The organism is uncultured Zhongshania sp., from assembly GCF_963975605.1.
Lineage (GTDB): Bacteria > Pseudomonadota > Gammaproteobacteria > Pseudomonadales > Spongiibacteraceae > Spongiibacter > Spongiibacter aquimaris.
Genome location: NZ_CAXBHN010000024.1, coordinates 1 through 43969, shown reverse-complemented (window position 1 = coordinate 43969; position 43969 = coordinate 1). Strand labels below are relative to the sequence as shown.

The following is a 43969-nucleotide window of genomic DNA, read 5'->3' as shown; positions in this document are numbered from 1 at the left end:
AACGAGAAGATTTACTCGCTGCGTGAAAGGATTGCACTTATTACTTGAAACCGCGGAAGATTAATCAAATCTAAATTTCAATATTGTTTTTTCGTTCTAGTAGACCTATATTGCTATCAATAAATATTGCTTTCATAGCTAGATATGATTTTTGATAATTGACAACAAAGGACGCGATAAAATGCATGGAATGCTTCGTTTAACATCTGCAGTGGTGTTTTTATTGACATCGCTTACCGCTTTTGCAAAAACTAATTCAAGCCACCCCGAAAAACCCGTTATTCGCGGCATAGTGACGTCGGCCATCACTCACGGTGGTGATGACATCGCAAAAGTGCAGTTTAAAAATGCCGACAGCGAAAAAATAAAAGCGGGCGACCTGCTTATGATTGGTGGCGGCATTCTCATTTCACCGCCCCAAAGCCTATTTTCCGTACAGCTAACTGTAAATTATTATTTTGATTCAATCATCGCAAAGAATGGTGATGCCAGCTTTGATCGATATCCGGTAGAACTCCTCGTTTTTGTCAATCCGGGACGCCATCGGGTCGGCGCTGGCATCACAGAACATTTCTCCCCACGCGCTGAACTTGACTTCGATGGTCAAGAAAAGTCATCTGCTAAATTTGACGACGCTACAGGACTCATACTTCAGTATGACTATAAGTTGACTGACGACCTTTTCCTTGGGCTTCGTTATACCGCCATTACCTACACAGCAAGCGATAATCAAGGAGCTGATGTGGACGGAGATAATGTTGGACTAACGGCCCTCTATCAATTCTGAGAGCAACACCCTTAATCATTATTTTCTTTATACCAACAATAATTCAGCGTTTTTACAACACTACTGCCTTCATCCGGACTAATACTAGTAGATTCTCTGAAGTAAATAAAACGTTGGTTAGGGATATATTCCAGCATACACCGAAGGATCGGTTAGAATTTTAAAATAACAATCCTTCTTAACCAAAACCACCATATTCGGAAAAACCGCCTAACATTCCACATTGCATTACCATATTTATAATATAAAACCAATTTTTTAAACCACACTTAAAAACACAAAAAAAAAGGAATTAAAATGAAAAAAATACTTATGTCATTTTTTGTAGCAGCCTTGTTATCTGCATGCGGTACTGCCCATGTGAAAACTGAAGCCGAATCAGCAGATATCCTTAATTATACAAAGATTTATATAAGCAAAGTAGATGTGCATTCTCAGGAGCCGGCGGCAAAAACCAATCAGAAATTACAAGAAAAAATGCTTGAGTGGGAAGGCTTTGCAATGAATGAGCTAGAGACTAACATTGAGAAAAGTCGATATACACTAATTAAATCAATAGATGATACTTCACCAGATGCTTTATCTTTGGAGCTTGATATTGACTTGGTTTATGGCAGCAGAGCAGCGCGCTATTTTGGTGGTTTTGGTGCCGGCAAGGGATCGGTGGATTCCGTGCTTAAAGTAGTTGATCCAAAGACTAAAGAAATAAAGTACTCTGCCGTGGCAAACAGTGATCTATCAGTAGGTGCATTCGGTGGCGATATGGGTGACGTTCTCAAAAGTAATGTTACAAAACTGATTCAACAATACTTCTTATCACCTAGCGCCCAATAGCCACTTTCCGGTGCATACCTGCTGACAGCAACATTACGTTAGCTAGTAGACACCGGTATGCCACTGGCTCTTTTGAATTTTATGGTACAACCATATTAAGTTGCTGGCGGTCTGAGCCGCCATCGAAGATAGGCACCAACGACGTCATGAAATTGATTATCGGCAGAGACTTACTTAAATAAGTAACTGCTCATGCAGAACTTTAAATGGGGTTGTATCAGCAACCCCATTTATACATCCCAGATCGACTACCACACCTCTTCTCTACGGCCCCGAGCGGCCGTTCAATCACCGAGACAAGCACTCAAGCAAAGGGTGGCCAAAATGGATTGCGCTCATTGTGGCGATTAGCCACGAGCAAGCTACGAAGACCGCGGGCTTAACATAGCTTTGCTTTCCCTCTCCCTGTTGCAAATGTAACTCTCTCTGCAACGCGGCAATTCGCTGCTGCCGATGGTGATCCAGGGAATTCATGGGCTTGCTAGCGTCGCCATTACACGTCGCCAAGGTTTCTATAACTTGGGCAAGTTCTGTCACGCCTTTCTCACAGCGCGCAGCAACTAGGTCGCAAATATGCTCACTGTAATTTGAGAAGTTTTGTCTTATGCGCTGCTTGCGACCTCTAGGCCAAGCAATAGTCACCCATTGCAAAACCCACTTACGCAAATTATCACGACGAAAAGCGTGGGTTCGCTCATGAGCAAGGATCAGCCGCAATTGCCGCGTATCCATGACATCGACCAAGCCACTGGACAAAAAAACTTGCGGCTTAAGAAAACCAGCACACCATGCCATATGATGAGGGCTTTCCACGACGAGGTAAGATGCAGAGCCAGCTTCAGACAAACCACTCAATGTTTTTACGTGCCGGCGACTTCGGTGTAACTGTCTGGCCATTAACACAACAAAACCGGACAGCATAAGAACAACCACGAACACAGCGAGAACACCTTCAACGGTATCCGTGGTCATATGAAGAGTGTGTGGCGAACAAATCGCGTCGTGGCAATGCTCGCTAATAAAGGGAAACGCCAGCTCTGGTAGCGACAAAATAATAAGTGCGAAGACCGCTGAAAGCGGCGCCAACAAACTGTATATCAGCGTAAAAAACGATGCTCTCTCAGCTGAAGACTGAGCCATAGAGCGCAGCATTAGCGGGTAAACAAGTGCCAAGCACCAAGACACCGCCAAACTTATAACAGTCCAACCGAAAAGATAATTCCCGATAACCGTGAGCGTATTAGTCATCGCGTTCTGAAGGTAGGCGCTGAATAGCATCACGCATTTCAGAGCAGAGGGGCTCAGATGTCTCCTGATCGATAAACGACATAAAACCGGAAATCATCGGTGCCATTTCACCATCACCAACTTGATCAGCAATTTCCCCCAGCAGCTGGGTAATAACCGCGTTCCTGCTAATGGCTGCGCGATAAAGATAGTAGCGACCGCTCTTTTCCCGAGCCACCAGTCCCTTTCTATAAAGACGCTCCAACGTACTTTGCATCGTACTCAGACTTAAGCTGCTATCGCTTATTGCCTGCAACACGTCCTGTGCCGACAGCACGTCACCCCGCCACAGTATCTTCATGACTTCCAATTCCCGCGCACCCAAGGTTGGCGCTTGCCGATTTTCTCGGCGGTGACGCAATAAGCGTCCCATTTCTGCGGTAAAGGATTTCACAAAAACCGACCCCATATAGGTTTTAACAGTGTGGCGGAGAATAGCGCATTCGACAAAGCGTGTAATTGCCGATGGCATATTCCGTACGCCGTCAATAATAGATATGAGAACATACGATGAAAAGGCTAGGTTGGGTTTTATTAATACTATGTGGCAATCAAGTTATCGCCGCTGAACAAAAAATAGAAACAGTTGAGGTAGAGGGACGACATATTAATCTCGTCGGCGAAGCCGTATCAGCATCAGAGGGTGTCGTCGGCCAGCAGGAAATTTCGCTTCGGCCACTGCTGCGCACCGGAGAAGCACTGGAGCTGGTACCGGGCATGGTCGTGACCCAACACAGCGGCACCGGCAAGGCCAACCAGTATTTTCTGCGCGGATTCAACCTGGACCACGGGACTGACTTTGCCACGTCGGTAGACGGTATGCCCGTCAATATGCGCACCCATGGTCACGGCCAGGGCTATTCTGATCTCAATTTTCTCATTCCCGAAGTCGTGTCCCAGCTAGCCTATAAAAAAGGGGCTTACTACGCTGATGTCGGAGATTTCAGCGGTGCCGGCGGCGCGCAAATCAGCACCACGAGTTCGCTAGAGCAAGGTTTACTCGAGCTCACTTTGGGTGAAGACAACTTTTACCGCGTGCTGGCAATGAACAGCCTGAAAATCGCCGGCGGAACCACCACTGTCGCGGTTGAAGGCAATCGCTATGATGGCCCTTGGTCTGATATCGAAGAAGACCTGGACAAGATAAACGTCTTCCTAAAACACGCCATACCGCTTGAAGACGGCCGGCTTAGTTTCACCATGATGGCCTATGACAACAGCTGGAATAGCGCGGATCAAATTCCCTCGCGCGCGGTAGATCAGGGAATTATTGACGAATTAGGCTCCATCGACAAAACCGTCGGCGGCGAATCAAGTCGCTACAGCCTGAACGCCAATTTGGAGCTTGGCAACTGGATAGGCTCAGCGTATGTCATCGACTACGATCTCAATTTGTGGTCCAACTTCACCTACTTTCTCGACGATGAAACCAATGGTGACCAGTTCGAACAAGTCGACAACCGCACCATCTATGGTGGCCAACTTGCCTACCTGTTAGAGGGCGCATTGGCTGGCCGCACCATGAGTAATAAATTCGGTGGCGACCTGCGGGTGGATGATATCAATGAAGTTGGACTTTATCGCAGCCAAGCGCGTCAGCGACTGGGCGCGATTCGCAGCGACCAAGTAACAGAATCAAGCATCGGCTTGTACTGGGAAAATCGCATCACATGGACTGATTCGCTGCGCAGCGTGCTGGGAGCGCGATACGATTACTATGACTTTGATGTCGACGACAAAACCGGTATTAATATTAATAGTATCGACCTGAGTGACAACGGCGGCACATCAGACGACAGCATTAGCTCTGTAAAAGCCAGCCTGATTTATACCTTTAATGACGAGTGGGAAGGCTATATTTCCGCTGGGCAAGGCTTCCACTCAAATGACGCTCGCGGCACAACGATTCGACTAGATTCAACTGACGGCAGTGTCATCGATAGCGTAGACCCCCTGGTGCGCTCTCTGGGATACGAGTTCGGTGCACGCGGCTTCATCAGCGACCGTATCAACACGTCCATCTCACTGTGGACCTTAGAACTAGATAGCGAACTATTATTTGTCGGCGACGCTGGCAATACCGAGCCTAGTCGCGCGTCAGAAAGAAACGGCATTGAAATCACAGGCTACTACCACTTTACCGACCAGATAAGCCTGGATATCGAGTACGCCTATACGAACTCGAAATTTACTGAATCAGCTCCAGAAGGAAATAAAATCCCCGGCGCCATTAAGAATGTTTTTCAGGCTGGCTTAAATGCTGATTTCAGCAGTGGCTGGTTCGGCAGTCTGCGTGTGCGCCACTTCGGCGAAAGACCCTTGGTAGAAGACGGCTCCGTCAAATCTGACGACAGCACCATTTGGAATCTGCGCGCCGGTTACCGCATGACCAACTGGGTCTTCAAGGCAGATGTTCTCAATCTTAGCGACAGCGACGATCACGATATCGATTATTTTTATGCCTCGCGCTTGGCGAGTGAACCGGCAGGCGTAGCTACCGACGATATCCACTATCACGTCATTGAGCCGCGCACAGTTCGATTCTCAATGGGCTATAAATTCTAATTCAGCCTGCCCTTATGGCGTCTCGGCACCACGAGACGTCACCTTAAGCGACCATAAAAACAGCCGTGGCGATTTCGTAAATCGATACCTGTTCGCCACGGCTTCGCCTGCTATAATTGCCAAAATCATCCAACAAGGACTCATCCATGACCGTCGCTAGCGCACGCCACATCCTGGTAAAGACACAAGACCAAGCCCAAGATTTAAAAAACCAAATTGCCAAAGGCGCTGATTTTGGTGAGCTGGCAAAGAAATTTTCTGATTGCCCATCAGGCAAAAAAGGCGGCGACCTCGGTGAGTTTCGCCCCGGCCAAATGGTAAAACCCTTTGACGACGTGGTCTTCAAAGAATCCGTGTTAGATGTTCACGGCCCTGTGAAAACCCAGTTTGGCTACCACCTGATCCAAACCATTTACCGCAACTAACATTCTATTAGTGGTGGCGCGTAGCGAGGAGCGCAGCCTGCTCTTCGCTAGCAAACTCAATGCTCAATAGATCATCCACCGGAGGCATTGCAGTGAAGCAAACATACACCGGATCATGCCCTTGCCAGAACGTGCACTTCTCACTTCTGCTGCCACTCACTCTGGAAAGCTATCAGGCGCGAAAATGTGATTGCGACTTTTGTATGCAGCGCAATGTGTCTTATTTATCAGACCCTGACGGACAGCTAGATATTTATTCTTCGACCCCATTAGCAAAGAACAGACAGGGCTCAGAGCAAGCGGTGTTTTTAAGTTGCACTCACTGCCAAACATTGATCGCCGCCACCTGTCCTTTTCCCGCCGGACTCAAAGGGGCTATCAATAGCACCCTGATTACAGGTCAAGAACAGCTAAAACCAGCGGTCGATGTTTCACCCAAACAACTGAACAGCGAAGAAAAACTACGTCGTTGGCGCGCCGTCTGGCTTGCCGTCACGATAAATTAACAGTACTTCAATGCATAGAAATTACATCAATACAGCCAGATAACTACTTGATAAAAATAAAAAACCCCGCATTCAATAGTGAAGCGGGGCAAATCGGAGAGAATCAGAGTGTACTGTGTAAATGGGGGCTCACATTGAGCACAGCCCTGACTTGAAATAAATGATAATGGTTATCATTTATAATATCAAGCCCTTCCACGCAAACCAGTAAATTAAACAGCCTCAATCTCTATCAAGACCTCACCCGGTGTCACTCGGTCACCTTTCTTAACAAAAATCTCGATGACTTTACCGGCGATTGGCGCCTGCACTTCGGCTTCCATTTTCATAGCCTCGGTCACTAATACCGCCTGCCCTACTTTCACCGTGTCACCCACGGCAACCAGTACCTCGACGATATTACCCGGCATATTGGTGCTGACATGGCCCGGTTTACTGGCGGACTTGCGACCACTGGCGCCTTCGGCCTTGTACTCATTCAGGGCCTCAAACACCACCTCTTCGGGCATGCCGTCCAGCGTCATATACACATGGCGCTTACCGGCGCCTTTAATGCCCACACCGGTGATGGCGACTTGATAGCTTTCACCGTGTACATCGATAACGAACTCGGTAGGTACACCGCCTTCACTGACTGGTCGAGCTGCCTGCCCGATGGGTTCAAGGACTTCAGGCACCAAAGTGCCCGCTTCGCGCTCGGTCAAGAATGCGCGACCCAGATCCGGGAACATCGCGTAGGTCAGCACGTCTTCTTCTGATTTGGCCAACTCGCCCACTTCCTTGCGAAGTTTTGCCAGCTCGGGAGACAGCAAATCTGCAGGGCGCACATCGATCACATCTTCCGAGCCAATCGCACGAGCGCGCAGATCTTTATCGACCTCGGCCGGCGCCGCACCATAGTGCCCTTGCAAGTACCGTTTCACTTCATTGGTGATTGTCGTGTAGCGCTTGTCGGCCAGAATATTCATCACCGCCTGGGTGCCGACGATTTGCGACGTTGGCGTAACCAGCGGCGGATAGCCGAGGTCTTTGCGCACCGCGGGAATTTCTGCAAACACATCACCAATGCGGTTCAAGGCGCCCTGCTCTTTGAGCTGGTTGGCGAGGTTAGACATCATCCCGCCCGGTACTTGGTTGATCTGCACACTGACGTCTTCGCGGGTAAATTCGCTCTCGAACTGATGGTATTTTTTTCGCACTTCCCAAAGCTGGCTGGCAATGTCTTGCAGGGCTGGCAAATCTAAACCGGAATCCCGCGGTGTGCCTTTTAGGGCCGCCACCATTGTTTCGGTGGCTGGGTGACTGGTGCCATTGGCGAAGGCCGACATGGCGGTATCGATAATATCGATACCCGCCTCAATCGCTTTCAGCTGGCACAAACCGGCGAGGCCCGATGTCATATGGGAATGCAGCGCCAAAGGCACATCAACAGTATCTTTTAGCGCACTGACCAACTCCGATGTCGCCATGGGCGTTAGCAAACCCGCCATGTCTTTAATCGCAATAGAGTCGACGCCCATCGCCACCATGTCCTTGGCTTGTTGAACGAACTTGGCGGTATTGTGAACGGGACTCGTGGTATAGCAGAGCGTGCCCTGCGCGTGCTTGCCTGATTTCTTTACCGCCGCAATCGCAGTCTGTAAATTCCGCACGTCATTCATGGCGTCAAAGACACGGAAAATATCCATGCCGTTGTCAGCAGACTTTTGAATGAAGGCCTCTACCACGTCGTCAGCATAATGACGGTAGCCCAACAGATTTTGGCCCCGCACCAGCATTTGCAATTTGGTATTTGGCAGTGCTTCGCGCAGTTTACGTAGACGCTCCCACGGATCTTCTTTTAGAAAACGCACGCAGGCGTCAAAGGTCGCACCGCCCCAGACTTCTAAAGACCAAAACCCAATAGCGTCCAGCTGGGCGCACACCGGCAGCATATCTTCGGTGCGCAAACGGGTTGCAATCAGCGACTGGTGACCATCGCGCAGCGCAACATCAGTAATCAGAACAGCTTTATCTTGGCTCATCGTCAACTCCTATTTTTTACAGGCCAGCGTGGGCAGCAATGGCAGCAGCCACCGCCAGCGCAATATCTTCAGGACGGCTTTTATCCGAGTACTGTGTCAGTTCGGGGTGGCTTTCTACAAAACTGGTATCGAAATGACCGGAGCGAAAATCCGGGTGTTTTAAAATTTGCTGATAATAGCTCGCGGTGGTTTTCACACCCTGCAAGCGCATATCGTTTAGCGCTCGCACGCCCCTATCCAGCACGTCTTCCCAGGTTAAGCCCCAGACAATCAACTTGAGACACATGGAGTCGAAATACGGCGGAATGGTATAACCGGTGTAAATCGCGGTATCGACCCGCACCCCCGGACCACCGGGCGCATAGTAGCGACTGATTTTGCCAAAACTGGGCAGAAAATCGTTTTTAGGATCTTCGGCATTAACCCGAAACTGCATGGCAAAACCGCGATAGGAAATATCTTGCTGGCGATAGCCGAGCGGCAAACCAGAGGCGATACGAATTTGTTCGCGGACAATATCCACCCCGGTGATCTGCTCGGTGATGGTGTGCTCGACCTGAACACGGGTATTCATTTCCATAAAGTAAATTTGATTATCGGCGAGCAAAAACTCCACCGTGCCGGCGTTTTCATAGCCAACCGCCTCGGCGGCCCGCACCGACATCTCACCGATATAAGCGCGCTGCTCTGGAGTGAGCTGGGGAGACGGCGCAATCTCTATGAGTTTTTGGTTGCGACGCTGGATTGAGCAGTCGCGCTCAAAGAGGTGAATCACATTGCCGTGGCTGTCTGCCAAAATCTGCGCCTCAATGTGGCGCGGATTCACGATGCATTTCTCTAGAAAAACATCAGCGCGGCCAAAGGCCTTGGTTGCCTCCGACACCACGCGGTCGAACTGACGCCGCAAATCCGCCTCGCTGTCGCAGCGCCGAATACCACGGCCGCCACCACCAGACGTTGCTTTTAACATCACCGGATAGCCAATCCCAGCCGCCACCGTCACCGCGTCTTCAACGCCTTTTAAATTCTCTTCTGTACCCGGCGTGACCGGCACACCGGCTGCCGTCATGGCGCGGCGAGCTTCGGTTTTATCGCCCATGCGGCGAATCACCTCTGCGCTGGGGCCGATAAAGGTCACCCCACGCTGGGCGCATATCTCGGCCAACTCGGCGTTCTCTGATAAAAATCCATAACCCGGATGCAAGCCGTCACAGCCGGTCTCCACCGCCAAGGCCACTAATTTACGGGGATTTAAATACCCCTCCAGCGGGTCGGCGCCCACGTTATAGGCCTCGTCGGCGCGCTTAACATGCAGGGAGAAACGGTCGGGCTCGGTATACACCGCCGCCGACCGTATGCCCATCTCGGCACAGGCCCGCACAATTCGCACCGCAATTTCACCGCGGTTGGCGATCAGGATTTTTTTCAACATAGCTGAACTCCCTATTGGGAAGAATGGCTCAGTCCATCGCTGTGGCAATCGCTAAATAGCCATTGCAAAACAACTTCACCGGCGCACAAATCAATACACCTAAAATTACATGCAGCCACCGTACCGAAAAACCTTCTAAATAAAAAATTAATAATTGTTTTGATATGAATAAGTAATTACTTATAGTGGTGCGAACTTGCGCAAAATTTGAGAGCTCAGTATCCCTTGGAAGTCAGCTACCTAAACCGCCTAACCCTCCGCCAGCTGGACGTATTCCTGGCCGTTTGCCAGCACCGCAGCTACTCCAAAGCAGCGCAGCAACTGGCCCTAACCCAGCCTGCGGTCAGCTCGCAAATACGCAGTTTGGAAGATGTCGTCGGCCAAGCGCTGTTTGACTACCTGGGCAAGCAGCTATTCTTAACCTCCGCCGGCGAGCTCATGCAGCGCGCTGCCCGCGATCTCAAGCAGCGTCTGGTGCACCTGGAAATAGAGTTAACTGAACTTCATGGTCGTTTACAAGGCAGTCTCAATATCGCCATAGAATCCAGCGCCGAACAGCTGCTACCAAGTTATATCAATCAATTTTGCCTCCAGCACCCGGACGTCAATATCAGCCTGCACGTGGTTAACCATCAACGCTTGCTGGAGCGCCTGGCAGATAACCTCGATGATTTGGCCATAATGACCCAAGTACCTGAAGGCCGAGCCCTCAGCTACACGCCCTTCGCAGAACACCAATTATTAGTCGTGGCCTCGCCGAACCACCCACTAACACAGCAAAGCGAAAGCCACGGCATCAGCCTTATCCAGTTGCTTGAACATCCCCTGCTGCTGCGCGAACCGGGTTCCGGGAGCCGCCAAATATTCGAATCATTCTGCCGCCAACAAAGCTGTGTGATTCAGTACGTACGCCAGGTGGGCAGCAATCTCGCTATTCGGCAATGCCTGCTCAATGGTGATGGCTGCGCCGTGCTGCCGGCGGCACTGGTCGCGGAAGACATCAGTACGGGCAAACTACGCGAACTTGCCGTAGACGGGTTTCCAATTCGCCGATCTTGGTGCGCCGTGTATCCAAAAGGTAAACACCTAAACCCATTGACCAAGGCCTTTTATGAGTTGCTGCAAACCGGAGGTAACAAACTCTCAGTGCCAGCCACCAGCAAGGCATAGCCCACATCGATCGCTAAAGGGCCCCTAGCCGTCCGCCTGTGGCCGGCAAGAAGTGCAGACTCCGCTTTTAGAAATCCAATATAGACACGTCTACAAAAACAAGGTTTGATAGACCCTAACTACACATCCAAGTCGCAGCATCTTGCAGGTAAGCGCATTAATTTAAATACCAAAGGAACAGGTAATGACCAACATCCTAATCAGCAATATAGAAATCATCCCCGGCAAACGCGTATCTCAGCACCTCGGCTTAGTACTCGGTAGTACTGTTCGCGCCAAACACGCGGGTAAAGACATCTTGGCTGGTTTAAAGAACATCTTTGGCGGCGAACTCGGCGGCTACACCGAATTACTTTCTGAAGCCCGCCAGGAAGCGACGGACCGCATGATCGAGCAAGCCAGGGTAATCGGCGCCAACGCCGTGATCAATGTGCGCTACTCCACGTCCTCTATCGCCGCCGGCGCATCTGAAATATTAGCGTATGGCACCGCTGTTTTTCTCGAGGAAAAATAGCCATGGATGCCCTTATCCAGTTAGGCCTATTTGCAACACTACTGGGGCTTGGTTTTTTCTTTGGACGCCGAGCCGAAGCAAAACACTACCAAAGCATCTTCGCCCGCGAAGACGAGCTGCGCCAAATTGTGGTGTCGACCGACCGCTTTCCCCCGATAGAGTTTATGAATCACAACGCCGCACTCGTTAGCGGCAATGTGGTCATTTCAGTAGATTACTTCAAGCGGGTATCAGCTGGACTGCGAGCGCTCGTCGGTGGCCGTATTCGCAGCTATGAGACCTTGCTAGACCGCGCCCGTCGCGAAGCCTTGCTGCGCATGCAGGAACAAGCTCGCATAGCTGGCGCCGAGGCTATCATCAACACCAAATTTGAAACCAGCCGCGTATCTGGCAACAACAATAAAGGCATTGGTTCTATTGAAGTCCTGGCCTATGGCACCGCCTTATCACCTAAGGCTTTAGAAGCAAGCGCCATTACACTGTGAGCTTCGTCCAGCAAAACCCGAAAATCCCCGAGGGCATAAATACCTCTACGGATAACCCCCTCAAGGAATTCTTTATTTTACTTGCGGGGGTGCTTTTCGTACTTGGCGCAAGCGTCGCCCTTCTGCTGCTATTTGCAAACACATTGGCGCCCCACATCCCCTTTCGTTACGAACAGCAATTAGCTAACAAATACGGTGAATGGTCCAAGTCGAAAACCGAATCCAGCCTCGCCTTGCAGGAGGCCGAAGCCGCCGTGCAAGATCTTGGTCAGCAACTCGCTGCGCAAGCTGATCTAGGCTCAGACATCAGCGTGCATTTCCATCTTCTCGACCAAGCGAATACACCCAATGCCTTTGCCACCCTTGGCGGTCATATCTTTGTCACCACTGGCTTGCTGAAAGAGGTGTCGTCAGAAAATGCTCTGGCGATGGTGCTGGCCCATGAAATTGCCCATATTAAATTTCGACACCCTGCCCAGTCTTTAAGCGGCGGCCTGCTGGTTCAGCTGTTTTTAAGTATTGTCACCGGCGGACAAAATGCCACCGCACTGCAGAACACCACCCAGCAAACAGGCCTACTCACCATGCTAGGTTTTAGTCGCCAAATGGAGAGCAAGGCAGATGACGCCGCCCTCACCACGCTAGAAAATCACTACGGCCACTTAGCCGGCGCCGAACAATTTTTTAGCAAGGTCCTGGCACAACATGGACAGGCACGCTGGCAGGCCTTATTTACTAGCCATCCCGACTTACGCCAACGTATTAACCACATTCAGCGCCGCGCCCAACAGCAGAGTGGTGCTAATTCGGGTGATAACACCGCGCAAGCCACTAAACCACTAGACCCACGGCTGGCGAATTTCGGCGCGTAAACCCCCACTCTAGCACCTCCTGCTCACCACCCAACCACACCCTTGAACCGGAGCGCCACGATTCACTGCGACGAAACAATGAACCCGACAGCCAAGCACCTGTCTGAATGCTCGCAATCCGATCGCTGAGGACACAATGCCCAAATTACGACAAGGCCGATTTGCCGCTCACATATACACTCTGGTCGCCCTGTTACTCGCCCTGGCATCCCCCAGCAACTTTGCCGATACAGCCAAATCCACCGGCACTAAGTATTCTTATAGCGACGCCCATCTCCACATAGTTGATTTCTTTCAAGAGGGCGACCCCCTACCCGATCTCATTCGCGCGATGGACAAAGGCGGGATTGACCACGCCATGATCAGCGGTATTCCACTCATGAAAAAATGGCATGAGAACGAGCCGAAACGACCGCGCTACTACGCCGGTGACGACGCCGGCATGTACTGGTATAGCGCCACCGACAGCTACGTCGCCGAAGCTTATCGCAAGCTGCCCAAAGAACAGCGTGAAAGACTGCATCCGTTCTTATGCGGCTTTAACCCCACCGACAAAAACGCCGACAAACATCTGCGTCAAATGCTGGAAACCTACCCCAACGTTTGGCAGGGCATTGGCGAGGTACTCACCCGCCACGACGACCTCACCGCCCTCACCCAGGACGACACCCCGCGGGCAAACAACGAGGCCATGTACCGTGTATATCGCGTTGCTGCAGAATTCGATTTACCCGTGCTACTGCATAGCAACATCACCTCAAAGCGCGAGCGCAACCCGCTGTATGTCAGTGAAATTAAAGACGCCCTTGCCGCGCACCAAGACGTTAATTTTATTTGGGCGCACGCCGGCACCAGCGCAACACTGCACCGCTATCAAGACAAACTGGATTTCTTGTTAACAGAATTAGAGAAATTGCTGGCTGACCACGACAACCTCTACATCGATTTATCGTGGACCGTTTTAGAGCCCTATCTACTCGACAAAAACCAGGACGCCGCTGCCGGCTGGCTTAAATTGGTAGAACAATACCCGACACGTTTTATGATCGGTTCCGATGCCCTCGGCAGCTACGACAAAATTGCCGCAAGTCTGGGCGAATACACACCCTTCCTATCAGCTTTAAGCAAAGAAACCGCACAGAAAATCGCGCGGGATAACTTCCTGGCACTGCTGCCGCCCAAACCGATTAGCGACAAGCTCGCTAACGCTGACCAAGATAAAGATTAACGCGGGAAAACTCTTCTGATTCCGCCAGATCTGGCACCGTAGTGGCGCGCTGAAAGGCGAGCCACTGGTAGCCATCCACTTGAAAATCCTTGACCCGTGAATCGGCAACCAACACCTTCGGCGCGCGCTTCAAGAACGCATCTAACAGAGGTAAATTGGCGCGATCATATAAAACATCAGCGACCAAGATCAGATCGTATACATCATCATTGGCGAAAAAATCACCGCTATAACGGAGCTCAGCCTCATTCAGTGCGGCGTTAGCGCGGCTTGCGCTAATCGCGTCTTGGTCTAGATCACAGGCAATAACTTCGCTGGCACCGGCCAACTTGGCGGCAATCGCCGCCACCCCAGAGCCGCAACCAAAATCCAGGACCTTTTTACCGTACACCAAATCGGGATTATCAAAAATATAGCGCGCCATTACCTGACCACTGGCCCAGCAAAAGCACCAGTAAGCCGGATAGTTCATAATCCGCTGGGTCTGTTCTGGACTCAAATCGTGCTGGGGAAAATCGGCACTTAACAAATACAAGGGCATTTCCGGCACTAAGGGCAAGACTGTTTCCACCACCTGTGCGGTGGGCAGGAACTCCTGCAACAACTCAGCCAAGGAATGACCCATTTCTATTGATGAAAGCACTTGCTGCAAAGTCAGAACCCTTATATGTTAATACCTAAGGTAAGTATTTTACCGGAATTTTCGGCGCGCGCTTTAAGCGCAACGAAAACAATCGGAGAAGCCTATGAGTAATTTGCCCATAAAGCAGCTGGTGCACGATGTATTATTTCAACTGCAAGACTGCGAGCCCGCTCAGCTAATCTCTTGCCTCAATTGTCGCAGGGCAATAACGGCGAACAATTACCGCACCCGTATTAACGACCAACACCATCACCGCTTTGTTAACCCCGACGGCATTATCTACGATGTCTGCTGTTTCAACGCCGCCCCCGGCACCATCATCAATGGCGAAGCCATGTTGGAGCACTGCTGGTTTCAGGGCTACCGCTGGCAGTTCGCCCACTGTGAGCACTGCGCTGATCAGCTCGGCTGGTACTATGAAAATGACCACAATGAATCCTTCTTTGCGCTCATTCCCAGCTCGCTAAGAACTAAAAATTAAGCGGTCATTATCCGGTATACTTGCGTATTCCACATGCCGCAAGCCATCAACACCCTATGACCGACAGCTCAAGCCCAGAACAGCCCGCTGGCAGCAATGCCGACTTTATTGTGCCGTATTGCAATGAGGCCATAGAGTACCTGCACATTGACGACGACCTACTCATTGTCAGCAAACCCGCTGGACTCCTGTCAGTCCCCGGCCGCCATCCAGACAATAAAGACTGCCTCATTAGCCGAATCAACCAAGACTACCCCAATGCCAGCATTGTTCATCGCCTGGACATGGCCACCTCTGGCCTGATGATTATTGCCTGCCACCCAGACAGCCATCGCGCCCTGAGCCGTTTATTTCAGGACCGCAAAATTTATAAAGAATACCAGTCCGTCGTATACGGCCAAGTTGCCAGTATGAAAGGCTTTATCGACCTGCCCCTCGCCTGTGACTGGCCCAATCGCCCCCGCCAAGAACTCAATTTCGACTACGGCAAGCACGCCCAAACCCACTTTGAACATTGCGGCGTGAACCAAGAGGGTCACAGCAAATTGCGCTTAATTCCGGTCACCGGTCGCTCGCACCAGCTCCGGGTTCACACCGCCAGCATCGGCCACCCCATATTGGGCTGTGAATTTTATGCCCACCCCGCTGCAAAGGCGGCCGCCGACCGATTGCTGCTGCACGCGTCACGATTGCGATTTACACACCCCACTAGCAATACCGAATTAGATATTTCCCTGCCAGCCCAATTCTGGTCTTAAATCCGTATCGGCTAATCACGTTCTCAGTTCTGGGCACCACGCACGCTATTACCACCCCATTATTCAAGAGTATTTCCCCCAAGCATCACAATCGCGCTGTATATGTGATATACCATGGCCGTGATTGACATCTTTTCGCCAAGTACTTCGCAAACGCAGTGAAAAGCACTGCGAATTTTAACGATAACGCTGTCCAAGTAATGCAACGCCCGCGAATCCAAGCTTGCTTCACCCAAAAGGAGTCAAGACATGTGGTTAAAAACCAGCTGTGACCTGTCGTTTAATATTGAAGTACCCACCCCCTTTGTCCTTATGCTCAGGCCCCGCAGTGGCGCCCAGCAATGGATAGCCAGCGAGCAATACAAACTGGTTCCCAGCGTACCCGCATTTGAATTCACCGACGGCTACGGCAATCTCTGCCAGCGCTTAGTCGCGCAACCGGGCCACTTCTCGGTTCACACCCGCGCTGAGGCCAAAACTGCTGACTTTTTAGACCGTGCACCGGGCGCGCCTTTTGTCGAGATTCAGAATCTGCCCGATGCCGTTCTGAACTACCTGCTACCCAGTCGCTACTGCGAATCTGATCGCTTTGGCCAAATGGCCCTAGAAATCACCTACGGGCAATTTTTAGGTTACGACCAAGTGGCCGCTATCGAAAACTGGCTGCGCGACAACATTAGCTACATCCCCGGCGCCAACGACGTACAAGTGACAGCCATAGAAGTTAACGCCAGACAATGGGGAGTCTGCCGCGACATGGCTCACCTCGGCATCGCCCTGTGCCGAAGCTTAAGCATTCCCGCGCGCATGGTGGTGGGTTATTTATATGGCTTACAACCAATGGATCTACACGCGTGGTTTGAAGCCTATGTAGGCGACCGCTGGTACACCTTCGATGCAACCCAGCCGGTTCTCAAAGGAGGTTATGTATCTATTGGCTATGGCCGCGATGCCGCTGACGTCGCCGTTTACAATCAATTTGGACCGGGGGTTTACCCTTCCAGCCAGGTAATTAGCGTAGAGCAAATTAACGAAAGCACCGTTGTAAATTAACGGACACCCGTTTCAACACTGGAAGCACTATGCAGCGCTACAAAATCCTCCATCGCACTTATTATAATTTTTCGTCCACGGTAACCCTTGGGCCGCACTTCCTGCGCCTGCGTCCCAGAGAAGATTACGAGCTACGCATAGAATCGTTTTCCCTCAACATCACACCGAATGCCACCCTGCTCTGGCATCGCGATGCCGAGGGCAACTCGGTCGCCACCGCCACATTCGATACTGCTACTCAGCAGCTGGTATTTGAAAGCGAACTCATCATCCAGCAATACAATGAAGCGCCGCTCAATTTTATGGTTGCCGATTACGCCGTTCACTACCCGTTCAACTACACCCAGGACGATCAAGTCTTGCTCAGCCCCTATATGCAGCTGCCGGATCAAGACACCCAGCAACAGATCAAACAGTGGACCCAGCAGCTGTGGCAAGCAGGCGAAAAAATTCAGACCTACACCGCACTGCAGCGCATCGCCAGTCACATATTCAAAAACTTTACATATAAATTACGCGAAGAACCCGGCGTACAAACCGCCAAAGAAACCCTGGCCTGCAACACCGGTTCCTGCCGCGACTTCGCCCAATTATTTATGGACGCCGCAAAGTGCATGGGAATGGCAGCGCGCTTTGTCACCGGCTATTTGCACGCGCCGGGCCTAGATGCCGCGGGCGCAACCCACGCATGGGCAGAGGTCTATTTGCCCGGCGCAGGCTGGAAGGGCTTCGACCCGACTATTGGCGCCATGGCCGGTACAGATCATATTCCCGTCGCCGTTGCGCGGCTGTCTAAATCGGTACCACCTATTGAAGGGTCATTTATTGGCGAGCCGAAATCGACCTTAGACGTGGGGGTTTGGGTGAGCAAGTTGGCTTAAGCTGCGAGATGACTGTCACCAAACTTAGCGCCACGGTAATCCGCCCAACACTCAACTCCAAATAGCGCTTACCGGGGTATCATGTGTCAGATGAGTGACACACTGGGCCTGCAGCAATTCGGCGCAAGCTATCGCATCAGTCAAGGCGTTATGCTGTCGATAGTAGGGCAAATGATAGCGGGTACGACTATCGGTGAGACGTATAGACGTCCGCTGACGCCCTAATAAACTGCGCCAAATTTCTTGCGACTTGCGGCGACTGAATTGCGCCTCTATCGCCATCGTGTCGATAACCGGAAATTCGATTCCCTCCTGGATATGCCGCATCAATGCAGCATGCAGAAAGCGTCGTTCAATCGGCGCGTGGTGCGCCACAACAATCTTGCCCTGCAAACACCCTAGTAAAGTATCAATTACATTCGAAAAATCCGGGGCATCAGCAACGGCCGAATGGGTAATCCCGTGTACCACAACCGATGCTGTATGCAAGTTAGTCTCCGGTTTTATAATCCAGTGTTTAGACTCGCCGCAACGTATACGACTGATACTCATCGGCACCAAGCCAATACTCACGATGCTGTCGCGGCTCGGGTCCAAACCTGTGGTTTCAAAATCCAAGGCCACCATCGGCACCTCGGCCATTGGCGTTGATGCCGCAATAACGCTCTGTTGATAAAACGCTTTTAATGCCGGGTATTTACTGGTTTTGGCTAGGGATGCGAAACGGCTGGACCAATCCAGTTGCTTGGTCTTTGCCAGCGTTTTTCCCTGACGTGCAAGTTGGTTTTTACCAATGTAAAACACACACGCCCCTCAGTTCACTCGGCCAGGTTGATACCTGAACTTCATATAACGCTGGGCACTACTTAGTATTTGAAACGCTTCTTTAAGATTTTTACGTTCAAAATCGGACAAATACTCTGGCTCAATATTATTGTCTGGCTCGCGTTTTAGCTCGATATCAGAGACTTGATTCCGAATCCTGACCATCGCGATAAACTCAAGTGCGTCGCGTAAATCGAGCCCCCTGCCTGGCGGTAGAATCCCCGCCTCAATAATATCTTCCAGTCGCTCAAAGGTATTGCGTGCCTGTGAACCAACAGCGAGGGCATGCACACGCACAAGGTCGGCAATCGGGGCGGTTCCACGCCGTTTCATATTAATTGAATTGGTCTGACGGCCATCTGTCTCCATGACAAAATCTTTGAAAAATCCCAGTGGCGGCGTTCTGAGTAAAGCATTACGAGACATGCATGCTAAAAACCGAGAGTTTTTAGTCGCCGCTTGTCGTATCAGCTGATTCAGTTCTTTTGCCCAGTTGGTTTGCCCCCAAACGCCTTCCAGGTCGAAGAAAATACCGCTGTGCAATAACGACTCTGCATTAGGCTTCTGGATCCATTCAGTAAAGTATTGCCGCCAAACAGCCAATGGTTGCCGCCAGTGAATATTGCTCGCCATAATATTTCCGCTGCAATAGCTATAACCACAGCGCGCCAAACCGTCACTGACAAAGGTCGCCAGCGCTTTGAAATAGTCATCGTGTAATTTGGGCTCAAAGCTATTGTCGAGTATGAGTGCATTGTCTTGATCAGTGACGATCAATTGCTCGCCTCGCGCCATTGATCCCAAGGCGAGAAAACAATACGGAACCGGTGGCGCCCCCAACTCGGCCTCAGCAAGCTCACACAAACGTTGTTTAAAACTACGTCCTATGGCGGCCATCGCACTGCCAATCATTTTTGAATTGGCGTCCTGATAAACCATTCGCGTAAAGCTCGCCTCCACTTCCTGTTTAAGGGCGGCCAAATCATCAACGCTTTGGGCATTAGAAATACTTCTGACCACAAACAAACTGTTTTGCGATTCGTAACGCAGGATATCGAGGTGACTAATCAGACCAATATGCTGCTCCTTTTTTAGGACCGGCAGATGCTGCACGTTATGCTTGAGCATAAGCATCATGGCATCAAACACAAAGTGGTTGCTCTGCACATAAATCAAGTCGGTGCTCATGATGTCGGCAACCGCAATATCCGTACTCAAGCCCTTTGCAACCAGACGGCTACGGATATCTAAATCCGTCACAATACCGACCACGCTGCCGGACGAGACGTCCTGACCTTTTTCTGAATCAATAACCAGCAGTGACGATACGTTTTCTTCAGTCATTCGAATTGCCGCTTGATGGACCGTTGTTGTACGGGACACAGACACAGGCAAACTGGTAATTAAGGTAGCGACCTTAGCGGTTAATAAGCTGTCGTCGTCTTCACTCTTGGCTGTGGACTGACGTAAACGGGTTAGATCTTCCACTTCGACAAAATCGGCAAAATGCTCAAAATTATCGAATAAATAATTAAATGTTTCCTCACCGATCAGGTAAACCAGCGTGTCTTCCAACGCGGTAACAGGAAAACGAATTGGGCGACTGAGCATCAAACTTTGCTCACCAAAAAAGTCGCCCTCGCCAAGCCGGTTATAGAGCTTTCCGTCACGGCGAAACACTTCTACCACGCCGCTGCGAATCACATACCAATGATGATTGTCTTGCCCTAGCGGCAAAATCGCCGACTGCGCTCGGTAGTATGCGATCTCTACATTGTTCGCAACGCTGGTCAGCACCTCTTCTGGCAAATCAGAGAATGGCGAGTGACGCCTGAAAAAATCCAGAACTTCCGATTGCTCAGCCTGCATGGTCCTGCTCCGTGATGTACTAACTGACGCTGTCTCCCACCAACTCTATTGGCCAAAGACAAACGCCAATCAGCTCGGCTTTTATCTAGGCTCTGACATTAGGCCTTTTACCGTGGAAAACGCCGCCACCAACAGCACAAGGGTAAAGGGTAAGCCGGTCGATACCGCCATAGCTTGTAATGCCACCAAACCGCCACCCACAATAAGTGATATCGCGACCAAGCCTTCAAATAAGCACCAGAATACCCGCTGAGGGGTAGGCGCATCTACCTTGCCGCCGGCTGAAATAACATCAATCACTAAAGACCCGGAATCAGACGAGGTAACAAAGAACACAATCACCAGCACAATAGCGATAAAGGAAGTAATGCCAGACAAGGGTAACGCATCAAGCATGCTAAACAGCTGTAGTGGCAATTCCGCCTCAACGACCTGCTGATAGCCATCCACCACAACTTGTTTGATGGCCGTACCGCCAAATACCGTCATCCAAAACACGCAGGCAAATGACGGAATCAACAGCACCGAAATAATAAACTCCCGCACTGTGCGACCGCGCGAGACGCGCGCAATGAACATCCCTACAAAGGGACTCCACGAGATCCACCAAGCCCAATAAAACGCCGTCCAACCGGATGCAAAATTACTGTCTTCGCGCCCTACTGGATTAGCTAGCGCAGGCAAATAGCTCAGATACGCAGCAAGATTGTCAAAAAAGCCAGTAACAATTAATAAGGTCGGCCCCACAATCACCACGAAAACCAGCAGCAGTAGCGCCAGCATCATGTTTATTTCAGATAATCTTTTAACACCGGCATCCAAGCCCTTTACTACCGAGATCAACGCCAGCGCGGTAATCCCGACCACCAATAGAATCTGGGTGGTGCCACCTAAAGGAACACCAAATAAATAGTGAAGACCAGCGGTAGCTTGAGATGCCCCCAAACCGAGTGATGTCGCCAAACCAAACAGCGTCGCTAATACCGCTAAAATATCGATGATATGTCCGGGCCAGCCCCACACTCGCTCACCCAAAATCGGATAAAACACTGAGCGTATCGTCAGCGGCAAACCTTTGTTAAACGAGAACAGCGCCAAGCCTAAGGCCATCAGCGCGTATATAGCCCAGGGATGCATCCCCCAGTGATAAATAGTTGCGGCCATCCCTAAACGCCGCGAGGCCTCGGCATCACCCACTGCGCCGCCCAATGGCGCCCAGTCAGTGCGCACGCCATTCTCTGAGACAGTTCCAGCGAACGACGTGGAAAAGTGTGTGAGCGGCTCAGACACGCCATAGAACATCAAGCCGATGCCCATACCGGCGGCAAACAACATTGAAAACCAGCCTAAATAGCTGTAATCCGGCGTTGCCTCGGTACCACCGAGACGCACCCTGCCCAAGGGAGAAATCACCAGCCCAATACAAATCAGCACAAAAATATTAGCGGCACTAATAAAAAACCAATCCAGGTTTGTTGTTAACCAGCCGCGAACCCCGCTAAACAAAGGCTCGGCTTGCGCCTGAAAAGTCAGCGTAAGAGCAACAAACGCGATGACCGCAAACGCAGAGATCGCAAACACCCGGTTATGAATATCCAAGCCAAACGGCCCAACACTTATCAAGACATTATCTTGGCCTACTTGATAATCGGTATCTATTGGAGTGACCTGGCCGTCGGGGATCATAGGATCCTTTGTGTCTGTCATTAGACCTCCTTGGAGTGTGTATTTTTTAGAGCGCGGCGCGCTGAGCTGGCTTAGAAGTAATAGCCAATATTGACATTAAATCGATGTTCAAAATCGCTGCTATCACCCGCTGCGCTGCCACCGGCAAAGGGCTGGTTCTTCGCGTACACCCAGTCAAAATAGGTGAACAAACCACCAGCGGCGACTGACACACCAGTGATATTCATCACGGTATTCGCCGTGTTGTCAGATTTATCGTAAACAATACCGTAGTTGTTATAAAACTGAAGGGCCGTCACCGCGCCAAAGTTCACCGCGAGATCGTAGGCGAGATTAAAGGTGCTGGACGTCGCCTCGGCGGCGATAGAGTCATAAAATGAATAGGCCCCAACCGCAATCCGATCAACCTGATCAATGTCGTAGTGGTAATTGCTATGCTGCAACTGTGCATGCCAGTTTTCATATCGGCTACTGGCGTGCAGGGCCCACGCCTGGTAATCACCCGCTCTGCTGTCGCCATCGTGCAAGCCGCCACTCAGGGCAGATACCCCGACTTCGGTGTCAAAACCGCCCTGACTGAAATGATACGCAAAACGACCACTGAAGGTGTTGTATTCACCCAAAGGCTGCGTCGGGTCATCGTAAATCCCCTCACCTACCGCCCGAGCGCCAACAATATCGTAGGAATAACGATCTGAGCGATTGTCTACGTAACCGTCCACACCGCCCAGCTCATCATTTTTAAAGAAGGCTAAATCCAGTTGCCAGTTATCGGCAACACTGCGTTTAAACACCACACCCAGATCAAAATCGTCTTCCAAACCCAGGTAGTAATTGGCGCTGAAAAAGTAATTATGCGAATTGTAAGGGCTATTGCCAAACGGCACCTTAGCAACCCCGGCCTGCACTTGCCAGTTCTGGCTAAATTGATATCCCACATACGCGTACTTAATCGCGGTCATATAGTCGAAGAAACGAATTTCACCATTCAAAGAAACATCGCCGACGACACCGGTGAAATTCACCCTAAAGATATCGAAGTCAAAATCCCCACTCCGATCTTTATTGCCCTCATTGTAAGACGTATAACTAAAATTAGTACGAACCGCTCCGCCTACGGTAATGCCATCCTCAGACTTGGCCGGCACCGGCACGTCGGCGTCTCCTGCCTGCTCACCAATGGCTTCCGAGTTTGAAGCCACACCCACCGTTGCCGCGTCTACTTGCTCTTGCAACTCGGTTAGTTTGCTTTGAAGTTCAGAAATTTGCTGCTGGAGCTTAGCAAGTTCAGATGCCGACATCTCAACAGTTTGCGCATATATCGGGCTAGAAATTACCGTCGCGACAACCGTCGAGGCGAGCAAATTTTTATTCATTATTATTTCCCGTGATACCAAATTGGACCGAATCGTCCCTATCACCATTGATACTAAGCCTGATAAAAGTGAAGCATCTATAGACACATAGATCAACCGTGAGAAAGAAATGAAACGTATTACCTCGCGGTAAAAGCCCTAATTAACCGCAGTTTCCGAACAATATTATCGAAACGCGCTCGTGCTTCAGCAACAAGCAAAGCGACAAAAATGCTACGTTATTGAAGCGAACATCTTGGAAACCGACGATACCCGTCAATTTTTTACGGGCAAAAATCAGCTTTGGATTAGCGTATTTAGTTGAACAAACTGAATTCACTGACATTTTAATTATTTTGCTTTTATAAATTATTCCGCGAAACAAATTACAGTTTCAAAACCTTGCTATCGCCCAGACAGAAAAATAGAGACGTAATAAGCGACGGTCACTGCTCGTCATTTGTGATGAATTTGCTTACCCAAGCCGCCGCTCTACCCACCGAGCAAACTATAGTAAACTCCTGCAATAAACGCCCACAGACCCAACACCAAGGACCCCAAATTGAAAAGTAAGCTTCCCCATGTTGGCACCACCATATTTTCCGTTATGTCGGCCATGGCCAACGAGTGCAATGCCATCAATCTGTCGCAGGGCTTTCCCGACTTTACCCCCAGCGAATACCTGCTAGACCAGCTTAGCTTTCACGCCCACAGCGGCAAAAACCAATATGCGCCCATGAACGGCATACCTGAGCTGCGGCAGGCCATCGCCACCCTCACCCAGGAATGCTATGGCAGAGAGATAAACCCGGACACCGAAATCACCCTCGCCTCTGGCGCCACCGAAGCCCTATTCGTCGCCATTCAAGCAATTGTTAACCCCGGCGACGAAGTGATTCTGCTTGACCCCGCCTATGACAGTTACGCACCGGCGGTAACCCTGGCAGGCGGCCACTGCAAGCACATCGCCCTGCTGCCACCGAGCTACCAAGCCGACTGGCAGCAAATAGAAGCCGCCGTGTCGCCCAAGACTCGACTGATCATCGTTAACAGCCCCCACAATCCCACCGCCACGGTGTTCAACGACGGTGATTGGCAGGCACTCGCCAACTTGGCAGCAAAACACGATCTGTTCGTGATCAGCGACGAAGTCTATGAGCACATCGTCTTCGACCAAGACCGCAACAGCGCTCACCGCTACCCCGCCCTGCGCGACCGCACCTTTGTGATTTCATCCTTTGGCAAAACCTTTCACGCCACCGGCTGGAAGCTAGGCTACTGTATTGCCCCACCAGCACTGAGTGCGGAGTTTCGTAAAATTCACCAGTTCGTGACCTTCACCAGCTTTACACCGGCACAATACGCGGTAGCTGATATGCTTAACGAACACAGCGACCAGGTTCACGGCCTGGGGGATTTTTATCGCGACAAGCGCGACTGCTTTGTGAATGCCATGCAAACATCGCGCTTTACTATGCTACCCAGCGCCGGCACCTATTTTGCGCTAGCCGACTACAGCGCCATCAGCGACAAAAACGACGTCGACTTTTGCGAAGAGCTAACCCGCGAACACGGCGTTGCCGCAATTCCGCTGTCGGTATTTTATAAAACGCCGCCAAGCAGCCGCATCATCCGCTTCTGTTTTGCCAAGCGCGAACAGACGCTATTAGATGCCGCCGCTAAACTCTGCGCCCTGTAATTAAGCCTTTTTTAAGAAGAAGCACTACGATGAAAATAGCCGCGCTACAATCCACCCTTTACTGGCAAGACCGAGATGCGAACCTCGCCTACTTCGGCGACCTAATAGAGAATATTGGCACTGCTGACGTCGTGGTCTTACCGGAAATGTTTACCACCGGCTTCTCTATGGCACCGGAACACATTGCCGAACCCGCCGACGGCCCCACGTTGCACTGGCTGCGCGACATGGCTCAGCAACATCAAATAGCCATTTGCGGCTCCGTCGCCGTTCAGGAAAATAGCAGCTACTACAACCGCTTTTACTGGGTAAGCCCAGAAGGCGAAAGCCACTACGACAAGCACCATCTATTCCGCATGGCCGGAGAACACAAACACTACGCGGCGGGCATGGAGCGCAAAATAGTCGAATACCAAGGTGTTAGAATCTGCCTGCAAGTCTGCTACGACCTGCGCTTTCCCGTGTACTGCCGCAACCGCAACGACTACGACCTACTCATCTTTGTCGCCAACTGGCCGGAGGCCCGCCGCCACGCCTGGTCGTCACTACTCACCGCAAGAGCGATTGAAAACCAAAGCTACGTTATTGGTGTAAATCGCGTAGGCGAAGACGGCAACGGCATAAACTACAGCGGCGACAGCGTCATCCTGGATTATCTAGGCCAGCCCGTGGCAAACGCCACCGCCAACATGCCCGCGATACTCAGCGCCGAAATCTCACTGCCAGATTTGCAGGCCTTTAGGGAAAAGTTTCCGGCGCATTTAGATGCGGATGGGTTTGAGTTGAAGTGATGGAAGCATTGCCCAGTTCGCTGTTCGCCTATACCAACGCGCACCACAATTTTGCGAGACATTTTCGGCGAAACGAATATTCAGCGTAAAAGCGAGGCCACTCATTATTTTAAAAAACGCTTATCAAATGATTTCTCACTCTAGGTAGTCGGCCCAGAGCCTTCAACAACCCGACTCTAATTCAACGGATGGCTGCAGTGGGAATTCAACCCAGAACAAGGCGCCGTGTCCAGGTTCCGATTCAAAACCTATTGATCCTTCCATATGTTCGACCAGCTGCTTTGTGATCGCCAAGCCTAAGCCTGAACCGCCTTGTTGACGAGAATCTGAGCCATCCGCCTGAGAAAACCGCTGGAAAATATTTGCTCTAAAAGCCCAGGGAATACCACTGCCTTTGTCGGATACTTCAATACGTACATTATCGTTTATTTTTTTGACAAAAATATCTACCACTTCATCCTCTGGTGAGAATTTTATGGCGTTTGATATCAGATTTGCGAATATTTGCTGGATTCGTATTGCGTCTACCCGAACAAGAAGATCACTTTCTATGGCAGGATGTAATATCAAATCAATTCGCCGACTACCGCCATAAGGACGCATACTCTCTAATGACTGAGCAACAATTGGTGCTAACTGTAGGTATTCAAACTCAAAATTAAGCTTGCCAGCGGTAATTTTTTCCAAATCCAACAGATCATCTATCAATAGTTTTAAGCGCTGACTATTTGTATATGCGACAGCAATTATTTGCGAGATGGAATCTGAGACCGGCCCAAACACACCACCTTGAACTATATCTAGACTCCCGATTATCGAGGTGAGTGGTGTGCGCAATTCATGGCTTACCGTTGAAATAAACTCCGCTTTCAAATTAGCGAGGCGCTTGCGTTCAGTTATATTTTCAGCAATTTCTAAATAGCCGGTTATCTCCCCCTTAGCAGAACGTATCGTCATTACCACCAATGAGACTAGCAACTGATGGCCGTCTTTGTGGATATATGTCCATTCATTCGTCTCATGGCCATCTATTTCAGATTTAGCGACGAAAACCCGAAAGCCGGTAATTACCTTACCAAATTCTGCACTAAGCTCCCTACTGCGTCTTTCTACCTCTTCAGAGGAATGCAGAATAACCGGGGTTTGCAAACCCACCATCTCTTCTGATTTGTACCCCAACATCTGCTCAGAGCCTTTATTAAATATAGTGATTACTCCGTGGATATCGGTAGCAATAATTGAAAACTCTGACGCTGACTGCAGTACTGACTGCAATAAGTCATTGGTACTTCCTAATTCACTGTACGCAGAACGCAGCTCAACCAAAGCACTTTCCGCGCGATCTTTCTCTACTTGCACCTGCTCCATCAAATCATCTTGGCTAAACACAAGTGCAAAAGACTGAGTAGTGAGAAACGCTCTGATAACGCCATAACTCAGCAGTATGAAGCCTGTAGCAAAAATAATATGAGCGAACCACCACAGATGATTCCATGGCAAACTTAATAAAAAGGCAAACGAAGATTGAGCAAAAAACAGCAGTGATACCGAAAATATTGTCATTAATGGCGAGTCCAGCTTCCGCCGCCACACAATTACTATGCACACTACCGCAATAAGAAGAGCAATAATCTCTAGTATCTTTTGCGCATTAGGCGCCCACGGTGTTGAGGCTAATATATAAACCGCAGCATTAATCAATAGAACTATCGAAACCCAAACGACCCAGCGCCCCCGTCGCTGGCCGTTTTCATCACTCAGTGACGGCTTACCATAAGTAAGTAGACCAACAAAAAAACAAGACACCATCGCCAAACGACTAACTGGGCCATAAAGCACAAACTGCCAAATATTTATTGACGAAATTCGGGTAAAGATACCGTGACAAGCATATATAAGAGTAAATGCAAAAAAACCAAGCGCCAGCCAACGGGAAAATTGTTCGCCAGAATGTCGAAAACAAAGCCACGCTATTGCAGCAATAAAGCCGCTTTGAATAAGTGCAATGACAATCGCAAGCTCGTGATCGCTATGACTATGAAAAATCAACTGAGAGTCTTGATAAATATACAGATAAGCGGTGGCAAATATTGGGATCAAACTTAGTGCGATAACAATCAAAATAGCGTAAGCAGAACTCAAACGACGAACTATGCCGGACGCTCTACTATTGTGCATAAACTACCTTTTCAAAAACTTAACCTAGCAAAGTGGAAAACTAAGCAAGGTAACGCGGGGATCGAATTTTCGATCCTGGTATCGCTCTGGCTTGGTCGATTTTTGGGCTAATTATTACTCGCAACGATCATTCACCAAAAACCAAACAGCAGCAAGACGAAATCATCACAGTCTAACTAGGTATAAACCCATATAGGCCTATCGGAATAATTTAAGATTTAAAAAAGAATAATTATATGCGTAAAAAATGAAGTATAAGATAAAAAGGAGGCCCCATTGCTATTAGCTGGATAGCTCCAGGGTAAAAGAGAATCACAGGTATATACAGCGACCGTACGGTATTTTTCGCCTACCACTGTTCATATCAAAGATGCTCCTTCGATTGCCTTAACAACCTTCATATATAATCATTCACCCTCGTACTCATGGCCCGCAGAAACATCCATAGCAACGCTACATCGGACAAAATACTGTTGGCATACCTTGGCATGTGCACCGATAAACACCTGCTCCACCTAAACACGAATCAAATCCCCTCAAATCCTTGACTCCCCGCCGTCAGAGGGTATGCTTTGCGCCGATGTTTCAGGTGCCCGCGTGTGTTTCTGCACACAGAGGTGAAACGGGAAACAGGTGCGCGCTGCTAAAAAGCATTGCAATGCCTGTACTGCCCCCGCAACGGTAAGCAGAGATGATCAGTTCAGCTGGCTTTCACACAAGCTGGCAGCCACTGCGTTTTACGTGGGAAGGCGAATTGATTGCGCTGATGTTATCAGCACTTTGTGAGTCCGGAGACCGGCCTGAAATAACAGGATGAGACCTCAGCATAATGTCACGAGCGAAGCCGAAACGAGGCAAAAATCAGCGCAGAAGCGGAGTTTGCTGTTGCAAATGAGCATTTTAAGCTGCTTTTTAACGCGGTATTGGCAAGCGCAGTAATTATGCTAAGGGCTCAGGATAAAACGACGGGGTGTCGAGACTTGCTTCAGCCACGGCTGACGCCTGCCATTCCGCGTTTATCAGTTAATCACCTTATTAGTCGTATGCGGGCGAGCTACGGCGGGATGCATTTCTATGTTTAGTATTTTATCGGCCACTCATTTCCCTAAGCTCGGGAATAAGAAAACCACGTCAAGCTCATTCACTTTTTTGCTCGCTGCGCTGCTCAGTTTTATCTGCGCGGGCAATAGCCATGCGGCAACAGCCACCACCTTAACGGCCATTGTGTCTGATCGATCTGCGCCAACGCTTATCGCCGGTGCCCACCAAGTCATTCAACACAATAACGATGTGCAGATTCGCATCCGCACAGTTAGCCAAGTGATTGCGATGGAAGACGAGGAGTTACAGAACCTCATCGCCAGCAGCCAAACCTTGTTGATGATCGCGGTATTTGGCGAATCGGTAGATCGACTACTAAACCAGCGCTTCCCCGCTACTCAGCTGCGCACGGTTTTGCATAGCGACCGCAAATTAATGGCGCTGCAACGGGATCGCAACGGCGATATTTTTGCCAAAGAGATACCGGAAGAGATCGTCGGCGACCGCGACGGTGTCATCACCGGCGACGCCCTCGCCGCCAAACAAAAAGCGGCACCGCGCTATGCCGACTGGCTGCAGGCGCGCTCTTACTGGGTGAACCGCTCGGTGGACAACACCGCCAAGTTATTTAATTTTATACTCAGTGCAGGCAAGCAAGCCGCACCCGCCACTGAGGTTGCGCCCCTTCGATTTGCGACTTATAAAAACGAGACAGCCAACTGGCTGAGCGCTGACGAACTCAGCAAGGCCTTAAGACCGATGCGTCGCACCTTATGGATTCTCGACCACGACGGTGGCGACATTTCTGGCGACTGGGATTTGCACGAGCAGCTCTGCCAGACCAAGCACTGGCAGTGCGTGTCGATTTTAGCCGGCTGGGGTGAGCCAAGTGTGAATGCCGTTGAAACGATTCACCGTATTATGCGCGGCCCCTTAGCGGGCACACCGGCAGCGATTGTCACCATACAGGATTTTGTGATCGGCGGCGGTGAAGGTCGCGAGACGGTCACCCAGCTACTTGGCGAATTAAACTTGCCAGTATTAAAAGGCATACGCCTCAGTGAATGGTCAGAGGCCGAGTGGGGCTTGTCACCAGAGGGTATTCCCCGCGACTCCGTGCACTACCGCGTGGCCATGCCTGAACTGCAAGGCGTGTCGCAACCGCAAGTATTAGCGTTGGCCGAACCCACCGGCATAGACCCGCTCACCGGCGGCAGCGTGTACCGCAGTAAACCACGGGTAAACGAGGTGGAGCGCCAAAGCCAGCGCTTGGCGCGCTGGATGAGTTTGCAAGAAAAAGCCAATGCCGACAAACGCATTGGTGTGGTGTATTACAACCACCCACCGGGTCGCCACAATATTGGTGCCGATAACCTCAATGTGCCGGACAGCCTGTTAGAAATGCTGCGCGCTCTAAAAGCGGCTGGCTATAAGACCGGCCCGCTGCCCAAAGACGCCGAGGCATTACTAAACCTATTACAAGCAAAGGGCGTGAATCTGCCCGATGATCGCGCCGCGCTGTCGGCGATGGCTGAGCAAATCAATACCATTAGCGCCAAGGACTATCAGACCTGGTTCGCTACCCTACCGAAGGTTGTTCAAGCCGAAATGGTGAACGGCCCACTGGGCGAATTACAAGTGTGGTTGCAAGAACAAGTTAACGCTGCATCGGCCTTAGGCTCGGTGACCGAGCGCCAGTCGCGCCTGGCCTTAATCAGCGCCCGCATGAGTAATACCATCAGTGATTTACAGCACGCCCTTGATGGCGTGCGCGACGCCGGCCGCGCAAGAGCGCTAGATCTCTTGGCACAAACTGAAGCTGAATATAAAGCCGTTATTAGTCGCGCCAGCACTGAAGGTGGCAGCCCTGACTGGCGAGCCAGCCAAGCGCTGGTGAAAGCGTCAATCAATATGGGAATTGAAGGTATTCGCGGTTGGGGCGACGCGCCGGGCCGCGTGATGGTATGGCAGGATAAAATGCTGATTCCCGGCGTGCAATTCGGCAATGTGTTTTTAGCTCCGCAACCACCGCGGGGCTGGGAAATTAACGAGGAATTACTGCACGCCAATTTATCCTTTCCGCCGCCGCATCAATATCTGGGCTTTTATCATTATTTAAAAGATGTATTCAAAGCCGATGCACTGGTGCACGTTGGTCGCCACTCCACCTATGAATTTCTGCCAAAACGCAGTGTGGGCCTAAGCGAAAACGACTACCCCAGCATTGCGGTTGGCGACTTGCCCAGCGTTTACCCGTATATCGTCGATGGCGTGGGTGAAGGCATACAAGCCAAGCGCCGTGGCCTTGCGATCATGGTCGATCACCTCACCCCGCCACTGGCCGCTACCGAGTTGTACGACGCGCTGCTGGAAATACGTCAGCTAATTGAAAGCGCCGAAGCGGCGAGCGATGCCGACACCCGCGCCCGCGCCGTAAAAGCTCTGCGCGAAAAAATAGACGAAACCAATTTACGCGACGAACTCATCGCCAGCATGGACGAAGAACTGCAAGTGCGCGGCATTGGTTTTGAAGAAACCGACGACGCCTTCCTGCTTCATGAAGTTGGCCACTACCTGACCAAGCTGCAAGAGAGCTTTATGCCACTGGGCCTGCACGTGTTTGGTCGCGACTGGCAAAGCGAAGCGGTCGATACCATGATTGCGTCGATGCTACAGGGCGACAATAGCGGCAACACGCAAGAGATTAAAAATCGCGAAAGCGACTGGCGCAAAAAATTAGTCGCCTCTCCTGCTGCGGAAATGAGCGCACTGCTCAACGGTTTGAATGGCCGTTTTGTGGCACCAGGTAAAGGCAATGACCCCATTCGTACACCGGAGTCTTTACCCACCGGCCGCAACTTCTATGCGCTAGATGGCAGCTTATTGCCGACCCGCGTCGGCTTTGATGTGGGCAATGCCCTAGCCGCTAAAGTACTCAGCGGCGAGTCTGGGGTTGCCATTGCCAATGTCGACACCAGCAATAATAAGCAGGGCATTATTTTATGGGCCTCTGACGCGGTGCGCGACGAAGGCGCCATGATTGCCTTTGGCATGAAGCTGCTCGGCGTAAAACCGATATGGAATAGTCGCGGCATAATTAAAGGATTAGAACGCATACCCCTTGGCCCAGACCAGCCCGCACGCCTAGATGTATTGTTCACCACCTCCGGTTTATTCAGAGACCTCTACGGTGAACATTTATTACTGCTCGATAAAGCTGGCTTAATGGCGCTGGATGCCAGCCGCGACCTTATCAGTCACGACTACCCTGCGCTCAGCCTTGCCCTACGTGAGGCCCTCGCCCCGCTCGGCACCGACGAGCAAGGCGGTAACGAGTCGCTAGAGCAAAACCAATTTGCCAACAACTGGGTAAACGAGGCCCGCGAATTATTAGCAGCCAACCCCACCATGAAGGCCGAACAACTTGGCCGCCAAGCCAGTTTACGGGTATTTGGTATTGCCCCCGGCGGCTACGGCGCGGGTATTAACCGCTTAGTAGAGCGCAGTGGCGCGTGGCAAGATCGCAGCGAATTGGCAGAGGTATTTATCAAGCGCATGGGCCACGCCTACGGTGCGGGCATGCAGGGCGAATCGGCCCAAGACGTGTTTGAACGCCAGCTTAAAAGTGTATCGCAAACCTTCTTGGGTCGGGCCAGCAACCTCTACGGTTTAATCGACAATAACGATGCCTTCGACTATTTGGGCGGCTTTAATCTGGCGGTAGAAACCGTTAGTGGCAAGATTCCCGCCAGCGCGGTAATCAATCACGCCGACAATCGCAATCTGCAAATAGACGCACTCCACGACGCCCTGCTCTCTGAGCTGCGCGGCCGCTTCTTTAACCCGCAATGGATCAAACCGCTAATGAACGAAGGCTATTCCGGCGCGCGCACCATGGGTAGCGAGTTTATTGAATACCTGTGGGGCTGGCAGGTAACGAGCCCAGACATCATCAATGACCGCGTGTGGGAAGAAGTCAAAGCAGTGTACATAGACGACGCCCAAGACCTTGGCCTGGATGCGTTTTTAGCCGACGACAATAACCGCTATGTGCAGACCAATATTTTAGCGGTGATGTTAGTCGCTATCGACAAGAAGTTTTGGAAAGCGGACGCCGACACCACCAAGCAATTGGCGGAGCAATTTGCTGACAATATTATCGAGCACGGCAACCCCGGCAGCGGTCACACCCACGCCCGCCACCCGATATATGACTTGGTGAAAACCCAGCTCTCTGCCGAGAAAGCCGCACAGCTAGAGTCGGTATTAGCGAAAAGCCGCATGGCCGACGCCGACATCAACTCCTCTAACAGCAGCGATGTGTCGCCAACTCATATACAGGAAATTTCGCTAGACGCTGAGGCGACAAAGCAAGCTGCATCGCAAAATAATTCCGCAGAAAATAATGATGCTGACAGCGGTGCAGACTCCAGCGAGACAGAAATAGCAAACTACCTGCCGTGGCTAATCGCATTTGGCGTGCTGATTTTGCTCGGTGGTTTATGGCGCGGTCGCCAAGCTGACAATAAATAACGAGAACGGAGAGTAAATCATGTTTTCAGGCATTTCTCTGGGCATCATGCATCAGATCACCTCGCTACTTTTAACGCCGGTTATTTGGGCCCTGCTATTTTTTGTTGGCCTCGCCATTTACGAAATTGGCATTAGCATAGGCGAGCGCTTTGGCGGCATCGCTCGCCTGCGCGACACGGGTAATCGCGATGCACTGTTACACGCCGGTAAGCGCCGCATTGAACGCGCAGACTTCCTCACCCGCCTAGCACCGATGCTGGGCCTGATGGGAACGCTTATTCCACTCGGCCCCGGTTTAGCGGCGCTGGGTGATGGCGAACTGCGGATATTAACCACCGCGATGACCGTGGCCTTCGACACCACGGTCATCGGTTTACTGGCAGGCATGATCGGCTTTGTATTGGGCCGCCTGCGCCGCCGCTGGTACGACCAAGCGATTCACCAACTGAATCGCGCGGAGGTGGGCCAACATGGATAAGTGGCGCGACAGCGAGTTTTTAGAATCCGACGAAGATCCCCTCGGCCCCATGGCGAATTTGGTCGATATTATTTTAGTGTTTGCCTGTGGTTTGATCGCCGCACTGGTGTCGTTTAGCCCTGACTTACAGCAGCATTTCAGTACGGAAAGAATCAATAAAGATATTAGCCTGGGCAAAGAGCTACCCACGGTGCCAAAAACCGTGCAAGACAAGCTCAACAGCGGCAGTGGCTACGAGGCCTTGGGGCAGGTCTATCGCGATCCAGAGACGGGGAAATTGATTTTAATCGGGGAATAAAAAGTCCGCAGTGCCTAAGTGATTGCGCTGCGGACTGCAGTAAAAGCGCGTTTATAAAGACTGCTCGATAAACGCCTTCACTTGTTGCTGCGACGCGGCACCAGTGCGCTGGGCCACCACCTCACCATTATTGAACAGAATCAGCGTTGGAATACCGCGCACATTGTAGCGCTGGGCAATTTCTGGACTGTCATCAACGTTGAGCTTGGCGATAGCAACCGCGCCATCCAACTCTCCTGCTAGGTTTTCAAGCACGGGGTTCATCATCTTACATGGCCCACACCACTCCGCCCAAAAATCTACCAACACAGGGCCGCTGCTACTGCTAATCGCTTCGCTAAAGTTCTGCTCTTCAAGCTTCTTAATTAATGACATTTCACTTCTCCTGATGGTTTTAAGTCACTCGGTCACGGGACTCACTATGAGCGTCCACCACAGAGAAGAAAAATTGTTCGTAGATATACCATTCATCATAAATTATGATGAATTAACGTCCTCCTCCGTAAGCGCCGACAAGAGCAGAAATAATGAAGAGCCAAGAACTCACACTGCTGCAAGTCTTCGACGCCATCATGACCGAAGGCTCGGTAACCCGCGCCGGTCAGCGTTTAGCGATGTCGCAACCAGCGGTATCCAATGCCATTGCCCGCATGCGGGATATTTGGAAAGACCCCGTGTTTGTTAAAAAGGGCCGTCAGATTGAGCCCACCGCCTTTGCCCAGAGTTTGTGGGCGCAGGTGCGCGACCCCATGCAACAACTGTCGTCGGCGCTGGAATCACGGGGTTTTGATCCAGCTCAGTCCCACCGCCAGTTCCGCATTGCCATCGCCGATTTATCAGTCGATTTGTACTGGCTGCCCTTTAGCTGTCAGGTCGCCGCGCTTGCGCCGGATGTTGACTTGTATGCAGTGCCCTACACTCGTATGGGCGTCATTGAACAACTGCGCGAGGCGCGGATTGATATTGGTCTTGGGCCATTGAGCCAGCACGACCGCAGCCTGCGCTCAATTCCGCTATACCAAAACACCTACAAGCTGGTGATGCGCAAAGACCATCCGCTGGCAGGCAAAGCCATCACCATGGACGATTTCTTGGCGGCCAAGCATTTACTGGTGTCGCAATCTGGCGACCCGCGCGGCAATGTTGACCAAGCCTTGCAGCGCTTAGAGAAACGCCGGCGAGTGGCAATGACCGTCAATCATTTCTCCGCTGTACCCAAACTGTTAAGCAACAGCGATTTAATCGCGGTGGTGCCGCAGATGGTAGCCGGTGGCCCGCAATTTAGTTCAGACCTTTGGATCACCGACCCACCATTAGATATTGAACCCAGCCCTGTATACCTTGTGTGGCACACCCGCTTAGATCGAGATTTAGGCTTAATTTGGCTGCGCAACTTGCTGGAAAAAGTCGTTCAAGAAGAGTGGGCAAAATGCAGCCACTGCGCAGCAGAATAAGGGTTTGAATGGTAGAACTGATAAGAAATAAAAAAGCGCTAAGCAACCATATCAAAAAACACAGCAAGACTTAGTCGCATAAGGTGCTATTGTGGCTGTTGAACAAAAATACCATTTACACGCCTAACAATGTGTAAAGTTTAGCGATTCTAAAAATAGAGGTGACACGATGGATGCACAGGGATTGATTATTTTCTTAGCGATCGGCGCCCTAGCCGGTTGGTTAGCCGGCAAAATCATGAAAGGCGGCGGCTTTGGCCTGATCGGCAATATTATTGTCGGCGTGGTCGGCGCGGTTGTCGGCGGCTATGTATTTAGCTTTTTCGGCATTGCGGCTGGCGGCTTGATCGGCTCCATCGCCACCTCCACCGCCGGCGCTATTATTTTAATTTACATTATTCGGCTTATTAAAAGCGCCTAGCAAACAGCTTGAAAGCACGGGGGAACAAACCTATTCCCCCCAATATTTTTACAAAGCAAACGACAGCGAAGCGAATACTTTACGCCCCGATTTTTGACGCGCGTTATACGAACCGGGGAAGAACACCGTATCTAATACCTGGTTCAACACTTCCTCATCAGTCAAATTGCTGCCTCCCAAGGTGAGCGCCCAGCGCTGATCCCACGCACCGATGCTAATGCGCGCTGATATTTGCGAGAAGCCTTCCAGATAACTATTGGGATCTAAATCACCGTCGGTAAATTGATTGCCCTGATATAAATAATCCACACTAGCACGCATCGCTAAGCCAAAGACTGGCAGCGTCAACGTGGGTGTAAAACTGGCGCTTTGTTCCGGCGCGAAAGCAATGCGCTTACCGCTCAAATCCTGATTAGAATTTAAGCCACTTGTCACTGGTGCCGGCGCATTTGGGTAGCTGTCATACTTGGCATCAAGCAGCCCCAAAGAACCCGCAATGGTCAGTGGCTCAAAGGGGGTTAGCCACACGAAGTCCATTTCTAAGCCGCGAGAAATGGCCGACGCCGCATTAGTCACGTCAAAGAAGGCGCCATTAAATGCCAGCACCTGCAAATTATCAAACTGGGTTTGGTAAACCGCCGCATTTAAACGCAGGGTATTGTCGAAGAACTCGCCTTTAAAACCGGCTTCTATTGTCGCCGCTTCCTCGGGATCGAAGCCCAGGTCTTCACCGCCAAACGAGGAGGCATTGAAGCCACCGCTTTTATAGCCTCTGGAATAGGTCAAAAAGACATTGCTGTCACTATTCAAATAATATTGAAACGATAGCTTTGGCGATACATCGGTTTCCTTACGACTGAGTCCACGCTCGTCGTAATCCTCTGCGCTCAACGCCAACTCCATCAAACAGGGTGTCCCCAAGGCAGCAGTTTGGCAAAAACCCGCGCCACTGGCGTCCGCTACTTTTTGCTCGCGGCTAAAACGTATACCTGGCGTAATAATAAACTGATCAGTTAAAGCCCAGGTCATTTGCGCAAAAATAGCCTGTGCATCAACGTTCAATAGATAATCTAGTTGCAGATAATCGTCACCAATGGCGGCGCCGGTAATGTCGCTAATCAAGCCAATACCAGCCAGATTTAAGCCGCCCAACAAACCACCGCTCGATACACTCGTTTGACCTGACACCAACTGCAGGGCGTCGTCGGTTAACAAATAGGCACCAAAGTCACTGCCAGCGGTAATCTGCGTTTGCTGGCTAAAGCGGGAGTCAAAGAAGTAGGCGCCAACAACAAATTCAACACCAGAACCAATACCAAACAAATTGTCTGCTGTTCCACTAAAACGCAACTCGGCAGATTGCTGCTCGTAGTCGGACACAACTTCTAAAGCTGCAAGATCCGCCGGTGAGGTGTCTAAATCCACTAAACTATCAATGGTTAGTGAGGTATCTGCTAAAACCAACACCATATTGAGGTTATTCAAGGCGCCGACAGGGCCAATATCCCAATCTGTTTTCATACTAAGGGTGTCAGAGGTCTTATCTAAAAATCCGTCTTGATCATAGGAGCTAGTAAAATTATAGGGATCGTCTTCAATATTGGGATCATAGTTTCTAAGAAAATCACTGCTACCTTCATCTAAATTCATCAACTGAAGTCCCCAGTAATTTGCCGAGGTTTCCGACGTGACAGCCATTAACTCTACGGAGACATTTTCCGAAGGTAGAAATAACAATTTGATTCGCTGCGCGTTCTGCTCGTGTTCGTCATCTTGACGATTCAAAAACTGATTGTGCAACTGCCCGTCGCGGCTTATGTCCTGAGCAGCAACACGAACACCAAACCAGTCGGTGACCATACCGCCAACACCGCCTTCATAACTGACTTCGTCGGGGTCGGTCTTATTAACACGAAAATCGGCTGAAAATTCTTCCGTCGGGCCTTTTGTAGTGACGTTAAATACACCCGCGATGGTGTTTTTACCAAACAGCGTGCCCTGCGGGCCGCGCAAGACCTCTACCCTCGCGATATCGAACATCGCTTCGTTGTAGTATGACGGACGATTGAAAAACACCTCGTCTTGCACAAAACCAACCGAGCTATCAAAGGCGGAATTCAGCGGGTTGGAACCAAAGCCGCGGATATTAATTTGCGCCAAGGCGGGGTCGGTGTCTGATGAGAACCGCACATTGGGAATGTACGGCGCAATGTCTTGCAGGCCGGTTGCGCCAACTTCGCGCATAAAATCACCGCTGACAGCCGTTAGCGAAATGGGTACATCTTGTGAAGACTGCTCCACTTTTTGGGCGCTGACCACCACCTCTTCTAACATACGGCGCCCGGAAGACTCGGCATTTTGGCCGGACACAGCATCTGCGGCCAAGCTTGTTTGCGCCACGCAACCCACTAAACCGAGGGCAAACCAACGCACCGTATTAACCGTCAACATCGTTATTAGCCTTTATTTATTATTATGTATCGCCGGCGCTGCGAGGCGCCAACATTGTCAATTATGTTTACATTATTAACGTGTCGGCAAGCCGCCGTCAAGTGCTCACCACTCAGTTAGAGCGCGGCGTTAAACAAACAAATTCCGCTGGACAATCACCGGCCCACAATGTCAACATACTTGACAATTAAATAAGGAGAGTCGCGCCGTGATCGACCTGCATACCGTTCCCACGCCCAATGGCCATAAAATTTCTATCGCGCTCGAAGAGTTAGGTCTTGAATACAATGTGATTCCCTACGACATCAGTGTAGGCGATCAATTTAAGCCTGAGTTGCTCGCGCTGAATCCCAACAACAAACTGCCGGTGCTAGTAGACCACGACCCCATATCTGGCAGTGACGAGCCCATGGTGATCTTTGAAACTGGCGCAATACTGATCTATCTGGCGGAAAAGACCGGCAAGTTGATGGCGAAGGACCCGGTCACGCGCTTTCAGCAATTGCAGTGGCTGATGTTCCAGGTGGCGGGCGTTGGCCCTCTACAAGGTCAAGCCCACCACTTTATTCGCTACGCCCGTGTTCAGCAGGATTACGCCCGCGAACGCTATGTCAATGAAAGCCTGCGCCAATGCCGTGTACTGGAAGGTCAGCTTCAAAACCAGGACTATCTGGCTGGCGATTATTCGATTGCCGATATTGCCTGCTGGCCGTGGCTGCGCGCCCTGCCCTTGATCGATATTCACTTAGACAAAGACTTTCCCCGACTGCACGACTGGTTTACACGCATAGAGCAGCGCCCTGCGGTAGAGCGCGGTAAAGATTTAATCCACGGCTGGGTGTATAAGCTGCCGCCGAATTTCAAAATGGAATTGGATGAAAAGACGTGGTCTTATTCCTTTGGCGAAGAGCAGTATCGTCAACGTTAATTACATTGTTACGGAGGAGCTCCCATGCAGGACTTATTTTCTATTGCTGGCAAAACGGCATTGGTGACCGGCGGTTCCCGCGGTATTGGCGCGATGATCGCCGAGGGTTTCCTTCGCGCTGGCGCCAAGGTCTATATCACCTCGCGCAAAGCTGAAGAACTGGAAACCACTCGCGCAAGACTTGCCGAGCTTGGCGAGTGTATCGCGATCCCCTCTGATTTATCGCAACTCGACGGCATCAGCAAGCTGGCGAAAGAGATCAGCGCAAGGGAAACCAAGCTCGACATTCTCATCAATAACGCTGGCGCAACATGGGGCGCACCCATCGACGAATTCCCGGAAAGTGGCTGGGACAAAGTGATGGATCTCAACGTTAAATCGGTGTTTTTCCTGACTCAAAAATTACTGCCTTTACTGCGCGCCAGCGCAAGCAAAGAAGAACCCGCCCGCATTGTAAATTTGGCGTCTGTTTACGCCCTGCGCTATTCACAGCAACCAACTTTTTCTTACTCGGCTAGCAAAGCAGCCGTGGTTCAGCTCACGCAACAATTAGCCGCCAGTTTGGTAAAAGATCATATCAATGTGAATGCCATCGCGCCGGGTTTATTCCCCAGCAATATGACTGCGTATTTGATGGAAGACGAAGAGGCCTTGAATAAGAACATCCCCATGAACCGCATGGGCAAGCTGGAAGATGCCGCCGGCACCGTGATTTATTTGTGCTCCAGAGCCTCGTCTTATATGACCGGCGGGCTTCTGGTAATAGACGGCGGCTCAGTTATTAGCGCTGGCTAAACCGCCGCGAATTAAAAATAAGATTAAGAGTCGGCTATGAATAAACCCCTCAACAATATTCGTGTTTTAGATTTGACTCACATGCTGTCCGGCCCCTTTTGCACAATGACGCTGGCAGACTTAGGTGCAGATTTAATTAAAGTCGAACCGATTGGCGGAGAAGGCACACGTAAATTGCTTGCCAGTGATCCCAAAAATTCGATCGATGGCATGGGTGCGTATTTCATTACCTTAAACCGCAATAAACGCAGCATCGCGATCGACTTAAAAAGCGAAGACGGTCTGCGCATTTTTTACGATTTGGTTAAAACGGCAGATGTTGTTATTAATAATTACGCCGCAGGCGTACCCGCTAAACTCAAAATTGATTACGCGCATTTATCTGTAGTGAATCCCCGCATCATCACCTGCTCTATCACCGGCTTTGGGGAAAGCGGGCCGGGTGCAAACCGCCCCGCTTTTGACCAAGTCGCTCAGGCCTACGGCGGCGGCATGTCGATTACCGGCACCGATGCTAGCCAGCCTATGCGCGCGGGCATTCCCATCGGCGATTTAGGCGGCGGCATGTTCGGCATTATGGGAGTGATGAGTGCCATCATCGAACGGTATAGCTCTGGCCTGGGCCAGCACGTTGATATCTCGATGTTAGACGTGCAAGTCTCGCTCTTAAATTATATGGCCACCATGCACTGTTTATCCGGCGAGAACCCACACCCCATTGGCAACAGCCACTTTGTGCATGTTCCCTACAATAGCTATCCAACGGCTGATGGGCATATTGTGATTTGCGTGCTTACCGACAATTTTTGGCAAAATCTAAAAGCCTTGGTGAACTGCGCGGAATTAGATAAACCAGAATACGACGGGCAACCCGGCCGACTAGCCGACAAGAATTTTATTGACAAAACGTTAGCCGATATTTTCCGACTCGACACCAGCGCCAACTGGTTAACAAAATTAAACGCGGCGCGCATTCCGGTGGCGCCGGTCAATAACTTTGCTCAGGCCTTAAGCGACCCGCAGATACAGCACCGCAATATGCTGGTTGAGTTAAAACACCCGGCAGGCAAAAGTACAAAAGGCCCCGGCAACCCCATCAAACTTTCGCGAAGCGGTGAAGAGTCCTTCTCGGCGGCACCGCTACTTGGGCAGAATACCGACGAGATCATGGCAGAATTAGCGAATTACAGCGCTGCGGATACCGCTAGCCTGAAGGCCGCTGGTATCATTGCCTAATAACTCGCCTCACAAATAGAAGCATACGGACTCCCCCATGGCAGAAAAAATCATCATCAATGACGTTGGCCCCCGCGATGGTTTGCAAAACCAAGCCGTCATTCTTGAGCCACAGCAGCGCGTTGCACTGATTCATGCCCTTATCGCTGCGGGCGTAAAACATATTGAAGTGGGTTCTTTCGTGTCCCCCGCTGCCGTGCCCGCCATGAGCGGTACCGCGGACGTCATTGCCGCTTTGCCTAAAGGGGATTTTCACTTCTCTGCATTGATTCCAAACCTAAAAGGTTATGAGTTAGCAAAAGCCTCTGGTATCGATACGGTTAGCCTTGTGATTGCCGCCAGCAATACCATGAACGAAAAGAACATCCGCATGAGCAATAGCCAGGTCATGAGCTTTGCAAAAGATGTGCTGGGCAGAAGTCATACCGATGAGTTAATTACCCTCGCCTGCATTGCCACGGCGTGGGAGTGCCCGTTTGAAGGCCTAATACCTGAAAATACCGTCATCGACTTATGCGCCGAGTTGTTCGCAGCTGGCGCACCGGAAGTCGTGCTCGCCGACACCATTGGCGCCGCCTCACCGGGACAGGTGAGGTCTCTTATGACGAAACTGGTGAGTGAGTTCGGCGCGCACCGTCTGTCCTGCCATTTTCACGACACCCGCGCCATGGGTGTTGCCAATGTGTACGCGGCGGTGGAATGCGGCATTCGCAAGTTCGACTCATCGATCGGCGGCTTAGGCGGCTGTCCTTTCGCACCGGGAGCCTCCGGCAATGTTGCCACCGAGGACGTGGTGTTAATGCTCAATCAAATGGGCTTCGACACCGGTATCGATTTAGGCAAGCTCATTACAGCCGCAGATTTAGTAGCCGAACAAACTCGCACCAACACCAGCGCCAACTCCGCAAAATGGATTAAGCGCCAAATTGAGAAAGGGCTTTTATAGCAACAGGAAAACGAACAAAACCAGTAAAAAAGGCGAGAACAGTTTATCTATTCATCGCTGACCCTAGCACTACTTATGCGCTTCCTCAGGAAGATACGGCCCTGGTAACAAACCTTGATTAGGCGCATTTATAGCCATCGCATTCGGATCTGACGACAAGGCTGAGGGTTGATCTGAAATGGAGCCTGCAATCTGCTGAACAATTGCGCTAGCTTATAAAAATAGTTAAAACTGGGGAGGTAATCAGTAAACAAATCCATTTTTTATAGAGAAGGCTGATCTTGGCGGTGCTCTAAAGAGCGAGTTAATACCGCTACCAATCAAATCCAAACAGCCTATTAATGGAACTATTGCGTCGCATAAGGTACGCAAAATAAGAGTGCGAAATCGTAGGAACCGAACCTGCCTTGGAATAAATACTAATCGCCTTCCCTAAAGTCCACACTTGGCAGACATTCAAATCCCGGCTTAGCAAAATAATAACCCTGCATCAGTTCAACACCGGCATCCCGCAACCAGCTCATCTCTTCCCTGGTTTCAACTCCTTCCGCTATAACGGTGATATTAAGCTCGCCGAATAAATTCAAACAATTTTTAACGATGAGTTGCCTTGCGAGCTTTTTGTCAATGTCACGAATAAGCCCCATATCCAACTTTACAAGATTGGTTTGGAAATCAGCGAGCAACCCCAAACCAGCGTAACCTGCTCCAAAATCGTCGAGCGCCGTGATGAAGTTTTTAGACATATAATATTCAACAATCTTCTTGAGGTGCTCAATATCTTCGATTTTTTCACTTTCAGTAAATTCAAAGATGATCTTCTCAACAGGGAATGAATATTTTTCAGCCGCTGCTAGGGTAGTACGAATACAACGCTCTGGTTTATATATCGCGTTAGGAAGAAAATTTATACTCAGCAGACATTCAATCTTAAGCTTAGACGCTAGAGCTATCGCTTTTACTCTACACAGCTGGTCAAATAAATGTAAGCGCTCAATAAACCCCACTCTATTTATCCTTTGCAATCTCGGCTAAGGCAT

The 43969-nt window shown here is 50.6% G+C and carries 38 protein-coding genes and 1 riboswitch; of the genes, 25 read left to right on the top strand and 13 right to left on the bottom strand.

Annotation, left to right across the window (positions count from 1 at the left end):
- The first annotated feature begins 151 nt into the window (after nt 1–151).
- Together AAC007_RS15265 and AAC007_RS15260 are read left to right on the top strand one after the other, a co-directional pair.
- The gene (locus tag AAC007_RS15265) at nt 152–787 is read left to right on the top strand and encodes an outer membrane beta-barrel protein (RefSeq protein WP_339677925.1); all 636 of its coding nucleotides are present in this window, start codon (nt 152–154) and stop codon (nt 785–787) included.
- A 297-nt stretch (nt 788–1084) separates the two neighbouring features.
- Nucleotides 1085–1621: a hypothetical protein gene (locus AAC007_RS15260; protein ID WP_339677923.1), complete on the top strand. Its 537-nt coding sequence runs from the start codon at nt 1085–1087 to the stop codon at nt 1619–1621.
- A gap of 288 nt (nt 1622–1909) precedes the next feature.
- On the opposite strand, the gene AAC007_RS15255 is transcribed toward AAC007_RS15260, so the two are convergent.
- Together AAC007_RS15255 and AAC007_RS15250 are read right to left on the bottom strand one after the other, a co-directional pair.
- Nucleotides 1910–2869 (bottom strand): M48 family metalloprotease, encoded by a 960-nt coding sequence (locus AAC007_RS15255; protein ID WP_339677921.1) that lies wholly within the window; start codon nt 2867–2869, stop codon nt 1910–1912.
- On the bottom strand, nt 2862–3380 hold the full coding sequence (locus tag AAC007_RS15250) for a BlaI/MecI/CopY family transcriptional regulator (protein ID WP_339677919.1): 519 nt from the start codon (nt 3378–3380) through the stop codon (nt 2862–2864). The genes AAC007_RS15255 and AAC007_RS15250 overlap by 8 nt, the downstream gene beginning before the upstream one ends.
- Nucleotides 3381–3418: 38 nt before the next feature.
- Here AAC007_RS15250 and AAC007_RS15245 point away from each other — a divergent pair, with 38 nt between their 5' ends.
- From AAC007_RS15245 to AAC007_RS15235, 3 genes are all read left to right on the top strand, one after another.
- Complete coding sequence (locus AAC007_RS15245; RefSeq protein ID WP_339677917.1) at nt 3419–5473, top strand: TonB-dependent receptor; 2055 nt, start codon at nt 3419–3421, stop codon at nt 5471–5473.
- Nucleotides 5474–5619: 146 nt separating this feature from the next.
- Nucleotides 5620–5898 carry a peptidylprolyl isomerase gene (locus AAC007_RS15240; RefSeq protein ID WP_339677915.1) on the top strand — a complete coding sequence of 93 codons (279 nt, stop codon included), beginning with the start codon at nt 5620–5622 and terminating at the stop codon, nt 5896–5898.
- Between the two features lie 203 nt (nt 5899–6101).
- The gene (locus tag AAC007_RS15235; RefSeq protein WP_339677913.1) at nt 6102–6404 is read left to right on the top strand and encodes a hypothetical protein; all 303 of its coding nucleotides are present in this window, start codon (nt 6102–6104) and stop codon (nt 6402–6404) included.
- Nucleotides 6405–6616: 212 nt separating this feature from the next.
- Here AAC007_RS15235 and oadA read toward each other — a convergent pair whose 3' ends face one another.
- Both oadA and AAC007_RS15225 read right to left on the bottom strand, forming a co-directional pair.
- On the bottom strand, nt 6617–8428 hold the full coding sequence (oadA, locus tag AAC007_RS15230) for a sodium-extruding oxaloacetate decarboxylase subunit alpha (protein ID WP_339677911.1): 1812 nt from the start codon (nt 8426–8428) through the stop codon (nt 6617–6619).
- A 16-nt stretch (nt 8429–8444) separates the two neighbouring features.
- Nucleotides 8445–9860, bottom strand: a complete 1416-nt coding sequence (locus tag AAC007_RS15225; RefSeq protein WP_296436319.1) for an acetyl-CoA carboxylase biotin carboxylase subunit — start codon at nt 9858–9860, stop codon at nt 8445–8447.
- Between the two features lie 207 nt (nt 9861–10067).
- Between AAC007_RS15225 and AAC007_RS15220 the strand changes: the two genes are divergently transcribed.
- From AAC007_RS15220 to AAC007_RS15200, 5 genes are all read left to right on the top strand, one after another.
- On the top strand, nt 10068–11030 hold the full coding sequence (locus AAC007_RS15220; protein WP_339677908.1) for a LysR family transcriptional regulator: 963 nt from the start codon (nt 10068–10070) through the stop codon (nt 11028–11030).
- Between the two features lie 184 nt (nt 11031–11214).
- Nucleotides 11215–11544, top strand: a complete 330-nt coding sequence (locus AAC007_RS15215) for a YbjQ family protein (RefSeq protein ID WP_296436317.1) — start codon at nt 11215–11217, stop codon at nt 11542–11544.
- 2 nt (nt 11545–11546) lie between these two features.
- Nucleotides 11547–12029: a YbjQ family protein gene (locus AAC007_RS15210; RefSeq protein ID WP_339677906.1), complete on the top strand. Its 483-nt coding sequence runs from the start codon at nt 11547–11549 to the stop codon at nt 12027–12029.
- Complete coding sequence (locus AAC007_RS15205; protein ID WP_339677904.1) at nt 12026–12901, top strand: M48 family metallopeptidase; 876 nt, start codon at nt 12026–12028, stop codon at nt 12899–12901. Before AAC007_RS15210 ends, AAC007_RS15205 begins: the two co-directional genes overlap by 4 nt.
- A 136-nt stretch (nt 12902–13037) precedes the next feature.
- On the top strand, nt 13038–14129 hold the full coding sequence (locus tag AAC007_RS15200) for an amidohydrolase family protein (protein WP_339677902.1): 1092 nt from the start codon (nt 13038–13040) through the stop codon (nt 14127–14129).
- Here the strand turns inward: AAC007_RS15200 and AAC007_RS15195 are convergent.
- Complete coding sequence (locus tag AAC007_RS15195) at nt 14104–14772, bottom strand: 50S ribosomal protein L11 methyltransferase (RefSeq protein ID WP_339677927.1); 669 nt, start codon at nt 14770–14772, stop codon at nt 14104–14106. The two genes, AAC007_RS15200 and AAC007_RS15195, sit on opposite strands and share 26 nt — an antisense overlap.
- A gap of 103 nt (nt 14773–14875) precedes the next feature.
- Between AAC007_RS15195 and AAC007_RS15190 the strand changes: the two genes are divergently transcribed.
- The 4 genes from AAC007_RS15190 to AAC007_RS15175 all read left to right on the top strand — a co-directional run bounded on the left by AAC007_RS15190 (nt 14876) and on the right by AAC007_RS15175 (nt 17945).
- Nucleotides 14876–15253, top strand: a complete 378-nt coding sequence (locus AAC007_RS15190; RefSeq protein ID WP_295872645.1) for a cereblon family protein — start codon at nt 14876–14878, stop codon at nt 15251–15253.
- Between the two features lie 56 nt (nt 15254–15309).
- Nucleotides 15310–16011: a pseudouridine synthase gene (locus tag AAC007_RS15185; protein ID WP_339677900.1), complete on the top strand. Its 702-nt coding sequence runs from the start codon at nt 15310–15312 to the stop codon at nt 16009–16011.
- Nucleotides 16012–16260: 249 nt separating this feature from the next.
- Complete coding sequence (locus tag AAC007_RS15180) at nt 16261–17064, top strand: transglutaminase family protein (RefSeq protein WP_295872651.1); 804 nt, start codon at nt 16261–16263, stop codon at nt 17062–17064.
- A 29-nt stretch (nt 17065–17093) separates the two neighbouring features.
- Complete coding sequence (locus AAC007_RS15175) at nt 17094–17945, top strand: transglutaminase family protein (protein WP_339677897.1); 852 nt, start codon at nt 17094–17096, stop codon at nt 17943–17945.
- 51 nt (nt 17946–17996) lie between these two features.
- On the opposite strand, the gene AAC007_RS15170 is transcribed toward AAC007_RS15175, so the two are convergent.
- The 4 genes from AAC007_RS15170 to AAC007_RS15155 form a co-directional block, all read right to left on the bottom strand.
- Nucleotides 17997–18749 carry a 3'-5' exonuclease gene (locus tag AAC007_RS15170; RefSeq protein WP_339677895.1) on the bottom strand — a complete coding sequence of 251 codons (753 nt, stop codon included), beginning with the start codon at nt 18747–18749 and terminating at the stop codon, nt 17997–17999.
- A gap of 9 nt (nt 18750–18758) precedes the next feature.
- Nucleotides 18759–20639 (bottom strand): DUF294 nucleotidyltransferase-like domain-containing protein, encoded by a 1881-nt coding sequence (locus AAC007_RS15165; protein ID WP_339677893.1) that lies wholly within the window; start codon nt 20637–20639, stop codon nt 18759–18761.
- Between the two features lie 81 nt (nt 20640–20720).
- Nucleotides 20721–22346, bottom strand: a complete 1626-nt coding sequence (locus AAC007_RS15160) for a BCCT family transporter (RefSeq protein WP_339677891.1) — start codon at nt 22344–22346, stop codon at nt 20721–20723.
- Nucleotides 22347–22396: 50 nt separating this feature from the next.
- Nucleotides 22397–23701 (bottom strand): porin, encoded by a 1305-nt coding sequence (locus AAC007_RS15155; protein ID WP_339677890.1) that lies wholly within the window; start codon nt 23699–23701, stop codon nt 22397–22399.
- Nucleotides 23702–24242: 541 nt separating this feature from the next.
- On the opposite strand from AAC007_RS15155, the gene AAC007_RS15150 reads away from it, so the two are divergent.
- Together AAC007_RS15150 and AAC007_RS15145 are read left to right on the top strand one after the other, a co-directional pair.
- Nucleotides 24243–25379: a methionine aminotransferase gene (locus tag AAC007_RS15150; RefSeq protein WP_339677888.1), complete on the top strand. Its 1137-nt coding sequence runs from the start codon at nt 24243–24245 to the stop codon at nt 25377–25379.
- A gap of 29 nt (nt 25380–25408) precedes the next feature.
- The gene (locus tag AAC007_RS15145; RefSeq protein ID WP_339677886.1) at nt 25409–26170 is read left to right on the top strand and encodes an amidohydrolase; all 762 of its coding nucleotides are present in this window, start codon (nt 25409–25411) and stop codon (nt 26168–26170) included.
- Nucleotides 26171–26332: 162 nt separating this feature from the next.
- Here AAC007_RS15145 and AAC007_RS15140 read toward each other — a convergent pair whose 3' ends face one another.
- Nucleotides 26333–28348 carry an ATP-binding protein gene (locus tag AAC007_RS15140; protein ID WP_339677885.1) on the bottom strand — a complete coding sequence of 672 codons (2016 nt, stop codon included), beginning with the start codon at nt 28346–28348 and terminating at the stop codon, nt 26333–26335.
- 570 nt (nt 28349–28918) lie between these two features.
- Nucleotides 28919–29167, top strand: a riboswitch (cobalamin riboswitch).
- A gap of 255 nt (nt 29168–29422) precedes the next feature.
- Here AAC007_RS15140 and AAC007_RS15135 point away from each other — a divergent pair.
- From AAC007_RS15135 to AAC007_RS15125, 3 genes are read left to right on the top strand one after another with little or no spacing between them, the layout of a single operon-like run.
- On the top strand, nt 29423–33922 hold the full coding sequence (locus tag AAC007_RS15135; RefSeq protein WP_339677883.1) for a cobaltochelatase subunit CobN: 4500 nt from the start codon (nt 29423–29425) through the stop codon (nt 33920–33922).
- Nucleotides 33923–33941: 19 nt separating this feature from the next.
- Nucleotides 33942–34400 carry a MotA/TolQ/ExbB proton channel family protein gene (locus AAC007_RS15130; protein ID WP_339677882.1) on the top strand — a complete coding sequence of 153 codons (459 nt, stop codon included), beginning with the start codon at nt 33942–33944 and terminating at the stop codon, nt 34398–34400.
- Entirely contained in the window at nt 34393–34698 is a 306-nt protein-coding gene (locus AAC007_RS15125; protein WP_339677880.1) for a DUF2149 domain-containing protein, read from the top strand. The genes AAC007_RS15130 and AAC007_RS15125 overlap by 8 nt, the downstream gene beginning before the upstream one ends.
- Nucleotides 34699–34749: 51 nt before the next feature.
- Here the strand turns inward: AAC007_RS15125 and trxA are convergent, their stop codons facing one another.
- Nucleotides 34750–35073 (bottom strand): thioredoxin, encoded by a 324-nt coding sequence (gene trxA, locus AAC007_RS15120; protein WP_339677878.1) that lies wholly within the window; start codon nt 35071–35073, stop codon nt 34750–34752.
- A gap of 152 nt (nt 35074–35225) precedes the next feature.
- Between trxA and AAC007_RS15115 the strand changes: the two genes are divergently transcribed.
- Together AAC007_RS15115 and AAC007_RS15110 are read left to right on the top strand one after the other, a co-directional pair.
- Entirely contained in the window at nt 35226–36152 is a 927-nt protein-coding gene (locus tag AAC007_RS15115; RefSeq protein ID WP_339677876.1) for a LysR family transcriptional regulator, read from the top strand.
- Nucleotides 36153–36321: 169 nt separating this feature from the next.
- Nucleotides 36322–36573, top strand: coding sequence for a GlsB/YeaQ/YmgE family stress response membrane protein (locus tag AAC007_RS15110; RefSeq protein ID WP_219044031.1), 252 nt, complete (start codon nt 36322–36324; stop codon nt 36571–36573).
- A gap of 48 nt (nt 36574–36621) precedes the next feature.
- On the opposite strand, the gene AAC007_RS15105 is transcribed toward AAC007_RS15110, so the two are convergent.
- Nucleotides 36622–39024 (bottom strand): TonB-dependent receptor, encoded by a 2403-nt coding sequence (locus AAC007_RS15105; protein WP_339677871.1) that lies wholly within the window; start codon nt 39022–39024, stop codon nt 36622–36624.
- Between the two features lie 208 nt (nt 39025–39232).
- On the opposite strand from AAC007_RS15105, the gene AAC007_RS15100 reads away from it, so the two are divergent.
- The 4 genes from AAC007_RS15100 to AAC007_RS15085 are packed head-to-tail and all read left to right on the top strand — an operon-like array spanning nt 39233 to nt 42929.
- Nucleotides 39233–39952, top strand: coding sequence for a glutathione binding-like protein (locus AAC007_RS15100; RefSeq protein ID WP_339677869.1), 720 nt, complete (start codon nt 39233–39235; stop codon nt 39950–39952).
- 24 nt (nt 39953–39976) lie between these two features.
- Complete coding sequence (locus tag AAC007_RS15095; protein ID WP_339677867.1) at nt 39977–40747, top strand: SDR family oxidoreductase; 771 nt, start codon at nt 39977–39979, stop codon at nt 40745–40747.
- Nucleotides 40748–40783: 36 nt separating this feature from the next.
- Complete coding sequence (locus AAC007_RS15090; RefSeq protein ID WP_339677866.1) at nt 40784–41983, top strand: CoA transferase; 1200 nt, start codon at nt 40784–40786, stop codon at nt 41981–41983.
- A 37-nt stretch (nt 41984–42020) separates the two neighbouring features.
- Nucleotides 42021–42929, top strand: coding sequence for a hydroxymethylglutaryl-CoA lyase (locus AAC007_RS15085; RefSeq protein WP_339677864.1), 909 nt, complete (start codon nt 42021–42023; stop codon nt 42927–42929).
- 419 nt (nt 42930–43348) lie between these two features.
- On the opposite strand, the gene AAC007_RS15080 is transcribed toward AAC007_RS15085, so the two are convergent.
- A complete protein-coding gene (locus AAC007_RS15080; protein WP_339677862.1) occupies nt 43349–43936 on the bottom strand; it encodes an EAL domain-containing protein in 588 nt (195 codons plus the stop codon).
- Nucleotides 43937–43969: the final 33 nt, after the last annotated feature.

What these genes read in the sequence shown, in the direction of transcription:
- AAC007_RS15260 (WP_339677923.1), top strand. Translation starts at nt 1,085, where the DNA reads ATGAAAAAAATACTTATGTCATTTTTTGTAGCAGCCTTGTTATCTGCA.
- AAC007_RS15255 (WP_339677921.1), bottom strand. Translation starts at nt 2,869, where the DNA reads ATGACTAATACGCTCACGGTTATCGGGAATTATCTTTTCGGTTGGACT.
- AAC007_RS15250 (WP_339677919.1), bottom strand. Translation starts at nt 3,380, where the DNA reads ATGCCATCGGCAATTACACGCTTTGTCGAATGCGCTATTCTCCGCCAC.
- AAC007_RS15245 (WP_339677917.1), top strand. Translation starts at nt 3,419, where the DNA reads ATGAAAAGGCTAGGTTGGGTTTTATTAATACTATGTGGCAATCAAGTT.
- AAC007_RS15240 (WP_339677915.1), top strand. Translation starts at nt 5,620, where the DNA reads ATGACCGTCGCTAGCGCACGCCACATCCTGGTAAAGACACAAGACCAA.
- AAC007_RS15235 (WP_339677913.1), top strand. Translation starts at nt 6,102, where the DNA reads ATGCAGCGCAATGTGTCTTATTTATCAGACCCTGACGGACAGCTAGAT.
- oadA (WP_339677911.1), bottom strand. Translation starts at nt 8,428, where the DNA reads ATGAGCCAAGATAAAGCTGTTCTGATTACTGATGTTGCGCTGCGCGAT.
- AAC007_RS15225 (WP_296436319.1), bottom strand. Translation starts at nt 9,860, where the DNA reads ATGTTGAAAAAAATCCTGATCGCCAACCGCGGTGAAATTGCGGTGCGA.
- AAC007_RS15215 (WP_296436317.1), top strand. Translation starts at nt 11,215, where the DNA reads ATGACCAACATCCTAATCAGCAATATAGAAATCATCCCCGGCAAACGC.
- AAC007_RS15210 (WP_339677906.1), top strand. Translation starts at nt 11,547, where the DNA reads ATGGATGCCCTTATCCAGTTAGGCCTATTTGCAACACTACTGGGGCTT.
- AAC007_RS15200 (WP_339677902.1), top strand. Translation starts at nt 13,038, where the DNA reads ATGCCCAAATTACGACAAGGCCGATTTGCCGCTCACATATACACTCTG.
- AAC007_RS15190 (WP_295872645.1), top strand. Translation starts at nt 14,876, where the DNA reads ATGAGTAATTTGCCCATAAAGCAGCTGGTGCACGATGTATTATTTCAA.
- AAC007_RS15185 (WP_339677900.1), top strand. Translation starts at nt 15,310, where the DNA reads ATGACCGACAGCTCAAGCCCAGAACAGCCCGCTGGCAGCAATGCCGAC.
- AAC007_RS15180 (WP_295872651.1), top strand. Translation starts at nt 16,261, where the DNA reads ATGTGGTTAAAAACCAGCTGTGACCTGTCGTTTAATATTGAAGTACCC.
- AAC007_RS15175 (WP_339677897.1), top strand. Translation starts at nt 17,094, where the DNA reads ATGCAGCGCTACAAAATCCTCCATCGCACTTATTATAATTTTTCGTCC.
- AAC007_RS15165 (WP_339677893.1), bottom strand. Translation starts at nt 20,639, where the DNA reads ATGCAGGCTGAGCAATCGGAAGTTCTGGATTTTTTCAGGCGTCACTCG.
- AAC007_RS15160 (WP_339677891.1), bottom strand. Translation starts at nt 22,346, where the DNA reads ATGACAGACACAAAGGATCCTATGATCCCCGACGGCCAGGTCACTCCA.
- AAC007_RS15155 (WP_339677890.1), bottom strand. Translation starts at nt 23,701, where the DNA reads ATGAATAAAAATTTGCTCGCCTCGACGGTTGTCGCGACGGTAATTTCT.
- AAC007_RS15145 (WP_339677886.1), top strand. Translation starts at nt 25,409, where the DNA reads ATGAAAATAGCCGCGCTACAATCCACCCTTTACTGGCAAGACCGAGAT.
- AAC007_RS15140 (WP_339677885.1), bottom strand. Translation starts at nt 28,348, where the DNA reads ATGCACAATAGTAGAGCGTCCGGCATAGTTCGTCGTTTGAGTTCTGCT.
- AAC007_RS15135 (WP_339677883.1), top strand. Translation starts at nt 29,423, where the DNA reads ATGTTTAGTATTTTATCGGCCACTCATTTCCCTAAGCTCGGGAATAAG.
- AAC007_RS15130 (WP_339677882.1), top strand. Translation starts at nt 33,942, where the DNA reads ATGTTTTCAGGCATTTCTCTGGGCATCATGCATCAGATCACCTCGCTA.
- AAC007_RS15125 (WP_339677880.1), top strand. Translation starts at nt 34,393, where the DNA reads ATGGATAAGTGGCGCGACAGCGAGTTTTTAGAATCCGACGAAGATCCC.
- trxA (WP_339677878.1), bottom strand. Translation starts at nt 35,073, where the DNA reads ATGTCATTAATTAAGAAGCTTGAAGAGCAGAACTTTAGCGAAGCGATT.
- AAC007_RS15115 (WP_339677876.1), top strand. Translation starts at nt 35,226, where the DNA reads ATGAAGAGCCAAGAACTCACACTGCTGCAAGTCTTCGACGCCATCATG.
- AAC007_RS15110 (WP_219044031.1), top strand. Translation starts at nt 36,322, where the DNA reads ATGGATGCACAGGGATTGATTATTTTCTTAGCGATCGGCGCCCTAGCC.
- AAC007_RS15105 (WP_339677871.1), bottom strand. Translation starts at nt 39,024, where the DNA reads ATGTTGACGGTTAATACGGTGCGTTGGTTTGCCCTCGGTTTAGTGGGT.
- AAC007_RS15095 (WP_339677867.1), top strand. Translation starts at nt 39,977, where the DNA reads ATGCAGGACTTATTTTCTATTGCTGGCAAAACGGCATTGGTGACCGGC.
- AAC007_RS15090 (WP_339677866.1), top strand. Translation starts at nt 40,784, where the DNA reads ATGAATAAACCCCTCAACAATATTCGTGTTTTAGATTTGACTCACATG.
- AAC007_RS15085 (WP_339677864.1), top strand. Translation starts at nt 42,021, where the DNA reads ATGGCAGAAAAAATCATCATCAATGACGTTGGCCCCCGCGATGGTTTG.